The organism is Nocardia sp. 348MFTsu5.1, from assembly GCF_000383535.1.
Lineage (GTDB): Bacteria > Actinomycetota > Actinomycetes > Mycobacteriales > Mycobacteriaceae > Williamsia > Williamsia faeni.
Window position 1 is genome coordinate 1 of the sequence record NZ_KB911528.1, and the last position, 57671, is coordinate 57671.

Consider the following 57671-nt stretch of genomic DNA (forward strand, 5'->3'; position numbering starts at 1 on the left):
GAACCCTCCCCCACCTTCGGAATACAAGTGTTCCAGGGCCACCCGGACCAGAGTCTCTTCGAAATCGCGGACAGCCAGGCCGCGGACCAGCTGTACCAAACCCATCACCATCTGGACTTGCCGGGCGCGGACCTGTTCGAGCACTGAGGTTTTGAGTGCAGCGAGCACGGTGAACCGCTCGGGATCAGGGGCGGCGGCGATCGCGGCGTCGAGGCGCCCGATGACCGAACCGAGAGCCCCGACACCGAGGGGGTTGATGGTGCCGCCCTGATAGGACAGGGCGATCTGCTGGCCGGCGACGTGGGAGGTTAGGTCGGAATATTCACTTTTGGTGTCGCCCATGAACAGTGAGGTGTGATTCTGGGCCATGACACCGGTCGCCATCCGCCGCACCAGCGATGATTTGCCGAACCCGTTGAGCGCCAGCACGAACGTGATCGGGGCGTTGATGAGCCCGGCATCGTCGAACCAGACAATCGGGTCGAAACCGATATCCTCACCGGTGATGGCGTGCGCCCCCAGCGGGGTGCCGAGCATCGGGGCCGATGCACCGATGGAGAAGGGCCAGAGGCCAGCCGCCTGGGTGGAGGTCGCCCGCCATTCGGGCAGTCGTGCGATCGAGCGCATCCGGCCGCCACCACGCCCGGAAAAGCCACGGCTTCCGGCCATCGGGATCGGGCGGTCGAACCCGCCGAAATCGGTGACCCGGTCGATTGACAGCCGCCGGACCCGGATTTCGCGGCGCAGCGCCTTCCGGGCCCGCCGGCCTTTCCAACCCGACTCGAGTGCAGTCTCATTGAGTGCGCGCCAGGCGTTTTCGGTGCGAATCTTGACCCCGCCGATCCGAACGAATTGTGGTGCGGTGTCGCCGAACGTGTGGTCGGTGTCGAGTGCGGGTTCTGCATCACTCGCCCTGACGACCCCGGGTCCGGCCTGAACCGGTGCCTTGCCGTCGATGATGTGGTGGTGGCCGGTGAGGGTCACTGGTGGCCTCTTTCTGCGGGTAGGCAGGACAGCGGGAGGGATGGTCAGGCGGAGATTTTGGAGCTGGTAGAGGCGTATTCGGGGAGAATGATCCCGATTCCCAGAGCGCCGGCGAAGGCGGCATCCTGGTAGCCGTAGCAGCGGCGCAACCCGATATGGGCGCTGTCGGCCATACCCTCGATCTCGGCACGGATCGAGGGCAAATCCTCACCTGGTCCAACGGTGGCGGTGACAAGCATCCCGAATCTGGTCAGCCCTGCCCCCAGAGCTTGTTCGCGGCGAGCATGTCCGGTGTTCTCGACCCGTACGGTGGCTGAGGCGGCCACGACGCCCTTTTTGGATTGCTCGGCGGCCATGGCCTCCTTGTAGTCCGAGTCGACGAGCTTGACCGCTTCGGCGGTGTTGTGGACGCGATAGATCATGGCGACCCGTTTACGTCGCACGTCGGCGCGGGGAATGAGCAATGGCCGCAGCACATTGGCTGGCACTTGTCCGGCCGGTGCCGCGGACATCTCCCAGGTAATGGAGCGATAGCCGTTGTGCACCAGGTGGTCCCACTTGTTTTCTGAGGTGACCGGGCCGGCGCCCTCCCAACGCAGCGCGTCTTCACCGCTGATGCCGCTGATCTGCTCGAGGTCTTCGGTCAGCTGGGGGTTATAGGCGCGTGTAGGGGCTACGCACCACTCCCCTGCTGTCATGGGGGTGGCGTCCAGTCCTGCTCCGGCGGCCGACGCCATGAGCGACGACATCCGCCGACCGATCTCGGCAGCCTGGTCGGCGACCTCTTTGCCTTCGGCCTCGCGCAGGCGGCCGAAGGTCAATGTCAGCCGGACCTCCGAGCGGACGATCGCGGCCTCGGACTGCATAGCCGCTTCGGCCATCACCTGACGGGCATATGCCGGCGCGTCAGGATGTGTGATGCGTTTGACCTCGGCGGTGATGCGGCTGCGGTTATCGGGTACAGACTCGACGACCACGCACGCTCCGACCGCTCCGCGAACCCCACCGATCTGGGCAAGAAAGTCGCCCCACCCGGCGACCCAGTCATTGATCTGCCACTGATCGACCCGTTCCTGACCCCGGGGTTGGATCGAGAACGACACGGCGAAATGGTTTTTCGCTTTGAGGTGCACCAGCCCGAACCGGTCGCCGCTGCGCAACTCGTACTCGTACAACCGGGTATCTCCGGCGATCCCGGGCATTCGCCCTACCCCAGGCACGACCCCGAAGGCGCCGCCACGGAACGTGGTCTCCCCTCGCCACTTCGACCACCAGAACTGACTACGCAACATCAGTAACTCCCAACCTGTTCGGCCCCCGATCCGGGCGACCAACGGACCGACCACCAACGCCGAAATAGGAACTGTGATGGCCAGCACTGCAAGTGAATTCGTGAAGAGGAACAGCAGAATGTTGGCAATGACCAGGACGCCGGCGAACACCGTCACACCCCAGGTCATGCCGAAGAGGCCGGTGGTGCGGGGGCGCTCCCACCGTCCATACAAAATCAGCGCGTTGCGATCAGGAGCGGGAGCGGTCATCGGGCATATCCCTGGGACTCGATCATCGAGGGTCTCCCGCCATCGCAGCACTGTTGTCGTTGAAGAAGTCTTCGGCGGCCGTGGACATCTGCATCGCGGACGAGACGCCGTTCACGGCATCGGACATTGTCGATGCCCCGCCACCACCGGACTCGCCGGAATTGCCACCACCGCTGCTTGACCCGCCGGCGTCAGATCCCGTCGGGGGGCTATAGGCTGCGCTCCGCCCACCCGAGCTCGTTTGTCCGCCACCGGAATCACTCGCAGAGGTGGTGCGCCCCACACCGCCACCACCGCCACCGGAGTCGCCTGCGCCGCGGATGACACCGCCGCCACCGGTGCTGCCGCCACCTCCGCCTCCGGATGGGCTTGCCGCCCCGCCAGCGTGAGCAGCGGTCGACGCACCCCCTGGTGCGCTGGCACCCGCACTGGCCCCGCCGGTCGCACCGGCGGCGGCCATGCTGCCGCCTGCTGCCACCAATCCCATCGTCATCATGGCTGCCTGCAAACCTGAGCCACCGGACATGGCCATGCCACCGGACACCAGTTTGACGAGCATGGGCAGTACCGCTGCGGCCAACGTCAGCAACAGCACGCCGTACAAAACCTGCGCTCCGTCATCGGATTCGGTGCCTGCGAGCATGAACGCGACCGCGTACGTGAGAGCGGCGACCGGTTTCCACAGCAGCAGGGCAATAGTCCAGCTGATGGTTTTGCTGAAGGCGTTCTTGCCGAGCTTGGTTCCCGACGCCGCTCCGATGATGGGGATGATCGCAACCACCACGATCAACATGGACTGGCGAGCGACAAGCAGAATGGCCTGCAGTAATGCACCGAGGATCCCGACAACGGCGATCACGAACATCAACCCGACGCCCAAGAATCCCATCATGCTCGTGACGTTGAACATGTTCTCTGCTGCCTCGACCGGGCTGTCCCCGTTGAGGGAGAGATCAAGGATCTTGGTGGAGATCCTGTCGACGCCGGCGGTGAGCCCGATCATGATTCCGCCGAACATCCACGCACCGAAGACAGCGCGCTGCAGGGAGAAGAACAACTCCTCCCCCTCGGCGTACACCGCCTGGCGCTTGGCGAGCTGCAGACGGATACCACCGACGATGATCGAGGCGGTGAGGCCGATCAACTGAATTTGTAGGGTCCATTCCTGGATGTCTTGCACCGGTTCCCATTGCTGGGCTTGGGGAGTCGGCAACTGGATGAACCACGTCAAGGACTGCTGGATCATCTTCGAAAAGCCGTTGACCAATGATTCGGTCATCGACCTGAAACCGTCGTTGGCGGCGTCCTTGACCGTGCCCCCTGGGTCCAGCACCGCACTGCCGACGTCGACGACGGTGTCGCAAATGTCGTCACCAACCACCGGGATCACCGAAGTGGCCGCATCGCAGGCATCGGCACTGGCCACAGCGAGTCCCGTCACAGGAGAATCGATCGTAGGTACCAGCACGGCGAGCGTAAGAGCGGCGAGCATGGCCACGACAAACCGGCGGACCCACACCGCAAGCGGCACATCCGACGTATGCGCAAGTGCGCGGGGACGGGTGAACGCCAGTGTCGGTGCGGCAAGGGTGGCGGCGCTGCTCACCATTGGGCCCACCCCACAACCGATTCGACCCGGGTATCGGCGGTCGCGTTCGTGAATCCGTCATCGGGGATGCGCCACTTCCACTGGCCCTGATCCCAGACCATGGTCAAGGTGGTGACTCCGTAGTACTGACCGGAGGGATACTCCGAGCTGGTCTTGGGTCCGCTGGCCAGCGAGACCCGAGAGAAGGTATCGCTGTACTGCGGATCAACACGCGCGAACCGGTCAATGGCGTACTGCCGGGCGGGCATGTCGAGATCGAGGACCATCGCCTTGGCGGAGTCGGGCCCAATGACCTGCTGGGTCATGACGGTCTGACGAACCTGAGTAGGTCCGAAATATGCTCGAGCGATGATCTGACTGGCCGCGATCACCGAACCTTGCGGTGTGTGTGAGATCCCCTGCGCCAGACCGTCGGTGTTGATACTGGTCGGACCGTCTGAGGTGGAGAACAAGGCTGCGCCGAACTCGTAGACTCGCTGCCACTGGACGCCTGTTGCTGGATCATTGACCTCGCGATCCACTTTGGGCGGCGTCTGGAGTAGTGGAAGTCCGGCGGGATCGCGCGGGACTCTGATCTGCTGGCCGTACCGATCGACAGTGTCAGGGAGGTAACCGTCCTCCCCTGTGCTCGCTGGCGGCGCACCGGTGGGCAGACCCGACGGGGCTGCGCCGTCGTCTTTGCTCTCACCCACTCCCAGTAGGGCGATCGCAACCACGGTCGCGATGACCAGGATGAGCGCGACCACCACCAGCCACAGCACCAGCCGCCGGCGGCGCGGACTTTCGGGTGGAGCGGGGTACTCGGCGGCCAGCGGTGTTCCCATCATGGTTCTCTCCTTGGTGGTGTGCGTAGATTCAGGCGGACAGCGAGATCATGTGCGGCGGAACGTCATAGAGGACGGTCACCGGGTTCTCAGTCGATGTGGCCGGATCGGGAAGCAGTCGACGCCAGTCCCCTGGCGGGGTCCACACCACCGTCGATGTCGTGGAGGTAAGCGATTGATCAGGCTGGCGGGTGACGATCGCGATAACCGCACGGTCAGGGCTGTAGTCGGTGATTAGGTATCCGAGGACGGTGGGCGCCTGACCCGCGGGGACGGCGGTGGTGATCGAGATCCGGGTTCGGTCGATTGACCACGCGTCACGACCCGGGCCCGGTGCCGCGAGCGTTCCTGCGATCTGTGCCCATTGATCATCGCCGGCTACCGACATTCGGATTGTCGATGAGATGGCGGCCAGGGCAGCACCTGGACCGTTATGGGCATATCCGGTCGGTGCGGTGGACTGGCCGCCGGTGGTAGGACCTTCCGCTCCCTGCGGAATTGTCATGCCGGCGAACGTGACCCAGTGCAACTGTGTCGGCGGCGCTGTGGGAGCAACTTGCGAGGGCGAGCTGCTCTGCCTCGAGGGGCTCTCTGAGTTGGTACTGCAAGCAGCGAGTACCACGCCGATCAGAGCGAGTATTGCTACGACAGCAGGGCGGTGGCGATCGCGGCCGAACTTGAGACGACCACCAGTGCGACCAGCTGGGCCGCGATCCCAGTCACGCCGTCGGTGTTGCCGCTCTTGCGGGCCTCGTACAGCAGTCCACCGAGCCACATGATCCGCATAATCGCGATCACGCAGGAGAACCAGACCAGGTATCCCACTGTGGTCCAGAACTCTTTGAGATCGCCGGCGGTGATTCCTTCGGCTATCACGGTTGTCATGCATCGCTCCTCAATTCCCCTGTGACTGAGCCGGTTATCCGGCTAGTGCGCCGACCAGTGACCCCGATACGGCGATGAGTACGCAACCGACCAGAGTCCAGGCGACCTTGCCGGCCTCCTCGTTGGATGCGGTGCCGTGCGACTTCTGGAAGCCGAACCGGACACCGGCGATGATCAGAGCGACGATCGCGCCCAACGTTGCTCCCCAGCCGATCCACGACACGATGGTCAGGAACTTGTCCGATCCAGGAGGTGCGATCGAATCGGGCTTGCCAGGGGCCTCGCTGAAATAGATCGCAAGGTGAGTGTTGGCCTGGTGCAGTAGTTCTTTCATTTCTCTCCTCTATTGCGGGCGGTGATCGGTGAGTAGGTCGGTGCAGATCTGCTGGCCAATGTCGGCGATTTGGGACGGAACGATGTCGGGGAACCGGGCCTTCTTCGGCGGCGGGGGCTCTCCGGGTCGTGGTGGGGTCCATACCGGTAGCTGGTGTGGCTGTGGGGCACACATCAGTGGCTCGAACCAGTCGACGTCGTAGCGGTGCGGCACGAGCTCGGCCACGGTCCCGGCGTAGCGAACGATTTCTTTGGGACAGTTCCCGGGTCTGGCGGCTACAACCACCAGACCGCAGACCTGCACTCCGCGTGGGACGTCACCGCGCTCGGCCGCTCGCAAAACGTGGGCGGCTGCGCGTATTCCGGCGATGGTCGCCCGCGCTGCGACCACGACGAGCTGCGTGGTGGCCGGGTTGACCGGCCATAGCAGGCCGGTATCAGCGGCAGGTGCCCACATCTGGGCCAAACTTGTTGTTCCCGCGAAGCCGTGCGCGCCCATGACGGCGAATAGGGGTGGGAATGGGCCGGTGACGGGCAGAGGCTCAGTGCGGCAGTTGATGTCACTATGTTGGGGACTAGCCCCGGAGTAGAACTGTGGCGCTGGCATTGCCGCTTCGGCCGGCGCGCTCATGACAGCCCAGCGATCTGGTTGACAACCGTATGGGTCTGCTCGGTCAGCTCAGAGGGATCAATCGAACCGCCCAGCCCCAGGTGTGGGTCGTAGTCCCACACCACTACTTCCCCGACCTTCCCGGACAACGCCTGGGCGAACTGATGCCCAACAGCGACGGCAGCCCAGGGGTCCAGGCAGCAGATCACCACCGTCACCACTTGGAGTGCGCCAATGTTCGCCAGGGTGGCCAGCGCCCCGGTCCGCGAACGATTGGCCGTGTCGGGGCGTGCCGCAATGACGAGCACTGGGTGAAGATCGTCCATCGGCCAGTGCTCAGCAAGACCGTCGACCGAACCGGTGTCGACGACCACGCCCATCGCCGGAGATACCGCGGCGATGCGGTCGGCCAGATCAAGTGACAAAAATCTGTCATCGAGTACTGCGCCCGCCGGCGAGTGCTGGTCGTCCAGAGCGATACTCGCGATACGACCAGGTGCGTCACTGGCAGCAGTGGATAGCGCACACCACTGGATGTCGTGTCCTGCTTGGGCTAAGGCATCGGCAACCAGAACCGAAAGGACGCTCGCTCCGCAACCGCCGGCCGCCCCGGCGATCACCACCGTCGGAACCGGACGAGCCGGCCTCGGGAGACTGACCACCATGGCCGGCGGCTGCTCCTCTGTGGACTCAAACCAGCCCCACTGGCTGTTTGACGTCATCGATTCCCCCTCAAAAGGTTTCGGATGTCTACGTGGTCTTGCGCCGCTACTGTGCAGCGGGCGCGGGAATCGTTTGTGGATAGGTGATCTGCAACCCGTCCACGATCTGTGTGAGACCGTCCCCGGCCTGTTTGGTGAGGGAGGCCGTCAGGTCTTTGGCGGGCTGCTCGAGCGGCCCCAGGGCCGCGAATGGTGCGTTGGCCTGCTCAGCGGTCCAGCCCACATTGATCTGCTGACCACCAGCATTGGCGGCGAGGTTCACATCCCCAACGGTGGTGACGGTGTAGTCGGCGGCAGGCAATCCGGCATCTGCGGCCTGCGCGGAGTCCAGGACCAACTCGTACTGATTGGCACCGGGGTTGGGCAGTGGTGCGGGCTCCGGTGCAGGAGCTGGAGTGTGCTCCCATGGCGCGGTCGGGTTGGCGTTCGGATCGCCGGCCCCCAGTGCGTATCCCAGCGCTCCGCCGAGCACTGCGCCGAGAGTTCCTCCCGCAACTGCTGCGATGGCGCCCGCCCCGGCGGCCACTCCCGCACCTGCACCCAGCCCGATCAGCAGACCAGGACCTGTGTTGAACGGTGTAGGCGGCACGACCGATCCGATGGCTGCGCCCACGGCGCCACCGATCGGCACGGTGAACAGCCCTACTGCAATCATCGTCGGAACACCGAAAGCAACAGCACCTGCCGCGCCGCCGATCGCGGCACCGAGAATGGCCGAAGCGGCGCGCCGAGATGCCTCGTCTTCGGTGAAGCCGACCGACTGGAAGAACTGGGCGAGCTTGGCCTCGCCGTACGCGGAGTACTCGTTGATGGACACGGCGACCTCCGGCGAGATTTCAGCCGGACGGTCGGTGACGAAGTTTCCGACGCGAATCTTGCCCTCAGGTGGCAGTTTCGGTGCCACCGGGGCCGTCGGAACGGGGGGATGGAACCCGCTCGGCGGGGTGGGGTCGTACGGGGCGGCTGGTGGACCTGAGGGTGGTTCGGTCCACACCACCGGTGCGGCTTCCTGCGTCGGCGAGGGCAAGATGCCTGGTCCGTAATCGGGAGCGGGCGCCGGCGACGGTTCGGGCGCGGGGGCTGGAGCTGGTGAGACGCCCCCCTGCTCGGGGGTGGGTTCTTCCGTAGTCACCCCACCCTGTTCGGGGTCGGCCCAGGCTGAGCCGGCCAAAACCCCGCCCATGCTGATGGCGGCCGCCATGCTGGCTGCCGCGACGGTGGCGGCCACTGCCCTGTTGCTGGCGGAGTATGGCTGTCGGATGGTGTGTTTCATTGGTGTTCAGTGCCTTTCAACTGCGGGGTGACGGGCGGGACGTCCTACTGGGTGGAGCTGTCTTTGGTGATGGCCGTGATGAAAGTGCGGCCGTCTATGTCGGCGGTTTGCGCGAGCTGGCGGATCGTGATGGGTTCGCCGCCACCGGGCGGGATCTCGGTGAGCTCTACCGACCACAGGCCCTGGCCGCGGTCGGTGATCTTCACGCAGTGCAGCGTTCCGGGCGCAAGGTTGTGGTCGATGAATGACTGCATCGCCTCGGCGGAGCCGACGCGGGCGAGTTCGGTGGTGAATTCCCTGGCTTTGGCGCCGGAACGCTGTACGTAGTAGGCGTATTCGAAGGCTTTGATCACCTCCGCGCCGCCGGCGTGGCTGCCCTGATCGCGGCCGGTTGTCACCAAACCTGTTGTTATGTCGGGGCAGTCGGCATCGGCAACCGGCGGGGGGCCAGGCGCGGGCGCGACCATCGAGTCGGCCGTCGAAACCGCCTGCGGTGGACCAGCGTCCTCGCCACCGTCGAGGACAAGTACTCCCCCCGCAGCGGCGATCAGCAGGACTATCACCAGCAGAGAACCGGCAATGACGTAACCGCGTAACGGGCGCCGGCGGTGGGGTGTTCGCGGATAGGTGGGGTCACCTTCATCAGCGCCGGCTGGCACTGCGTAGTCCATCGGGAACTGCCGGCGACCAGCAGGCTCCAGCTCGGCGGGGCCAAGTTCGTCCACTGCCGCCGGATCGACCGCCCTCGGGCCGGGGTCCGTATTCGGTGAGGTCGCTACCCACGCCCATGCACTGAGTTCCGGTGTAGGCAGCTGGTCGGTGGGTGTATCGCGATCAGGTGCGGGCGAGGCCTCTCGTGAGGGGGTGACGGCAGCCGCCACTGACGCCACCCCCTCGCGCTCACTGTCGGACAGCGCCGGACGGGACAAGGTCGGCATGGGCGGGTTGGGGACCGCACGTGCGGGTGGGGCTGGCGGTTCGTCACCGGATAGCGGCGCAAAGTCGTCAAACCATCCGGAATTGTTGGTGTGCAACAAGATTTGTTCCCCCTTTCCGGGGCGAGCGGATCGATATCGGGCGAGCACGTCGCGCTATGAACTGCCGGTACTGTCGGACAGCACCGGGCGGGACAAGGTCGGCATGGACGGATCGGTGGGGCTGGTCGATGACGACTGAGGTGACGACGCAGATGTAGGAACAGAAGGAACAGGGGCTCCTGACACCGGCGAACCGGAGTCATAGTTGAGTAGCCCATCGTCGGTGTACGGACTGAACGACTCACCCGCCAGGTCATTAGCCAGAGCGGCAAACCACTGCGCCACATACAATGTCGAGTTCGCACCCGACGTGGTCGCGGAATCGTTGGTGTAGGAACCGTGGGCCGATGCGGTCTGCCAGTAATTGATCATCGTGGATACGTCCAGCAGTTCTTCGTTGTCCTTGATGTTGTCTTTCACCGCAGTGAACGCTTCGTTTGCCCACCGGTTGACCGTGGTCGGAGGAACGAGATCAACGACCGCGGCCCCGACCTTGGCAGTCAGGATCCCGAGGGCGGCGGGAGGATTCGCGAGCCCCACGGTTGCAAGTGCCCCAATCGTCTCCGGGGTGAAGGTCTTGCGAAGAACAGTTGTGACTGCGTTGAAACCGATGGTGCCAACCTTCACGACCGCGCTGATGGCATCAGGAATCGTCGGCAGCGGGGTGCGCGGGTCGGAGGCGGTAGCCAGACGTTGGGAGATCGTCTCGCTCGGCGAGTACGACAATTCTTCCAACGTGGTTCCCTGGACGTCCTCATTGATGACTTCGACGCCGGCCTTGATTGAGGTCAGCGCCAGTGCTTGACCGATCGAGGTCAGCGACGCGACTGGGTCCGCCTGGTCCAGTTCGGACTGGCCTCCGATATTTGCCACTAGATGCACGATCGGGGAATCGGCAGGAGCTGCGCAGGCCAGATCACCTGAGGCGCAACGTTCCATGACGCGGCCGGACAGGGCGCCATAGCCGGTGGACTGATCAGCAGTCGGACCGATCCCCCCGCCGGTTACAGGCACTTGCTGCGGAGCCGGCACCTGCGAGAGCGAGGAGCCATCGCTTCCTGGCGCCGGATCGGGCGTTGTCTGATCCGGAGCTCCAGGGAACAACGGAGAATTAGTTGGACGGGCAGGGTTGCCGAACAGTGCCACCCCGGCTACCCGATCGGCGGCGACCGGACCTTTCCCTGCACCGATCTGCTTGGCAATGTTCGCTGCAGCGTGTGCGCCCTGCGAGTATCCAGCCAACGCGAAATCGGTGTCGCCACACTTATCCGCGATCTGCGTGATCATTGACGATAGGCGGTTCATCGCGGTGGTGACCGAGGCCGCGTAGGGTTCCTTGCCGCCTTCCACAGCGCCACCAAAACCTGCCGGATACGGCACATAAGCTCGAACTACCTTCGAGCCAGCCAACGACAACAGAGGTCGCATCACCGAGCCCAGCATCCCGCTATCGGTGTCGACCGGCGCATCCTCCGAGGACTCCCCCGTGCCCTGGACACCTAGTACATAGAGCGTTGGACAACCGACCGCGCTTGCGGGAGCAGCGCCAGCCGGCGTCGTTGCCACGACCAGGGCTGTTGCCACTGTCGCAGTAGCAGCTAGGACAGTGAGACGGGAACTTGTTGGACGCCAACAAGAAACAGACATACGTATGCCTTCCAGGCAGGTGTTTAACGGAGCAGGTCAGATTGCCGGACGACGACACACCCAACAACAGAGCGGCCTAACGGGCACGTAAGTCCCGCTGTTCGATTTGGTGTGCTGAACGAACCCGACTTGGTTGCGTAGGACAACTGCCGCCCGGGGGAAGGCCAAAAGCTTGGGAGTAGCACCTAAACTGGAAGAGTTCGGCGCTGTACCTACACGGTCAGAGGTTGGACAACTGGAGCCAAATGAGTGATTAGACGGCAAATCTTGATTGCTCACTTGGTGCTTGCGGCCCTGGGAGGGGTCAGACGGCAAATCAGGTCCTCTCCCAGGGCACCCCATCCCTTCCCGCCCACCTCTCGGTGAATCGCTGGGGATCGCTGCCCGGTCCGGCGGCCGATCCAGAGGTCTCATTTTCTGTCTCCCTCCGCAATGAATCCGGCGACCGTTCGGCCTGCGATGACCACCGCAGGGTGGGCCAGCTACGGCCGGCCAACCCACAGTGACGAGTGGCCCGTCGAGACCGAGATGCGCGCCTTCGGCCGCGCTTGCCTGGGGAAACGGGTGCTTCTGCGACTTTGTATGCATCAAAGTGACCTCCTCCCAGTGCTCTGATGAACTATTTGGGAGTCTATAGTAATAGACTAATAAAGCAAGTTGTGACGGCATAGGAGCTGGTGAGGCAAAGTGGTCCGTCATGTGCGGGTTACGGGGATGAGCAGACGGATTCTGCGAGGCTTTGTCCCCAGCCAGATTGCGCAGCATCGCAAGGTGCGCAACATGTCTCGTGGAGAACTGGCCCGCCTGGTCGGCATCACGACAGGGGCGGTCGGATTGTGGGAACGCGGCGAAACCACACCTGCGGTTGACACGCTCAAACGCGTCGCTGACCTGCTCGGGGCCCCCATGGATGAGTTCATCCAGATACCGCCGAACGAACGCTATCTGGGTGATCTTCGCGCCCTCAGCGGAATGACTCAACCCCAGCTGGCCAAGTTTCTGCCCCTGTCGACGCCCATGCTGGCCGCACTCGAGCGCGGCGAAGCGAGACTCACTGATCGAACTGCAGAGAGCCTCGCGAAAGTTCTTGAAGTTCCAGTCGATACGGTCGTCGAAGCATACGAGCGCGTGAGAGACCGCCCCGCAAACACTCGTCCGTAGTACCTGGTTTCCACACATATCGCCCCCTGGGATGCCAATCGCGTCAGATGGCGAGCCACGATCACTTTTGCGGGTGCCGAGGCACGGCAAAAGCGGTAGTCGCACATCTTGGTTACGCGGGCAAACAAGCAAGGGGCTTGCTGCAAAACCACCGGTCAGGTGGTGCGCCTGCTCGAAGCCGGGCCAGTCACAGATGGGTGACGAGGCAAGTGGTTCCTCACAGCTGATCGAACCCTAGCAGACCCATTCGTGACTTTCACGGTCACTCGCCCGGCATGCGACCAAAGGTCCGAACCGTATCCATGCCCACTCCCCTGCCGCTTGGTACTAATGATCTCGTGTTCACCAATCCTGTTCAGTACCTTGCACATCAGCTAGCTCATCCTTGGGGAGTCGGCGCCCACCTGGTGGCGCCATTGCTGAACTGGCGAAATGGCTCACTCATTAGAGCTGCGGCCGAAACCCTCGAACTCCGCCCTGGCCAAACCGTCGCCGATATTGGTTTCGGCGGTGGCCTCGGTCTTGGACTTTTGATCGACGAAGTCGGGCCAGACGGGCAAGTGCACGGGTTCGACAGCTCGCAAGCAATGGTGGATAGAGCTGCTCGCCGGTGGCGCCCTCAGGTTGCCAGTGGACAACTACGTCTACAGCTGCGATCCATCGTTGACCTTGCCGGCATGCCAGATGCGTTCGACGCTGTAATGACCGTAAATACGGTCTATTACATCGAGGACCTGGCCGCAGCCTTCACGAGCACACGATCGGCGCTGAAGCCGAACGGGCGACTGGTTGTGGGTGTGGGCGATCCCGGCTACATGAAGCGACTTCCAGTCAGTAGGTACGGACTACGGCTCCGCTCGATCGATTCTATCGAGAATGAGTTGTGTACCAACGGTTATCGGGTGACTCATGTTCGGGTCGGAGAGCCACCCACGGGAGATTCTTTCCACCTGCTTGTCGCATCCACAGAACCGGGTTGATCGTGATCGGGGTCTTCAGTTCGGCTCCTACTTGCACTGCGACCGAGTGCAGTGGCGAAAACCAACAGCCCTGCAGAAAGTATGCCCAAGAGAATTGGCACTCCTGTCGATCCCCAAAAGAGAAGCCGACCATTTCGTTGTGCCTCTTTCGCGTTCTCGGTAACTGTAGACGCCGAGAAATGAAGATCTGCTTGGAGTGAGGTAACGCGAAAGCCATCAGTGTTGCCCAATTGCCGGAGCACGTCCTGTCGTTGATCGACAATCATGCCCGTTGCAGGGTCAACCCAAAGATCGCGGACGACGGAGTAGTACAACGCCATCCTGACCGGTTCTTGACTGTTATCGATCCCCCATGCCTGGCTAGGCATTTCAAGACTTGCGACATCGCCCAGGCGCTCCTGGAGGTTCAAATTTTCAATACGTTGTTGGAAATGGAAGAGGCGGACACCTTGTACCGTCCGTTCGTCATCGAGGTACTGGGCTTGAGTGGTGAGGCGTGCCTCCGAGTCGTAGACCGGGTACTCGTGACGCTCCACGCCGAGGGGGAAGTTGTACTGGTACCCGGTTCGAGGGGTCTCTGTTGCGACACCGGTCGAGGCGTGGATCGTCAGCGGCACTGGAACATCCTGTGGGGCAGCACTCTTCCTGTTCAGCGAGACCTTGTCTACGTATCCGCTGACGATCCCTTCGAGACCGTCTCGATCGGTGCGTGTAGTTCGCACTGCTGCAACAAGCGTGACAGTTTTATCGTTGGTCGGGGGTGCGCTCGTCACGTTCACTTCGACTTGCAGGGGGATGTTGGTCTCGGATCGAACGATGCCGGCGGCAAGCGCGGTATTGTCCAGAACGGTGGCGTCTGATGCAGTCAACATCACTTGCTGGGAGACATCGGACGGTAGTTTTTTAGCCTCCGGAACAATCACGGTGGGCAGCAATACTGCCAAGCTGGCAAAGAATGTGGCTGAGAAGATCAAGCACACCACTAGAATGAATCGCCCCCGCTGACCTGACCCCATGGTCACAAAAGATACTGGACCGCAGCGGAGCACGAGGGATTGACCCAGGGCCCGCAGTCGCCGCAGAAAAGGACAAATGCGTATGAGTTCTGCAGAGAGTCGGTCTCGGGACTGGTATCTGATTTGTCTCGACAACCAGGGAGCACCTCGCGTTGTCGCGAAAAATGGTGCACCGCAGGGATGGCGACGCCTCGCTAACATCTACCGCGGCCGCACTTTCAAGGCAGCGGAGAAGCTGGTTCCGCACTGTCTAAACACCGGAGAGGTCAGCGCGGAAGACGGCCTGTTCGGGGCACCGGTTGCCGGTCCTGCCGGCACTCCCCATGCAGTTCTACTGTCGGCCTCGCCCGATCCCGGCGAGATACCCCAGGTCGGAGTGTGGGAATGGAGATTTCCACTCGAGGCTGCCGGCCCCCCGGTGCTCGAGGTCACCAAGACCGCTTTGGATCTATTTGGAGTAGGTCAAGAGCATAGGGACAGAACGGTGTACGGGCCGGCGGACTTCTTCACGCGCGCATTGAATTTAAGTGAGATCCTTCCGCACCTGGGATTTCTCTACGACAGTGGCGAAGGTGATCGGCAGACCGCGCGGACCTTGATGAAGGGCGATGACGGGTTGGATCGGGACCTGCACTTCGTCGAGCAGGTTGGGTCCGGGCCTGCCGGTGAACGGACACTCAAAGGCCTTTGCTGGCCAGCTGATACAGAACCGAAAACCCTGGTCACGAGAGCGTTGGACATTCAGTTGGCGACCGCCCTTGCCGTCGCCGGGGACCAGTTCGTCGCCGTTGGAGACATCCGCTTTCCGTTCGCGCCCTACGTGGTGAAGTGGGTCACCTCTCATCCACCAGGGCTGGGCCACGGCGCCAGCACTGGTCAGACACCGGGGATACATGAAGAGGATCTGGGTCGGCTTCTGGAGTACGTAATGAGTCTGGGCGGTATCGGCCCCGGGGATCCGGTGCCAACACTGTCTGGCATCCGGGCGCGGCGGGCCGGCGGCGGCTGGATCAGCGGCTCTGGCAAGGCCATTCGCCTGAACGAGCAGTACTACCCCACCATCTGGGTCGCGCTGATCACCCCTGATCATCCTGAGAGCTAAAACCAAATCCGCCGTGTCCGGCGGCGTGTCGCTACCTGTACCTGTTACAGGTTTAGGCAACGATGGACCTTACCCGTTGCAAGGCTGCTGGTAGGGAAGGAAGTTCATCCGATGGCTCAACCAAATCTCGGTAAGCGCACAGAACACATGGTCAGAGTTCCAGTGCCAGTGGATGTTCCGGAGCTAGCGGCCCGCGCGGGATACAGCACAGTCAGCCGGTACGTCGCTGATTTGCTCTGCGAGATAGCTGGCCAACCCGACCTCAAGGTTGGCCCTGACCGTTCGAAGGAGGACCAGCTGCCGCTGACGGCCTAACGGCCTAGAAGTACATCAAAACTTCACATCGCAGTTGCAAACCTACTGAAAATGCACGAAACCCCCTGGCTGGCGGGCCAGAGGGCTTCGTAAAGGTTTCGATCTCAGAGCGTCAACTCTGAGTCAGGACGGTTTGCGACCGCCCATCCCCGAAGGGACTGTCTTGCCTGACAGGTCTCAGGGTACCGCGCACCCTTTGGTGCCTGCAATCCCTGCACATCTCGTGTCGGAAACAAATGCCGACGTTCGATTCAAAATTCGGCCCTACTGCGGGTCGAGTCCCCTACGCCCACGCCGTGGCCGTAGCACCACAGCCCGGGCCCGGCTGCGCAAACTGGGCTGCTTTGGACTACAACCGATCGCGTTGGAACCAGGCGACTATGCCCACGCCGGTGTCGCGTGCTGGAATCGCGACGACCACTGGATCACCTGGGCGGTTCCCATCGCCTACGCCCAGCACTACCCGGACGTCCTTCCGCAGCTCGGCGGCCCCAAGAATGGCATCTCCCTGCCGGTCTTGACCAAGATTGCCGCCGCCCATGCGGTTCATGCGGACTACCGCACCGGTCGCAACTGCCGGCCGAGCGTGGACCGCATCGCCCAAATCAGTGGTTATTCCGAGCGCACCGTGCAACGCGCACGGCAGGTCATGCGCCTGATCGGTGTAGCCACGGAAATTGTTCGTGGCCGCCAGCGCACCCTTGATGAACGCTTAGCCTCGCACCGGGTCGGCGACAACGGTCGTGGCTGGGCTTCTGTGTACGCGCTCCACAGCCCGCAGGTTGTGGATAAACGCGCAGGTAATACCTCTGCGGCACCCCACCCCGAAGGGCGCCCTTTAGGGCGCTCATCTCTCGTAGGGAACTCCTCACTAACCCCCACCGGCAAAGCCGGAGAGCTCCAAGGCCACGCTGCGCGCGACCAAGCCAACTACAAAAGGAAGCTTCCAGGTCGGCAACCGGACCCCAGAGGGCAGCTGCTGGCCTCCAGATGGCGCCAGAATCCACGGACTCCGGAATGGGCCCGCAGGTACTCCCCCGCGGCCTGGTCGCACGTGCTGGCCAAACCAGCCGCCCTCGGTTGGACCGACCGTGACCTCAACCAACTGTTGCGCGACCACACCCTGGTCGGCAACGGCAATTGGATTGCCCACGATCCCCAGCGTCCTATCCTGCTCCTCGCCGGCATCCTCAAACAACACGGTGACCTTGAGAACCGGCCGGCCGCCCTCGACGACGCCCGCCAGGACGAACACGACCAGAAGCGCCGAAACATTGCCGCCTGCAATGCTTGCGACGAATACGGATGGCTGCTTCCGTACGGCGATATCGCCGTACGTTGTACTCATCAGCCGCTCGCGGCCATCCATTCGTAGCCGGAAGGGAGACCCAGGTATGTGTGTTGCGTTTCTTGCCTGGCAGTCACATCCCGACTACCAAGTGGTTCTGGCATCGAACCGTGACGAATTCTTCTGGCGGAAAGCGCAGCCGCTGCATGTTTGGCCTACGACCCCTCGCATCGCAGCCGGCAAAGATACTGCTGGTGGCGGCACGTGGCTGGGCGCCGATGAAACCGGCCGCTTCGCTTTCGTGACCAACATCAGAAAAGGCCTGCCCCACCAGACGAAAACCGACTTGCGTCATCGCTCGCGAGGTCTGCTGGTCACCGAATATCTGAAGTCCGGACAGACCGCTGCTGTGTGGGCGCAGGATGTGATCGGAGAGAGCGCGCACTACCGACCCTTCAATCTCGTCTTCGGGGATGTCACCGGTTGCTTCTATCTCACGAACCGACCTGCGCTCCAGGTCGTGGAGATCCCGAAAGGCATACACGGACTATCGAATGCCAGTCTTAACGAACCGTGGCCGAAAGTTGTCGATGGTGTAGAGCAGTTCCGCGCAGCGGTGGGCGCTGACAGAGGTGATGTTGCCTCTGGACTCCCCTATTTCGATCGTCTGGCCGACTCGGTGACCGCTGACCGGGCTCGATTGCCCGACACCGGAGTCGGTACATACCTGGAGACTCGGCTATCCAGTCGATTCGTCAAGCTCGGCGTGTACGGCACCAGATCTAGCTCTCTGCTGCGCATCACGAGCGCCGGGCACGTCGAGTTCGTCGAACGCCGTTTTGGCTTGGCAGGCCGCTTCATTGGCGAAACCACCGTCCGACTTCCAAGTACGGCGGATAGAAACGTTTAGCGGTTCTCCGGCACGGCCGGCGACGAGGTGTCGTCGTTGACCGTGGCTGGAGTGTGTCGGTGTCTTCGCCATGCCTGTTTGACCTCGTTACGTCGCCAAACGATCATCGCAACGCCAACAGCCGCGATCAGCGCTGGAGCGACGAACACCCGATAGTTGACCCAGGTATCAACCGAAAAGTTGTACGCAACAACAAGGTTTAGGGCTCCCAGCAGGGTGAGGAATGCGGCCCACAGCCACAACACCTGGTCCCACACTCGGCTCGTCAATGAGATCCGACCGCCGAGCAGCGCAGAGATCGGATTCGTCTTCATCCACAAGCGTGAACCGGCAAGTGCGGCTGCACACAGCCAGTAGAAGCCGGTTGGCCTCCATTCGATGAAGAGTGCATCTCCTATGAGCAGCGTGGCAGCGCCCAGCGCTAGAACGAGCGCTAAGCCGATCCACTCAAGGCGGGTCGGCCGGCGTCCTTTGGCGAAGATGTAGGCCACCTCCAGCGTTACTCCACCCATCAGCACTCCGGTCGCCGCGAAGATTCCCGCGACACGATAGGTGACCAGGAACCCGAGGGCGAGTGCGATGTTGTACGCCAACTTGAACAGCAATGCGAGATCCTCCCCTGGACGTCTGCGTGCAACATACATGGACACTTGGAGCCACCGCTCCTGTGGAGTGACACCTGCTGAGCACTGTGTGCACCAGCCGGACAGGCATTGTCAATGTCGGACAGGTGTGGCTAGCGGTCGTCCTATGCATCAGCGATCGCCAGAGTCTCGCCGTGACGTCGCGCTAGTCCGCGTGAAAATCACCTGGTGATACCTGACTTCAAGTGATACGAACTTGCAGTTCAGAGGTGGTGGATCGCGCGCGAGCCACCACGCCTATCGTGGATATTGTATGTATTTACAGTATTGTATGTATGGCGGAGCTATACAGCCTATACGGTATGGGATAGCATGGCGGTAATTACAGTCTGGACAAGCATGACAAGACGTCCGTTACCGCACAGCTTGTGAATCAGGACAGGAGCACCAGCAATGGCAGTCATCGCTTTCTGTAACCAGAAAGGTGGGTCGACGAAGACGGCGACGACGATCGGACTGGCGGCAGCAGTATCTGCCGCTGAAAAGTCCGTGTTGTTGATCGATCTCGACCCACAGGCGAACTTGACCACCGGATTGGGTATCGAGCCGGCCGACGCCGAGTACACGGCCAACGATGTATTCACCGAACAGGCGTCCCTCGACGAAGCAGTCACTGCCACATCGTGGCCACACATCGACATCCTTGCGGGCACACCCGCGCTGGCCAACAGGGAAGCCGACGCTGCGCTTGACATCCACTACCGGCTGAGGAATGCCCTCAACAATGCCTCCAGGTCCTGGGACCACATCCTCATCGACACCTCACCATTCGTCGGAAAACTGATGGCTAACGGACTAGCCGCGGCCGACCAGGTGGTCATCCCAACCGATGCGAGCCCTGACGGAGCCCGAGGCGTTGACGCGCTCAGCGAATCGGTTGTTCTAGCCCGCCGAAGCTTTAATGAGCGTCTTGAAGTGGCGGCAATTGTCATCGGCCGGCGCGAGCGAAATGGCGAGCAGGATTTCCGCGAGCAAGAGCTGCGCAACAAGTACGGCCCGCTGGTCGCAAAGACCGTGATACCGAAGCGGGCTGCCGTCGTCGACGCGCACGGTCTCTCTGTTCCCATAACCACCCTCAAAGGGTCCGGCGCGTTTGCGGTGACCAGTGCTTACCGGGACTTGGCCCTCGAGCTCAACCTCATCTGACACGAAAGCTGGGACACAGATGGCTATAGAGCGAAAGACAGTGACAAAGGCGACGGAACGCCACCCGTTTGAAACGATGGGAACCGAGGACTCCGGTCCACCTGCACCTGCACTCGTACCTGCAGCACCGCCGCGAGCAGAGCCCTCCTCCCGACCAGTGGCACAGCGCACGCGACGCGACGCGCCGCCGAAACAGGCAGCGCAGGGGAGTCGTGGCGTAACCGCGAGCGAGACGCCACCGAGAAAGGATCCGCTGATTACCCGGACCTATCGCATCCCTCAGAGCCTCGACGAACGGATGCAGGCCGCCAGCCTGCGGCTCGGGGTGGACCGGGGGCGAGTCGTCAACAAGACCGACGTCGTGCGTGAGGGTGTCGAAAGGTTGCTCGACGAGCTGGGCCTCTAAGGCTGTCTTGTAAATACAAGCAATACTGACAATACGTGCAAGCGGAATGTTTCAGCATGTCGCGCACGGTCCTGGCTGGTGATTGCACCCACCAACCAGGACCTCGACCACAGATAGGACCTGTGACCGTGGTTACCAACTCTAAGCGCCCACCGATCGAACGAATCGCAGTCGCAACGGCCATTGCTGTGACCGTACTTCTGGCACTGGGAAGCTTCGCCCTCAGCTTTTCCGCACTGTGGGACATCGCCACCGAGATCTGGCCACAACGTGAACTTTCCTGGATCGCACCTGTCCTGATCGATGGAACGATTCTTCAGGCGACGATCTCCCTCGTGGCCGCCGCGAGTGATACGACGCCGGACCGTCGTCGCTTCTTCTGGATCCTTTTGGGGGTGGCAGCCGCAATCAGCATCAGCGGCAACGCGTTACACGCGTACACCACGGGCACCGGGTCTCTCTCCCCAGTGGCGGCCGTCATCGGCGGAACCATCCCGCCGGCGTTCCTGCTGCTCTCCACCCACGGTCTCGTGCTCCTGATCCGGCCGAGGTTCCGGCCCACCCGCACCGAGTTCCTCGCGCACGAGGCATTGAACGACGAACCGGTCGGTGAGGACGAGGCTGCGACAGCTTCGGTCGGCTACTCCGACGGGGAAAAGGTGGGGGAGCGGGAGGCCAAGGAGTACCTCGAACCAGCGCGACACCTGCGAGAACAGATAAACTCCACTACCGAGACACCGACGATCGCAAGCATCCTCTGGCTTGCTGAAAACAAACCCGCGCTGTCGAAGAGAGCGATCGCAGCCCAGGTCAACGTGCACCACAACACCGTGGCGCGGATCCTCGACGCCTGGAGTGAATATGCCCCGGACTACTGGGAGGCGGAACGGCTCGAAGAGCTGGCCCCGGCATAGCCTTCGCGGCCTAGACTGTGACGTTTCATAGCACGCGAATGCAGGCTGGCGGCAACCAAAACTGGCCCTGCGCAGAGCATTTCCCATTTGCACTCGTCACCTCGCACGTCACCACGCCGATCCACTGCCCTGAATTCGCGCGGACCCACGCCAGCTGCAGTCCGTGCTGAGCGCGTTCGACGCGAAGACCGAACGCGCGCGTCTCCAGAGACACAGGATCGCGGCCGGCGGTCATGAACGCCCAGCCCAGCGCCGCGAGCATGTCGATTTCTACACTCCGCGGCGGATCGAAGACATGCACGGTGGGGGAGTGAGGCCACATATCGAACATAGATTCCCCTGGGTTCACCGCGTTGTTGTGGTGTCTGAGCTCGGCGTTTGCGTGGTGGACGGTGTCTTTGACGCAACGGTGGACGCGCGCCGCTGGCCGTGGGCGATGGCGAGTTGGTGGCGCAGCTTCTTGTTCTCCTCGCTGAGTTCTTTGATACATGTGTGTGCGAGTTCGATTCTGCGTTGCCAGGATGAGTCGCTGGCCCCCGTGACGTGAGCTGGTGGCGTGGTTGTTCGGGTGTGCGTCTGCCGTATTGCTTCGAGTAGGTCGGGTTGGGTGTAGATCCAGGACCTGGCGACGCGGTCCCGTTGCGCCAAAAAGGTGATCGTGATCGATCTGTCGGTGGCCTGAAGTTCTTCGAGCGCAGTTACTGCCCGGTGTCGGGCGTCGTCGCTGCGCCGACGGGTTGCGATGTGAAGGTGCTTGGTGTTGTCGGCATTCATGGTTGGTCCTGTCCGGCAACGTCTTAAGTGTCGTCGTGTTCGTGGCTGGTGATGATGGCGGTGAGGTCGTCGGCGGTGCGGGTGTTCATTTCCGCGAGCCGTAGTTGACCGTTCTTTTCGGCCCGCTCCCGGATGTGCGGGTATCGACGATGCCGTTCAGCGGCACCGTAACCGGTGCCACCGACACACCCACAAAGAGTGCGCAGCACCGCAGGGTAGCTACCTGCCAGGCGTCAGCACCGCAATGCGCCACACGGTTTTCCGCAACCGCGCTGCCCAGTTGGGCCGGACGCGCACAAGGCGCTCGAATTGAGCCACAGGGACCAAAGGAGTTCGTGACGCGCCGGCTGGCTCGGCACGGTCGACTAGCAGTGCCCCGAGCTGGCCGGACCTCGACGCTCAGAGTGCCATTGCACAGGCGTCAGACACTTACGACTGCGCCTAGGTTCAGCTGTTCGGAGGAACATCATCTGTACTGATCGCGTAGGGTGACGCGGACTTGCAACAATCAGCAATGCCCTTGAGGAGAAGCGTGTCCGACTCCAGACATCACCTGGTCCGTGCGCTGCCGGCCATCTGCCTTATCGTGGGCGTGTGCCTCGGATTGGCCGGGTGTTCGTCTGACTCTGGATCTTCCGGTGCAGGCGGAAATAGGCTCGCCAATGCGTCGGAAGTACTAGGACCTGGCCAAGAACAAGAGAGCACGGCAGACTACTCAAAAATCGACCCCGAGACTCTTACTGTCGAACAGTTTTATGATGACAGTGTCTACCCGGAACAATATCGCATCCAGTGGGCAGATCAAGTCATCGAAGAGCGCACCACGCCAGAATTACTCGCAGAGATTGAAGAAAAACTTGCAGGCGGCCATCGCGAGCCACTAGGCCCACTAGTCCCTGCATCTATTGATAACACTGGTGATGAAATCCTTGTCCAGCAGTCAGTCGCTGGATATATCGCCTCAAAAGAACCAAACCCTGATATGGGAAGGAAGCTGCTAGCTGGGTTCATATCTCCAGATAACCCCGGGTTTGAGGGTGCTAAGAACCAACTAGGTGGCGGGCAGTTTCCCGTACTGGCGACTTATGCTGTCAACGTCGAGGCTAATGACTACTCTAAGAAAAAGGAAACACCAGTCTTCACAGAGACGGCAATCGGTAACTATGCACCAAACGGCACACCATCGAAACTAATGACGATAATGAATACTTTCAACAGTGAAAGTACGCAGGTCACAGATAAGTATGAGTCCGGTCGATGGATTGTTGTAAACACAATCAGCTTTCCTGACAGTAATTGGATAGCACATCCCGATGAGGTTGCTGTTAAGTAGAAATAGTCGTTTGTCATCCGCCACTGAACGTCTGAAGAAGCGCTACGTAGCGTTCACTTTTTGTCGGGACTATGGCATCAATGAAGAATACCGGCGCAGATTTCAAGATCTCATTGGCCCGATTGAGCTCGAGATTATCGGCACGCAGTCCGCACATCTCGGCGTGTTTCAGGATGATCTACGAGTCGCCAGCCGACACCCAGATCTCAAAAAGGCACACCATCGGTTCGACGAAAATCCGATCCGCGACTTCGTGCCACTGCTGGTGGAACGGCGGGCCCACGAAAAACTCGGCGACGTGCCCAAAGCAACACGGAATCGCTCGAGGACCTCGGCTAGCGAGCCACAGTCGCCGCCGGATCACAGCGCGTATCACCTCGGTATCACGTGGGGCGAAGTGATCGAGGGTCCGATGCCTGTCCGTGAGGCATCCATCTCCGTGAAGAATGTCCGGTTGGTCATGCCGAATTGAGTAAGAATCTCGTGCGATGGACCGCCACCCAATCGAAACCAGCGTGCCGGGAACTCAAGCATCTCGTTCTCCAACGCATCGTCCTCGCCCATTGCTGACCCCTTCTCGGTCACCGTCCTGCGCCTTTGTGCCGCCACCGCGTGAACTCTGGGCAAACCTCAAGATGATCAATCGGTCGCCGCCTGAAAAACCGACGCACCGGTGCGGGACCATGATTGCGACAGCCGCACATGGCAACGGATGACCCAGCGCAGCATCGCCTACCGGTCGGGCTGGCCCCTCCCAGGATGGGCCACGTCGTAGACAACACGGGTAATCCCTGACACCGCCCCGTTGATGCCACCCACCAGCTTCGTGGGCTACATGAACGACGCTCACGAAATGACTCAGGGGAACATAGGTTCGATACTATGGGGGTTGCGGGTCGGTGGGGCAGAGATGCCCGGGAAGCACCGGCCCGCCCGACCAGCCTGCGGCTGTGCGCCCTGGCAAACTCGATGTATGGAATCGCCCGGGGAAGGGGACGCCTCGATGTTCGACGACATCGAGCGAGAAGCCATGCGCGAAGAAGGTTTTGATCCCGACGACCCGGCAACAAAAACAGCGATCGATTTGGTTAGGTGGGAGCTGGCGCTGCTCCGTCCCGACCCAGAGGTAGAGCCGGGTTAGTGGTCACCAGGCCAGGAGATGGCGGCCGGCGACTTGTCGATTCGTAGACCCAGCCACGAGGGATGGCGAAGCCGATCAGTGAAGCGGCACTGGTCGTCGACAATGAGCTCAGGCCGCACCCAATGGGCATTTGCGAACAAACCAAACGCGGGGGAGCGGCCACGGATGGGGGATTGCAGTCAGTGCGATGGGTTGACGATCTGCCTGATCCGAACAGAGACCGCACCGTATTCTGCAGCGAGATCGCGGTACCTGCGGCCATCTCGGTGAGTGGACCGAATAGCTCTGTCCCGGTCCTCATTTGGACGATCGCCGGAACGCGCCGCAGCTTTGGGCAGGGAGGTTCACTCTTCATCACGTGTCGATAGCAGCTTCTGCGTTGTCCGAACGAGTAGTACGGTCGCCTGCGCGGACGCAAATGCGTCTACATCGTCGATGTCGCCGTGGGTGACCTTCTGGGCCAGATCCCATGTCGTGCGCATTAATCCGCGAAGCTCAGACCTGTTGCGGCCGTTCGCGTGATGCTCCAGTAGTCGGTCGAACCATGCACGGGCGTCCGCGCCCTTCGGTGGTTCCTGCCCTTCTGGGACTATCTGTGGGTCAGCGATGAGTTTGCCAAGATCGATCAGGATCTCTCTGCTGCGACGGCCGACGTCTTGCCAGGTATCCTTGTCTTGAGCGACTTGGTACTCGTTGATCAAGCCAGCTATTCGAGCATCGATCCCTGCCCACGTCGAATCGCTTTGTTCCGCTGCGGGATCGTGAACCGACAGGCCATTCGCCAAATCGTCGAGCTGATCGAGAGCTCTTCGCTTCAGATTGCCGACGTGCACACGTCGAGATGCGTAGGTGGGCAACTCCTGGGAGTAAAAACCGTGCCATTCCCACAGCGAGCGCCAGGGGTACGGAGGCTTCAGCCCGAGCACTTTGAACTCGGCGACGATGACCCGATCTCGCTTCTGATAGTCCCGGTCGAAGTCGTCGATCACGCCCTTACCGGTACCGGTCGCGACGATGACGTTCGCCTGCTGTTCCACCAGTTCCTTGAGTTCGTCGATTTCGACCAGCGAATTCGTCACTGCTGCGCCCCGTGAGTCGCGTACAACTCTGCTTGCTCAAGAACCAGCGCGATCGCCTTGGCCTCAGCGTCGGGCGGGTAGTCGTATCGAGCCAACAACCGGCGCACCTTGGACCTCATTGCCGCACGTACCGAGTCCTTCAGGTTCCAGTCGATCGATGCCGACTCTCGCACTGCCTTGACGAGCTTCTGCGCGATCTCCTTGAGCACGTCATCGCCGAGATCCAGTACTGCGGCGTCGTTCTGGACTATCGCGTCGTAGAACGCGACTTCGTCTTCGCGAAGGCCGAGCGCATCATGACGTTGCTGCTCATCTCGCATCTGCTTGGCGAGTTCGACGAGTTCGGCGATGATCTCGGCGGTGGTGAGCGCCCGGTTCGTGTAATTGTTGACCGCCTCGTCGAGCAACTCGGAGAACTTGCGCGCCTGTACTACGTTCGTGCGCTGTACCGTACGGATCTGGTCATTGAGAAGGCGCCGCAGCAGCCCCATCTGGAGGTTGGGCTTCTCCTTCTGCGCGAGCGAGTCGAGGAACTCATCGCTGAGGATCGACAGCTCGGGCGTGTCGACGCCGGCCAGCTTGTAGATGTCGACCACCTGATCAGCCGCGACCGCCTCGTTAAGGAGCTGTCCCAACGCGGTGTCGATCTCCACCGCGCCTGATCCGCCGCGGCCGGAATCAGGATTCTGGATCTTGAGGATGGCGGCGCGCACGTCCGCGAACAGACGCACGTCGTCGCGGATGGCGGCTGCCTCATCCCGAGCGCCCGCGAGGGCGAAGGCCTTGGCCAACGCGAGCACCTGGTCGTTGAAGCGCTTGGTGCGATCGGGATCGGCCATGACGAAATCAACGACCTTCGCGTACTCGGCCAGACGCTTGGAAGCCGAGAGGGCAGGTGAAGAATCGTAGTCGACGCCGTGCAGAAGCCCTCGGACAATGTCGTGCTTCTCAAGCATGGCCGAGACGATGTCGTCAATGGGCACACCTGCCTGGTCGCGGTCGCTCGGAGAGTACTCGGCCAACGCCGTCTGCAGATTCGCGAACACGCCGATGTAGTCGACGATGAGCCCACCGGGCTTGTCACGGAAGGTCCGGTTGACCCGGGCGATGGCCTGCATGAGCCCGGCGCCCTGCATCGTCTTGTCGACGTACATTGTGTGCATCGACGGCGCATCGAAGCCGGTCAGCCACATGTCCCGCACGATCACCAATTCGAGCTCGTCGTCGGGGTTCTTCGCCCGCAGCTTGAGGTCCCTGCGCACGTCCTTGGAGTGGATGTGTGGCTGGAAGGCCGGCGGATCAGCGGCAGATCCGGTCATCACGACCTTGATCTTCCCTGTGGCCGGGTCATCTGAGTGCCAGTCGGGGCGCAGCGCAACGATCTTCTCGTAGAGCCGCACAGCGATACGACGGCTCATCACGACGATCATGCCCTTACCGAACAGGGCCTCGCGCCGCTTCTCCCAATGCTCGACGATGTCGTGAGCGATCAGGTCAAGGCGCGATTCCGCACCGACAATCGCTTCGAGACGCGACCAGCGAGACTTGGCAGCCATGGCTGCGTCTTCTTCAACGGTCTCGGTGATCTCTTCGGCGAGCTCGTCGAGCGCTTCGAGGTCAGTGTCGGACAGGCCGATCTTCACCAGACGCGACTCGTAGAAAATTTTCACCGTCGCGCCGTCCTCGACCGCGCGAGTGAGGTCGTAGACATCGATGTAGTCGCCGAATACCGAACGGGTGGATTTGTCGTTCGACTCGATCGGTGTACCGGTGAAGCCGAGGTAAGTCGCGCCCGGCAGAGCGTCGCGCATGTGTTTGGCGAGGCCCGACTTCAACCGGCCTTTCCGGTCTAGGGACTCCCGGAAGCCGTACTGCGAACGGTGCGCTTCGTCTGCCACGACCACGACGTTGCGTCGGTCGGTTAGCACAGGGTTGGCGTCGCCGTCCTCGCCGGGAGCGAACTTCTGCAAGGTCGTGAACACGATGCCGCCGGAGGCGCGCTTCAGCTTCGCCCTCAGATCGGTCCGCGTAGACGCCTGAACCGGAGACTCTGGAAGTATTCGCGCCGGCGCGAACGTCTCGCCGAACAGCTGGTCGTCGAGGTCGTTGCGGTCGGTGATGAACACCAAGGTCGGATTCGCCATCCGAGGGTCGCGCATGATCTTGGCCGCGTAGAAGACCATCTCGAAGCTCTTGCCCGAGCCCTGCGTATGCCAGACCACGCCACCCCGACGGTCGCCGTCCGGTCGTGACGCCTGCACGGTCGACTCGATCGCCGCATTAACGGCCCAGTACTGGTGGTATTTTGCCACCCGCTTCACGACCACCCGCGTCGGCTGACCGGTGGCCTTGTCCGTTGCGGTCTCGTCGCTGAAGACGATGAAGTTCTTGATGATGTCGAGGAACCGCTTCGGCTCGAACACTCCCTTGAGCAGCACTTCGAGGGCGGGTCGGCCACTCACGACGTCGCGGCCGTCGATCGTCTTCCACGGAGCGTAGTGCTCGAAGGCTCCGGAATGGCTGCTCATCGCCGCCGCCGTGCCATCCGAGATTACCGTTACGGCGTTGGGCACGAACACCGATGGGATGTCGTGCCGGTATGTCTGTAGCTGGTTCCAGGCCGTCTTCAACGTTGCGTGCTCGGCAGCGGGATTCTTCAACTCCAGCAGCGCCAGCGGTATGCCGTTTACCAGGACCAGCACATCAGGCCGCCGGTTCTTGCCGTTCTCCACAATGGTGAACTGGTTGACTACCGCCCAGTCATTGCTCTCAGGATGCGCGAAGTCGACCAACCACAAGCGCGTGGTACGCAGCGTTCCGTCTGACTCGCGGTATTCGACTGGCACCCCCTCGGTGATCAGTTTGTGCAGCCGGAAGTTCTCTTCGATCGGGCTCTGCGACTCAGCCCGCCGCACTCGCTTGATCGCCTCGTCGATCAGCGCAGGGGATGTCGCTGGGTTGATCCGGTGGATCGCGTCCCGCATCCGTCCCCACAAAAAGACGTCCTCGTACGAATCGCGTTCACCTGCGACCTCGCCCGGCGCGATGTCCGGGCCGTGAAGCGTGTGGTAGCCCAGCTCGGCGAAATACTCCAGAGATGCCAGCTCCACGACGTCCTCTTTGAAAGTGGTCATGACACGGCCTCGTCAACAGGGACCCGGATACGGCGAGACAGCAGCTGAGGGAGGAGGGCATCACGTACGGCAACGAGTCGTTCCGTCTCGAACATCTGGTCACGAATTAGCTCAAGCAGGGGCCAAGTGCGCTCGCCGAATTCTGATGCGACTTCGATAGGCGGGACGAGAATGGGCATTTCTGCCAGTCCACCATCCCATACTGCGTAAGGCATCGTTGACCCCTTCGACGTCGCTTCTGCATACGCAATCGTCGCATCGTCATCGCAAACTAATAGGCAAAAGGGCAGGTATTCCGGTAGCTGTGGCCGGAGTACGAACGTGGTGTTGCGAGTGATACCAGGAAACGGCGCTAGAGCGACCCGATGGAAGTAGACGCGCATAGCGCCGAGCAAAATATCGTTCTTCTCGAATAAGAACAGGCTACTTTTGGCCTCCTCATGGGGTCGAACGCCTTCAAGGCCCAGCGCGTTCATAGGGATCACGTCAATTGGAATATATGGCCGATCCTTCTCGGCCCCAGACTTGGTCGAACACCGTACGACTGCGATAAGGTCTCGAAGACTGCCCATGGTCCAATCGACCGGTGCTACGCCCGCCCACGGCTCGTGCTCGACGAACCAGGACCGATAGGTGGTACGCAACAAATCCTGGGCGAGTTGGACTCTTCGCCGGTTCGACTCGATTTTGTCGTCGAGCGCGCCGAGCGTCGCGGCGATGGCCTGCTGTTCCGGCAACGGAGGACATGGCACGGGCAGTCGCGAAAGGTCGGATGCACGAATACCAGCAACAACCGCCTGCTCCACGATTGTCTCCATGCGCGCCCGACCAGGCTTGGATGCAAAGTAGTAGTAGTAAAACTGGGGGCTCACCCGGCTCGGGTCCAGCCTCACGCGGATCAGCGAGCTCTCAAATGTGCGAGGTTCACTTGCGACCACAACGAGCGAACACCGCCCAGCACCGGACAGTTGAAGAGAGCGTCTGGCGAACAGTAGATCGCCGGGTTCGAGCAACGACCTCGATAACTCTGACGCACTCAAGGGCACCCGAGCCATATCAGCGTCGCCGATGCGACTGAACGCAAACAGCTCACCCATATTGACCATCTGCGTCCCATTAGATCTGTCTCCTTTAGGAACCGAGACACCGTTCCGGGATGGCACCAGATAAAGGTCACCGAACGGCCGCTCGTCGGTCATACCGCCAGCCCTCCCAGCCGCCGACGAACCTCATCCTCCAGCTCGCGCCCGCGATCGAACTCCGCAAACAGCTCCTTCGTCAGGCGCTCGATCTTCTCGTCGATCGGCTCGCCGTCGATCTCGGCTTCTGCCGCGCCGACGTACCGTCCGGGGGTGAGCACGAAGTCGTGTTTCTCGATCTCGTCAAGCTTTGCTGCCTTGGCGAAGCCGGGCACGTCCTCGTAGCCGCCGTCGTGGTTGCGCCAGGCGTGATAGGTGCTGGCAATCTTCGCGATGTCGCCATCGTCTTCATCGGTTAGCACGCGCAGACGACGGCTCTCCATCGTGCCGAGTTTGCGGGCGTCGATGAACAGCACCTCGCCGTGCCGCTCGCGGTGTCCGTTTCCGTGACGGCTTTTCGACACGAACCACAGCGCGACCGGAATGCCGGTATTGAAGAACAGCTTGTCAGGCATAGCGACGATGCAGTCGACGAGGTCGGCTTCGACGAGCTTGCGGCGGATCGCACCCTCGCCGCCAGATTTCGACGACAGCGACCCGTTGGCGAGGACGAACCCGGCGCTGCCGTGCGGTGCTAGGTGGTAGATGAAGTGCTGCACCCACGCGAAGTTCGCATTTCCCTGCGGAGGCGTTCCGTACTTCCAGCGCGGATCGTCAGCGAGCTTGGCGTCCCACCAGTCGGACACGTTGAACGGTGGATTGGCGATCACGAAGTCGGCCCGAAGGTCAGGGTGCAGGTCTTCGGTGAACGAGTCAGCAGAGTGGCTGCCGAGATCTGCCTCGATGCCCCGCAGTGCGAGGTTCATCTTGGCGAGCTTCCATGTTGTGTCGGTGAACTCCTGTCCGTAGACGGAGATGTCAGTGCGCTTGCCGCCGTGAGCATTTACGAACTCGGCTGACTGCACGAACATGCCGCCCGATCCCGCGGCGGGGTCGTAGACGCGACCCTTGTAAGGCTCCAGCATCTCGACGAGCGTCTTGACCACCGACCGCGGCGTATAGAAGGCTCCTGCATCCTTACCGGACTCCTTGCCGGCGAACTGGCCGAGGAAGTACTCATACACCCGGCCGAGCACGTCGTCTGCGCCGTGGTCGTCAGTTGTCGTGAAGCCGATTGAGCCGATGAGGTCGACGAGTTCGCCCAGGCGTCGCTTGTCGAGCCCGTCGCGGCCGTAGTTGCGGGGGAGCACCCCACGCAGGGAAGGGTTCTCCTTCTCGATCAGGTCCATCGCCTGATCGATCTGCTGACCGATCTCGGTCTGCTTCGCCACCGACTGGATATAGCCCCAGCGAGCGAGTTCTGGAACCCAGAAGACGTTCTGGCTCTTGTACTCGTCGCGGTCTTCGAGGAAGGAAATGACGCGCTCGGGCTTGATGCCGTCAGCGACAAGTTCTTCTTCGAGGGTCTTTCGTCGCTCTTCGAAGCGGTCGGAGATGTATTTGAGGAAGACCAGGCCGAGGACGACATGCTTGTACTCGCTCGGCTCCTGGTTGCCGCGCAGCTTGTCGGCGGTGTCCCAGAGCGTCTGCTCCAGAGTCTTCTGTTGTTTCGGCTTCGCAGCGCTTCGCGCCATGCTTAGGTCTCCTCCGCGCCAGTGGCGCGATTTCCAGTTGTGTTCTTGGGTAGCCTTACGCTACTAGCGCCCAAAGACATTGAGCGCGCACAACAGCAGCGAAGACCGACGTAGGTAGTGCAGCAAACAAGGGCGACGTGGCTCACCCGAGCGCGCTACTCAGGTAGTTACTCGTCACTTGGGAGGGTGATGTTGTAGCGCAGGGCGTCGCGCATAGCTTCGCGGACCGATGCCGCATGGGTGAGCAGTGCGTGTGCCTGGTCGACGAGTTCCAGGATCGCGCTATCGAGCACTTGTGCGCGGCTCTGTTCCGCCTTTGGCACCAGTGGTATTTCGAGCAGTCGGATGTTAGCGCGCGGTATCGCGGTTTCGGCGAGGAATCTGTTGTTCCATGACCCAGCAATAACCAATGCAAGATAGCCCGGATGCAGGCTGCCGTCGGTGCTGCGGAGCCGGTAGGTTCCCTGTCCGAGAAGATGGCCCCCCTCGTTGTCGATCGTTGCTGAAATCGTTCCCTGCGTGGTGACCAGCACGTCACCCACACCCGTCAGGTCGGTGGCAAGGGAAGAAGGAACTTTGATCGTCTCGTCGGCGAGGGGCAGGTGTCCCCTCGCGATCACAGACGGCGTAACGCACAGATGTCGTAGTTCGTCTGACAGGTCGGGGACTCTCGCCCGCCCTGGACGCATCTCAAGTAGACCTTGGTCGATTAGTTCACCGATCGTGAATAGGCGAGAGTGGCTGGTTCCGACGAAGTTTTTCAGGAGATTGGCTATCCCGTCGATGTCCTCGACTGTCTGGTTCAGGTCCGTCGAGCTTTGATGGTAGGAGTCGGCCACTTCGGTGGGGGTGCGGCCGGCAACTTCGATCCACCGGACCGGTGACAGGTGGGCGCCGGCAGCGAGGACATCCCGGATGTCGACGTGTTGGTGCGGCACGTCCATGTCGATGCCGTCCGATGTAGGCGACCAGTGCCCGATGCGTTTTTCGACATCCTCCACTTTGGAGGCGTCGATGAACAGAATCTCGGAACGGTCTTGATCGGCGGGCGCCCGCACCACCCATACTGCGAGGGACATTCCGATATGCGGGAGCATCCTTGGTGGCAGGACGGTGATGGATTCAACGCATCCCCGTCGGACAAGTTCAGTACGGACAGGTTTTTCACTGCCCTCGCGGAACAGGACGCCGAGCGGTGTGACGACGAAACCCCGGCCATGATCGGTCAGATGAGCGACGACGTGCTGGATCCAGGCGAGCTCGGAGAACTTGGGGCCGGGTAGACCGTATTGCCATCTTGGATCTGCGACATCGACCGATTGTGGTGACAGGCCGAGCGGCGGTTCAGCTATAACGATGTCGGCGCGCAAGTCTTCGTCCAAGTCGTGGGCGAGGACATCGCCCTGGAGCAGTTCGATATCGACGCCGCGCAGGTAAGCGCGCTGAGCAGCTTGTCGCACCGCACCGAAATCGATATCGTGCCCGACGACTCGCTGCGGTGCCAGTCCCGCGTCGATGGCGTTCAATATCGCAGTACCTGTTCCGCATGCAGGGTCGTACAGGACGTCGCCGCTGTGGGCGGCGGCGAGATTTCCGAGGGCCTCGGAGATTCTGGATTCGACGAAGCCATGGTCGAGTCCACTGCGAACCTGTGCCCGGGCGCATTTGGCGAGGACGTAGTCGGTGACCGTCGCCAAGTCGGCCGGATCGACACTGTCGAGTGCTTTGACGACTGCTGTTGCGGCTGAGGAATCGATATCTGCGTAAGCGTCCTGAGAGTCCACCAGGGTTGACCACCTCGGGTCCCAATCTTCTTCTGACTCAGCCACGCCAGCGAGGACTGCAAAGCCTTCGCTGTTGACTCCACCCTTTATTTGCATCCAGGGGGGATAGACGGACGGAGATTCATCAGAAAGCTTGCGGGCACAGGCAAGAGTGAGAATGAGGTCAGCCATCGCGCCGGCCGGGAGAAACCCACGCAGCGCGTTCATCGCGGACCAGATGTTCGCCTCTCCGCTGTCCTTTTGGATGTCGTAGCCGCGGGTGACAAGCCATGCATGGACCGCCTCACGCGGGAACAAGGGCTTGGCGGCGGTGCCGCCGACGGCTTCAGGGAAGTCGTCGGCGCGCCTGCGCCAATTGCTGACCGCGCCTCGGGAGACACTAGCCATTTCGGCGATATCGCTCGGTGCCACGAGTGCCTGACTGGTGCTGCTCATGGTGTCCTCGTTCATGCGGCACCGCAGAGGGTGCCGTCGTTGTAATAGTCGCTCAGGTAAATGGTCTGATGTGCGGCCATGCGGAGTCGTCTGGCGAGCCCACCAGGATGGGCAACAACAGTGATGCGTACTCCGAGGGCCGCGATGGCCGCGATCTTGTCAGTGAAGATTCCATCTCCGGAGACGAGGACGATCTCGTCAAACCGGTTCTCCACGTCCTCGTCGAGAACCGCAAGGAGTGCGCGGTCCGCGCCGTCGGGGCCAGAACCGACGAGATAGCGCGGGTTAGTCCAGGTAGAGCCGACTGGCAGAAGTCCGATGTGGCTGATGCCGATCACAACGTGATCTGCTGCCCCGATATTGAGCACCTTGCAAATCTGCGTTCGTGCCCACCGGGCTGCGTTCTCGTGCAGGACGGCCCCACCGACGACGTTCTCGATGTCGACCAACACGAGCCGGCGGCCTCGCAAGCAGTGCTTTAGCGGAGGAACTGTCCCCTCGCGTGAAAACATAATTGACTCCTATGTCTGTTGTATATCCGATTTTCACCTCTTGTCCATACGCTAGCACGCGTATATCCGATTCACAACCACAATAGAGTGCGGAATGATTCACGCAATCAAGGTGAGTACGCGGGAGAGGGTGTACAGACCAGCGATTTCCCGCGCGATCACCACGGCCCCGGTCCAGATGTATAGCGGCGTCAGCCTCCATACCTTCGGAAAAGTATAGAAAATGGTTGATACTTTTATGATACTTCGTTACAGTGAGTTCATGACAAACACAGAGAACGCAATCGTCGTATTCACCGCCAAGAGCTTCGACACGATCATCAGTGAAGGGGGATCCGGGGACTGGAAACTTGACGCCGCCCGGGCCAAGAAGTGCGAGTGGCTGGTGTGCACCCAGAACGCGCATAACCCGGAGCCCTACGCCGATGGCAATGAGCCCCACGGCAGCGCATTCCTGGTAGGCCGAATCTCTCGTATCAGTCCGTCGGACACTGCTGGCCGTTGGAAGATCGAGTTCAGCGAGTGTGCGCGAATCAGCCAGTCCGACGTGTGGGCTGGCGATCGTAATCCTGTGCGCTACACCAATATCAGCAGCCTTGGCATCGACCTCGGCGGCGTGAACTTCAAGAAGATGCAGAGCGCCGACGCCGCGTCGGCGAAAACCGCGCCGGCTGCCCTTACGATCCCGCAGGCAAAGGCCGGACTAGCAAAAACCTACGGCGTTGACGTTGACTCGATTGAAATTGTCATTCGCGGATAGTTGCGACGCGGGTATGTGCTGCGGTGAGACTCGCATTTGGTTCCGTCACTGGTGACGAAACATGTTGAGTCACAAGTGATTACGCCGATAATAGATATTACGTCAACTAAACTTGACAATGCCCTGGTGGGGGGCGTGCCGCACGCCGTCGGGTGACACCGAGCTGCCTTTGCCAGCCGACCAACGGTTTGTCCCAGATCATCTGTCACGGAGTTACTTCGGCGACGGATGTGTCAGTCCGACGCAGAGCCAGTTGGGTTGGGCTTCGATGAAGTCCCAGAGGGTGTCAAGTAGTCGTGATTGCTGCGGACAGTGTCGACTAGGTGGGCGCTGTTGGCGGCGGGTCAAAGTAGTCGTCGTAGGGTTGCCGCAACCTGTGATAGCTCACTGCGACCGCGCTGCGCTGCTGATCGGCGGAGAGCCCGAGCTTCTCGAGCAGCACCAGGTGCAACAATGTTTTCGTTACATGGGTTAGTGCGGGTCTGACCTCGTGAGGGATCTTGTCCATGCCCCCCCACGATGAATGGCCGATCGAGTTGCGCGCGTTGACCATCCACGTGACCCACTTGTCCTGGTCGTGGAGCAACCTTTCAACGGCCTCGCCGTCGGGGATTGCGGCCAACTCTCGCATCCGGGTCGTGAAGCCCGGCGGGTTCCGTCGGATCGTTGAAAGTGCCCAATTCTTCGCCTCGCCGTCGGGCAGCTTCTTGATGTGGTCCTTGAGGTCCTTGTGTGCCTGGGCGGAGATGCCGGTTGCGCCTGGGTGCAGAATGTGGTGGATTCCCTCGGCGGCAGAGGCAGCGTTGAACAGCTTGTTCTGGAAGTAGCCGCGGCCGCCGTAGTCGAGGCTGAACAACACCGAACCTGACATCCCCAGCTGCGTGCGCAACTTCAGCCAGGCGGAGATGAACTGGGCGGGGACGGTGCTTAGCCCAAACACTGGATGCCAATGATGTTCGATGACGGTGTCGGCTTTCATCCACACTTGGACGGGCCTGCCTTCGCCGGTGAACAGGACAGACGACTCGATCCGGCAGTCCGCGTTGCCTGCCAGGGTCAGCAGGTCTTGGAACGCTTGGGTGGTGGTGCCGAAACCTGCCCATCTTCTAGGTTCTTCAGACTCGATAACCAGTTGGACCTCGGTGCCCTCGCCGCGCAGGCTGAGCCGCTCGCCAGGCAGTTCAGGATTGTTGACCTGCTCCGGCAGTGGCAGCCCATCGCGGCCGCGCGTTGCCCAGTCGGTCAAGTTGGACAGGCTGACCGCTGCCTGACGGAAGATGGCGTCGTCAGCGGAGGTGATGTGGACGCCGAGCAACGCGGCGTGCACGTAAATCTCTTCCTGTGTCATCTTCCCGAAGGGCAGGACGCCCAGCAGGGTCACCGGTGTGGCATCGGCGGTTTCGCCCCACACCACCGCGTTCCTGACAGTCCACGGGACGAGGTGCTGGTCGAGCTCGAGGCGCAGAGACCCGTCGTCGGTGGTGGAGAGGTTGCCGGCGGCGGTGCGGTCGGGATCGGCTGGCATCCACCACTTGCCGTTGTCCACGATCACAGGTCCGCCTCCCGTCACCGCTTGCCCACCCACTTGCGGACGGTCATTCGATCGACACCCAACTCGGTTGCGATCTGCGTTTCGGGGACTCCTTCGGAATGGGCGGACTGGGCCATGATCTGCGCGATACGCAGGGATTCCTTCACTGTGGCCCGGGCCTTGGCGAGTTTCTCCCCGTACGCCTGGCGTTCGGCCTGGGTGTAGTGGTCCATGTAGACAACTCTACAATCGTTGCTGTAGTCATGCCTACATGAACACCGACCCAGTCAGGGTTATGAGCGGAGCTGATCAGGGTAGATCGTCTGCGCGATTTCCGTGCAGCGGTGCATCAGTCATCCTTAACGCGGAGTTTCGCCAGCTTCAGCGTTCACCTCTGTTCGCTTCAAATGGTCACGTGGAAACCCTGACGACAATCGGGGGGTCTCGGGGTTCCACGTCCCATTGGAGTTCAGCATTCTGGGCGGTCCGTCGTGCCTGCACCGTCGGTGGCCGACAGCAGTGGTGTTGCCCGCCGACCGACAACGAGGCCCAACACCCCCATCTTCGACTCGCAGACACGTGATTGAATCCCTGATCCGAGCGGGCGATTAACGCAGCGAACAGCACGCAGAATATTCGAATGACTACGACAGGTCCGGCCGACGGAGACTCACAGGAAGACAAACCTGTCTCCCAACCGGCGGAATCGACCAGCACAAAAACGAGCACCGGCTTCTTCGCCCGTGCCGCGCTCGCAATCGTCAGCCTCGGACTACTCGTCGTGTCAGGATTCGTGTTCTTCTCCGGAGACGCCGGCGTCGCGCAACCCGTCGCGACCGTCCTCGGCGGCGCCGGCGTATTCGCCGCCGGCGTCCTCACGTTCCGAGCAGCACACAACACCAGAATCAGCGCAGAAGAAACCGCCGCCAAGACACTCACACACTGCGGGTGATGCCGTCGCGGCCGACGAAAAAGAAAGACACGAAAAACAACTCGCCGAACAACGAGAACAAGCCGAAACCGCAAGGGCAGCACAAGTAAACGCATTCGAACGCACACAGCAGCACTGCCGCGACACCGGGCCCTCCCGCACCCGCGTAGCTCCCGCACAATTACCCCGATAGCTACGTGCGTCTGGGACCAACACTCCTCGATGCCGGCCACCACACCAGGTGGCCGGCCTTTGTCTGATCGCTACGCGATCACCTACATCGAGCACCTGCGGTGCACTGTGGACCGGCCTGCGGCCGGGATCTCGTTTTGTCCCTTCTGGCCTTCCGATCATGACCGGTTCGTCCGACGCTGCGAACAGCTCGACGTGACCGGCCCGCTGGGCTCGGAAACTTTTCACACCCACACTCCGCTGCGCTCCGCATGAAAACTTTCCGCTCGAGCTGCCACTCCGCTCTGTCCTCTGCCGGTCAGTTCTCTCTATGCCAGAAGGGCAAAAAAGTTGGCGGACACCAGGTCTGCCGCACCAAGGCCGGGAGGGTCACCATGAGCAACAACACCCCGATTCAGATCAGCAGCCCCACTGCACTCATCGCCGCGATTCCCGCCCTGTTCGGCTTCATCCCGGCAGAGTCCGGTGTGTTCGTCGCACTCAAAGATAGCGAGATCCTGTTCAACGCACGCCAAGACTTTGCAGCCATGGTGCACATCGCCCCCCACATCATGGACGTCGCCCGCCAGCATGACGCGACCAGCATGATCCTGCTTGCCATCACCAGCGACCTGGACGAGGCCGCCCAGGTGCTCGACGGCGTCGGGCAGATTGTCGAACTCAAAGGCATGGACGTTACCAAGAAGATCCACACCCCCACCTGCGAAGCCGGGAACCTGTGGACCGACCTGGGCAATGCCACCACCGGACTGACCGAGGACTACCGCAGCAGCATCATGACCGCGACCCAGGTGGTCAACGGCAAAGCAATCGTCTCCAGCCGCAACGACTTGCACGCACTGTTCGCCCTCACCGACCCCGTCGACACCGGCAGCGTGAACACCGCCAGCCCTACCCGCTACCTCGACATCGCCCGCCAGGTGTACGCGATCATCACCGGTGACGCTGAATCGTCGGGCGAGTTGGCCGCCCAGGTCGGGCGAGCAGTCACCGACAACGTCCAGGTACGAGACGCACTGATCACCGTAGGTTCTGCCGCACCGGCCGCAGCAGCGCACCTGTTCATCACGATCGCCGCTGCCTTGCGCGGTCAGACCCGCGCCGAAGTGCTGACCCTGGTGGCCGCTCTCTGCGCCATCACCGGACAAGGCGCAAAAGTGAACGTGGCCATCGAACAAGCCGAAGCCGCCACCACTGAACTACCCAACCTTCTCAACCTCATCGACCAGGCAGTAGCCGCCGGGGCCAGCCCCGAAATGCTCAGCCAGGCGCTGGTCCTGCCACCCGAGTACGCCCACAAAGTGCTGGGAGGTGACCACACGATCTAACCCGCCTTGCCCTTCAACACAGTCAGGCCCGGACGAGAAATCTTCCGGGCCTGACTGCTGCCACGGGTATTACCCCACCGGCCACTGCCTACAGCCAGCTACAACAGCCGACGCAGGTCCTCATCGACCACAACCACATCAGGCGCCGGCAGGCGCCGGCCAAAAACCAGCACCTCCATATCGACGGCCTGCGGCCGAGGGCCCACAAGAAGCGACAAAGTCTGTTCCACAGGACTTTCCATGCCGTCCACCGTAGCCGCCGGCACACGACATTGCCCGCTGCGCGAGCACCTAAACGGAAACGCCTACGGCGCTGCAGCGGACCGGCCTTCGGCCGGCACCCACCCTTTGCCCTTCTGGCCTTCCGATTTTGACCGGCGGCGCCCTGCGCGCAAGACCCGACTCCGCTGCGCTACGGCCCGTTGGGCTCGGAAACTTTTTCAAACCGTACTCGCTGCCGCTCGCTGAAAAACTTTCCGCCCGAGTCTTGCGCTCCAACCGCCTTCACCGGTCTTTATCTCCATTGCCAGAAGGGCAAAAAAGTTGGCGGACACGACAACCCAGGGAGGCACGCCATGTTTTTCGATCCGTTCGTTGCGATGGAGTACATCTACAACACCCACCTCAAGATGCCCGGCGATCCGGCCTTCGCCGACCTCGACACGGACACCAAGTCCGTCCTGCTCGACCTGGTCATTTACAGCGACGAAGCCCAGCAGGTCGCCAAGGTCACCATCGATCCGGCCCACTTCACCAGCCACTGAAAGGAACCAGTCATGTCCAGCAACAACATGTATGCGCAGGTAGACGCCCTCACCGAAGCAGGGCCGAACCTGGCCGCAGTCCAAATGATCGCAACGCTGCGCGGCATCAGCTTTCAGCAGGCCATGATCGCCCAGGCCCGCGAATGGGCTACCGCACTCGATGAGGCAATCGGACGGCACTCAGAGGAAGCCGCGACCTGCATCGGTCACGCCGAAACCATCGCCACCAGCCCGCAGCAGCGCCGCGCCTGGCACTTCGAGGCATCGGACCACCTGGCCAAGATCGAGCAACTCAGCGAACGTCGAATCGTGGCCGTGACCATGCTCGCTGGAGTCGAGGACAACCCTATCGACACCCGGCCCCACACCACCAGCTAGCCAATCCGCTACTGGCCCAAAAGAAAAGCAGCCGGGCCGACTGTAACTCGGCCCGGTTGCTTCTCACCCACCATAGGAGAAAACACCATGACAAACAACACCGCTACCGCCGTCCTGGCCGTCAACGCAGGTGTGTTGGAGCACCTGAACCCGGCCGAGCTGGCCATTGATGACAACGTGCGCACCGATGCCGCGATCGATGCCGACTTCATCGCCTCCATCGCGACCGGTGTCCGGCAGCCGGTCTATGCCGTGCGCGACAGCGAAGGCGTCGTGAAAGTCCGTGACGGACAACGCCGCACCCTGGCCGCCCGCGACGCCGGACTGACCACGATCCCGGTCTACGTCGTGGACGCCGAGGACACCGAGGCCGACGACACCGAGCGGACCCGCCGCCGCATCATCGACCAGGTGATCGCCAACGAGGCCCGCGCCGACCTCAAACCGTCAGAGAAAGCCGCAGCCGTCGAGCAACTCTCGCTGACCGGCCTGTCGGCCACCAAGATCGCCAAATCGCTGCACACCAGCAAAAAGACCGTGGATGCCGCCCTGGCCACCGCCGGATCCGACGCCGCACGACAAGCCGTGGACGCCGCGAACCTCACTCTGGAACAGGGCATGGTGCTCGCCCAATACGACGACGACGCCGACGCGATCACCGAACTCGTAGAGGCCGCCGCCGAAGGGCGGTTCGACCACAAAGCCGCCGAGCTCGCCGAAAACGCCCCGGCCCGCGCCGCCATCGCCGCCGCCCGCGACGAGCTGACCGCGCAGGGATACACCGTGATCACCGACCGGCCTTCGCCCAGCGACGGTTACCGCCGCCTGGACCAGTACGTCGACGCCGAAGGCACCGCAGCCGCTGTCGCCGACTGCGACCCTGAGCACCTCGTGGCCTACCTGTCGGCGCAGTGGCACAGCGAGTACACCTGCGCTGACGGCGAAATCATGGAGGTAGACGACATCGACTGGGACCTCGATGAGGACGACGCCGATGCCCAACCCGAGGACGGACTGGTCGATCCACGAAAGGTCACCAAAACCGAGACCGCCACCGCCGCAGTGATTTGGTTTCATACCCGCCCCGACGCCGCTGGACTCCTCACGACTTGGGAATGGAGCCAGAACAACCCCAGGAAGGCCCGCCCCAGCAGTGGCGGACAGTCACAGGACCAGCCGGTGTCCGAGGCCGAGCAGGCGCGTAAAGACGCCGAGAGCGCCGCACGCAAGCAGACCATCGCACTGAACAAGCTGGCCGTGGCCGCGCAAACCGTGCGCCGCACCAAACTGCGCGAGGTGCTGAGCCGAAAGAGCCTGCCCAAAGGCAAAAGCGTAGTCGTGGCCGCATTCCAGGCGAACACGATGTGGCGCAACGCCGACCTGTACAACCTCAGCCGCCAAGATGCCGACGCCAAGAAGCTCGCCGCCGAGCTGCTCGGCACCGACCCGATGGAAGCCATCGCCGAAGCAACCGGCGAACGTGGCCAGGTCATCGCGCTGGCCATCACCCTCGCCGCACACGAAGCGAACCTGCCGAAAGACTCCTGGCGCGGTGGCCACGAGTACTTCCGCAGCGTCGGCGAAGGCCGCACCAGGTATCTCCAATTCCTCACCGAGGCATACGGATACCAGCACGCCGACATCGAGAAAGTGATCACAGGAGAGTTGTCCGCCGACGACATCGACATCGTCTAGACGCTGACCCGTAGAGCGGGGCAGGACACCAACACCTGCCCCGCTCTACGCCGCGAAACTGTCCGCCCATCCTGCTACCGTGATTTGCAAGCCTGGCCGGCGGATCACCCCCGATCCCTTACTCACCCCCGAGTTGCCGGCCAGGCTTACCCCTCCCCCTTGTCGGTGTCGGACCTTCGGCCCGAGCTTCGCTGCCGTGGTCACCAAGGGGGCGCGCGCCTTCTGAGTGTGGATGGTCGGGGGCCCGACCTGTCAATCCACGCCCCTGCAGTGTCGCCCGTTCTCCGCTGCGCTGCGCCCTTGCGCTCCAACCACTTTCACACACGCACTCGCTGCGCTCGCATGAAAGTGGCTTCCGGCCGCCGTGACTCTCCGGGGTATGACAGGCCACCCTCGCTCATCCCCACCGCCAGGCGTCAGCGCCACCGAATCGAAAGGCGAAACCATGTCCGCACACACCACCGTCGCACAACTCCTCGAAGAAGCCCGCCAAGCGATCCACCAGGCTGTCGCCGCCGACAACGGCACGGACCGCCAGCGGTCGGCAGCCCACCACGCCCAGAGCCTGGCCAACACCATCCTCCTGAACCCGGCCACCACCACCGCCCAGCGCGATCGGGCCGGCTACTACCTCGAGGAAGCCCTCGGCATCCAAACCCTGACCACCCACTAGTCGCCGACCTGGCGGCGCAGGGTCCACCTCCTTTACACGGAGGTGGGCCCTTTTTGCGTGTTCACACGACCCGGCGGATCCTTGCCCGCTGCGCGTGCACCTACATCGAAAACGCCTACGGCGCTACTGCTGACCCGGCCTTCGGCCGGGATCTCGTTTTGCCCTTCTGGCTTTCCGACTTTAACCGGTTCGTCCTCCACTTCGGACAGCTGACCGCCGGCCCCTGCGGGGTCGGAAACTTTCACCCCGTACTCGCTGCGCTCGCTGAAAACTTTCCGATCAGCTGCCACTCCGTTCCGTCCTCTGCCGGTCTTCATCTCCCTTGCCAGAAGGGCAAAAAAGTTGGCGGACACCAGGTCTGCCGCAACTGAGGCCGGGAGGGTCACCATGGGAAAGCCACAAGCACGCGAATTGTCAGCAGCCGAACGCCAGATAACCGGCAGCCGCCCCGAACACATCCGCACTCCGCTACCGCTGGCAACCAACGGAGTGGTGACCAACGTCCACATCACCGCCTGCGGAGAACAAGAAGGCCGCATCAAAGCTGTTGCCGAAGGCACCCGCCTGGCCATGCTGCAAGTCGACTTGCAAACCGTCACCATGCAATTCATCAGCTGCCAGCAGGTCCAACTCGTACTCGGACTGTTCGCATATGCCCGCCAGGCAAAAATGGGAATGGCCACCGTGCACCGGCTACCCGGCGTCATGCCCCGCATCCAGTCGAGCACCGATGTGCAAACCACGATGTCGTGGACCCGCAACCCGATGGGCACCGCACACCGCGAAACATTCGCCCACCCCGTCACCAAAAAGGTGTACCCCTACGTCCAGCTCAACATCGCCCCACTGACATTCTCCCTGATGGACACCACCGCCATCGAAACCATGATCGACACCATGCGCAAAGCCCACAAAATGGCCACAGTCCTCTTCGACGACGGACACCAGTTCTCCCGCAACAGCGCGGCACCGAGCTGGCGACCACCGGCCGAAAACAGCTACCGCATCACCGGAACCGGCTGGATCGAGCGCGGCCCGACCCCCACAAACGACCGCTGAGACCGGCTATCCCCAGGCCCACCCGTCATCCACAGAACGGGCCTGGGGACCCGGCAAATGCCGCCCGGACTGGGGGCCGGGCGGCATCCTTGTCACTACCGAACCACTCACCACCCGACAAGGACACCGACATGATCCCCTGGAGCGTCACCGCCCACACCAACACCCACACCGACAACGGCATTCTCCTGGCCAGCGCCACCGACAACTACACCGACGCACACCACGCCGCCGGCGAGGCCGCACTCGCTGCGCTCGACGACCTCGCCGGCCAAGAACCCTCCGCCGTCCCGTTTATCTGCATCAGCATCGATGACAACCCCCTGCTCCTGGCCGCCGCCGCAAGCGACGAGAACGGCACCGTCGACCACGATGGCCTCGCCGCCGTCATCACACACGTCCGCGACACCGGAACACCCTACAAACCAGCACAAACCAGCTGGTAACAACCACACTCACCCGATTTGAGACACTGCCTCAATGGCATATCCACCAGATCCCGACGAAGGCCAACCCGGACTCGTGCAGCTCTCAGACGGCCGCTACGGCTACCGCTACCCCGACAGCGACGACGTCATCATCCTCAAACGCGGACCCCGAACAGATGCCCCCGACGACGTCTGAAAGTTCCGACATGGTCGGCACCTTCCCCGATATCGCACTCCGAGCAGTCCACGACGCGCTGGACCTGGTGCGGTGGGCCCAAGAGCGCAACGACCACGACTGAACAGCGGGACCGGCCCTCAGATTGAACGGGCGCCGCGATGCCGACGCCTACCGGAACAACACAACCCTGACAACAGCAAAGGGTGTAAAAAACTCTGTAAGATGCTGACCATGGCAGGCGAAGTCAGGATCACCCCCGCAGTCAAACGCGTACTCGAGCTGTTCCTCGATGACCTCTCACAGCCCCAATGGGGCTACAACATCATGGCCACCACCGGCTACCCCAGCGGCAAGGTCTACCAAATCCTCGAACGCCTCGAAGAAGCCGGCTGGCTCACCCGCCACGACGCAGGTCACAAAGCCCGCGAGACCGGCCAACGCCGCACCACCTACACCATGACCGCCGAAGCCGTCCCCATGATCCGACGCGCACTCACCGAAGCCGACCAACGGGAACGCCGAGGAAGCCGCATCCGAGTCCATCTCCCCCGACTCCAACCCGACTTCACCACAGGCAACCGACGGGGGGTCCTCCGATGGCTCACTGGGTAACATTCGTCGGGCTCACCATCCTCGCCACGATCATCGGCGGAGGCATCCTCGTCGCAGTTAGAAAGCTCATTGCCGACGAGGTCACCTACCAATTCGAGCAGTTCCCTGAACGCTTCTTCTTCCTCGCCTTGGCCTTCTTCCCCGCGGACGAACGCGAACGGCGATTCGACGAGTGGGCCCAAGACTTTCAAGAAACCCTTGACGCCCACCCGAAACGAACCTTGAAGCGCCTCTGGACCACCACACGGTTTATCGTCAGCACCACCAGCAGGGCCAAGATCATCAGCCGACGCAGTCAATCAAAGTCCTTGCGCTGGGTGAAGAAATCCACCTACACAATCACGATGAACAACGTCACGTTTCAGTCCAGCGGGACGAGATTCAGACCGCAGCTGGTAATTCCAGATGATGACACAGGCAAGATTCACACGATCACAATGCTGCCGCGCAACAAACTTGTCGTCATCGTCGGAAAGGGTCTAACGCTGCGGATCAACAAAGGGAAGGTTGAGCAGGTGCGAGACTAGGCAGCGTGAGGTTGGCTTTCTGACCACGATGTCCATGGCGCCAATAGCTACAAGGCAGGCCCGGAGGTCTAGAGCTACCACGACACCAAGCCCTCCCGCACCCGCGCAGCTCCCGCACAATCACCTAGACCTGACCACTGTCTGGGACCAACGTTCCTCGAGGCCGGCCACCACACCAGGTGGCCGGCCTTCTTCATTGCTCGCGACGCGAGCAACCATGTGGAAACGCCTACGGCGCAATCTGACCCGGCCTGCGGCCGGGATCTCGTTTTGTCCCTTCTGGCTTTCCGAGTGTGACCGGTTCGTTCCTCCACTTCGGACAGCTGACCGCCGGCCCCTGCGGGGTCGGAAACTCTTTCACCCGTACTCGCTGCGCTCGCTGAAAACTTTCCGATCAGCTGCCACTCCGTTCCGTCCTCTGCCGGTCCACATCTCCCTTGCCAGAAGGGCAAAAATTGTTGGCGGACACCAGGTCTGCCGCGCCAAGGCAGGGAGGGCCACCATGAGTGCCGAACTCGTTGATCCCGAACACATCCACGTCCTGGTCACCGCCGGCCTACCCCGGCGAGGTGATGTCCTGCACTGGCGCACCGATGACACCACCGAACCGACACCACTGAATGGACTGTTCAGGTCAGGGCCCGACCGTCGGCGTGCCCTGCGGCCAGAAACAGCGAACGCAGTCGGGCAGATGCTCGTCGACGCCAACGCTGCCAGCATGAATCGCGCCTACAACGAGGACAACGCCTACATCTACGACTACCGCCGGCCACGCCGCGCATGGGATCCGGTTGAACTGTTCAAAGCGATCGACGGTTACGAATACCAAGCGTGCGAGGTCGACGACTGGGAAACCTCCGAAGCACACCGCTACTGTGCCTCCCTGCGTGAAACTCTCATCGCTCGACTGCCCGGCTACAGCGAAGCGACCACTTGGCTGATCACCCCCCACACCATCAGCCTCTACCAGGCCCGCGGCCGCCAGCAGTAACCTCGGTGGCCGCGCAGGGCACTGACCGCTGCGCGGTCACACGAGGACTCGGCCGTGGCCGGCCGAACTTCGTTCTGTGGTCACCAGGGGGCGCGCGTCTTCTCATTCTCTCAGTCCGGGGGCCCGACCGGTCAACCCACGCACCGGGACTGTCGCCCGTTCTCCGCTGCGCTACGCCCGTGCGCTCCAACCACTTTCACACCCGCACTCGGCTACGCCTCGCGGTGAAAGTGGCTTCCGGTCCCGCTGCTCTCCGGGGTGGACCGCCCACCCTCGCCCTGAGCGACTGTGAAGCCACAGCACCACCCAACGAGAGGAAACACCATGAGCATCGATTTCGACAACATCGTCTACACCGACAACGGCGACGGAACGTTCTCCTACGACGGAGGATGGCACCTTCCGGACGGAACACCGTCCGATCCGTTCGGAGAAAACGAGTAGCAACCCGCTACGGCCCCACCCGCAAGGGTGGGGCCACCGCCATGCTCGACGAGAACAGCCCAATCGCTACGCGACCTGGACCGAAGCGCCTGCGGCGCACTGTGATTCTCCTATCGGAGGTCTCATTCCCTGATACGCCGATTCTTTCTACAGCCAACCCTGCGGACCTAGAGACCCGTCGAAATAAGTGCCACGCGCTACCCGTCGCTCCCGCGCCCGGTCCGCTTATATCGCGGCACTTTTTTCGCCTCCCCTACTAGGCCTCCGCGCCGGCTGCGAATGCGGCCAGTTATCAGGAAATGAGGGAGCTCCGGTCACCGCCGAAGATCCAGCCCACGCGTCACGAAAGGCACACCATGACCAGCACAAACACCGACGACACCAACCAGTACGCCGGCCCCTTCTGCAGCTGCGGCGACTACAGCTGCCCCGCCAGCGCCGACGAGTCGGCCACCTGCGCCAGCCGCGACGACTACACACTGATCGACCTCGAGGACTACGACCAGGACAGCGACACCGCGAGCACGATCGGCGAGATCCGCTACGCCCGTGGTTCGCGGCCCTGGCACCCCACCTACGCACAAGCTCAGTAACTGGATCAACCACTCGCTACCGACGAGCAGCTTGCAGCACTGCGGGCAGCACTCACATCCGCCGGCAACCAGCAAGAAGATGACAAGAAATAGCCCTAGCAACACACACGATAAGATATGCAAAAGTTACGAAAACCATTGCAGCACAACAACTATCGCGGTACAATAGATCTATTGAAACCGCACCAGTCGAACCGAAACCAGAGAAGGTCGAACCGATGACTGACACCGCAGCCGCCACAATCACCGTCTACACCAAACCTGCCTGCGTGCAGTGCAACGCCACCTACAAGGCCCTGGAGAAGAATGGACTGGACTACGAGGTGGTCGACATTGTTGACGATGCCGAAGCCCGCGACTACGTGATGAGCCTGGGTTACCTGCAAGTGCCCGTTGTTGTTGTCGGCGAAGAACACTGGTCCGGATTTCGGCCAGACCGCATCAAAGCCCTTGTCTCGCAAGCTGCCTGAAACCATCGAAAGGTAACGCCATGACTGCCAGCCGCCGCAACACCTACGCCGACCGCGCACAAGCTTTCCGGAGCAGTGCTGGCCGCGCTCGCGAGGCCGGCGATCTGGCCCGAGCAACCGACCTCGAGGACATGGCCGCGCGCTGCGAAACCGCCCACGAGACCCGGCCATGGCGGACTGCCGAAGACCTGCGCTACGACAGCGAGGACTGCTGCACCGAATGCCAAGAGCACCAGAGCGATCCGCACGTACCCACGTGCCTGTACGCAGACATGTCCTATGCAACCGCCTGACCACGACCGCAGCGTCCCGCCCACAGACCAGGAGGAACCGATGACCATCTCTGCCAGTGACATGGACACCGACAACACCTCTGCCATCGGCGACCAGCTCGGTGAAGCAGGTGTTTCGGCAGAGTTCCCCGGCGCACTGGGAGCCGACCTCGATACCGAAAGCACCGTCACCACTGGTGTCGAGGCCGCTTTTCTCACCGCACTGATGTGGGCGCCGGCACCCATGGCCCGGGAGGTACGCCAGATCCTGGCGATCACTGCCCGGTGGGATCCGTTCTGGAGCGGCGCGCACCGCGAGATCTTCCTGGCCATCTGCGCAGTCCTCGACAGCGGAGCACCCCCAAACCCAGCATTGGTCCAGGCACAGCTGTTCGAGGCCGGCCGGCTGCAGCGCGTTGAAGCGGAACTGCTCTCGATCATCGCCCCGGCCCGAGGCCCCATGGTCGGCGGTGCTGACCTGCCACACCTGGCCGCCAAAGTCGTCGACCAGTGGTACCGCCGCGGTTACGCCGGCCTGCTGGCCCGGATGTCGCAGATCCGCGAAACCGTCAGCGTCGAAGAGCTCGCCGGACATTGGGAGAACCTGACCAGACACCAGCAACGAGCAGAAGAACTATGGCTCACCAAGCGCGACAACCTGGCCCGGCTATGACGCCGGCCGCGCAGCCCGGCGGACCCTCCCTGGGCGTGGAAGATCTGCATCGGATGGCCTGGCAGATGCACCACCAAGACGGCATGAGCTGGGCACACATCGCCGCCGAACTCGAAGAACCATTGGCAGCGGTCGAACGGATGGCCGCGCTCTACCAGCAACTCACCGACCAAGCCGCCGACGAACAACAACACACCCTGTTCTGAGAACCCACCGACCGACGAGAAAGGCTCCTACCATGGCCGTTATGACCCAAGAGCCCGCATGGGCCGCACGCTACCCCGACCTGTTCGCCGGCCTGAGCGATCAGCAGAAGTGGAACGTGCACAACAACATCGCCAACCACGTCATGGAGGGCTGGAAACCCGTCCGAGACGACATCGCTGACCTCACTGCACTCGAGCGCGGCGACATCGACGGCGACGAATACGTGCGCCGCGCTGACGCCAGGATCGATGCACGATTTCCTCAGCAGTGACCGCGCACCAGCACTGATAGGGGGCCACGCATCGATGAGGTCATGGAATGACTACTTCTGGCCCGGAACGACAGTGCTGGCAAACAAACTCGGCACCCAAGACCCCGCCGCACTCTCCGCCAAAGAATCCGCCCGCACCAGCCGCCGAGCCCGCGAGATCGCGGCAGGCGTAGTCAAGATCCCCCGCACCTTCGACGCCGAACACGTCAAAGCGTTGCACGGGTATCTGTTCCAGGATGTGTACGAGTGGGCCGGCAACTACCGGGAAGTGAACATGTCGAAAGACGGCATCGCCTTCGCCGAGGTAGGTCAGATTGACAGCTACCTATCCGACGTGGCGCGACTGACCAAAGACGTGCCCTGGGCAGACCTGGAACCCCACGAACTGACAGACCTAACCGCACGCGTGTACGCGAACTACAACCACGCCCACCCGTTCCGTGAGGGCAACGGCCGAGTCGGGAAACTATTGATCGGTCAGCTCACCGAAACCACCGGCTACGACTTCGATTTCAATGCAGTGGACCCACGCATCTGGAATCAGCAATCGGCGTTCTCCGGACCAGATTTGGGTGAGCGCACCCCGCACCACGAAGAACTCACACCGGTGTTCAAGCAGATCATGATCGACCGGCCGGCACCCCAACGGGCCGCGCCGTCGGCGATCGAGGCAGCACTACGGGCAGCGAGGTTCTCTGGTCGTGACCATCCGACCGCCGCCCGTCAGGCAGGCATACGCACGACGGCCGGCCAAGGTCCGCAATCAACCGCGCACCGGCCGACAGCGCACTACCGCCGAGATCCCGGACGCGACAACGCGTCCGGACGCGACTGAGTGATGGGCAGATCTGTTCAAAGGAACTATGGCACCAGCGGTTCCTGCACCACCAGTCCGCCACACCAACAAACGGGTACCCGTCCTCCCGGTCTCCTACGATCTTTCAATGAGCGACAAACTCGGTGACATCACATGGTCTGTCCATGTCCCCAACCCCGAAGCATGGGACGAGGCGGCACGGACAGCTACGGAGGCCGGTGAGTTGCTCCTTGATCTCCGGGACATCGAGCTGGGCTACGCATCCGGTACTAAGCAGAATCCAGTCCTAGCGGGACTCCTCGCTCGTCACCAGGCACTGAATACATGGGACGACGAAGACTTCATCATCCGTGGGTACCTCTACCTCATTGAGTTCGACTCTGGCTGGATCAAGACTGGGTACACCGCGAACTCCCCTTTAGTGCGCTTCACAAGTCACGTCACGGGGCTGTACCGTACTCACGGTTTCAAGATCACTCGCATATGGCTGTCTATCCCGGTGATCAAACCGCGCCGGATGGAGTACGAACTGGAGCGTGGCGCGCGGCGGCGTTCAGACAGAACCAGACTGAAGGTAATCGACTCTAAGTGCGTAGGCGAGTCTGAGATGCACCATGGGTTGGGCTTCGACGAGATGGTTGCTTTCGCACGGACAATTCCGATCAAGCCTGTCACACCAGAAAATGTGGTCGCCGAGCTAAGCGAGTGCCGCAAGGACAAGTACGAGAGTCGTGTACGCCGAAGGCTTCTTGCCCACCTCCAGACTGGCGGTTCGTGGAAAGACTTTGAACTGCCCGATGTCTCAGATTTCGACGAGCCGAGTCTGAGCAGCGCTCCCCTGACCGATCTCGATTTCACCAAGCGCGATGATCTAGAAGAGCTACTAAGACGTGGTCAACGGGGAGCACAGAGGGAGTGGGCACTGACCCACAGGCCTGATGAGATACGTCCTATCAAGCTCACGCAGGACTGGGAAGACTGACACGAAAACCATCGTTAGTGTTGAGCGCTATCGCTACCGTCAGTCGCTGATGTCGTGTTCCTGGCCGCGTTGAGATGCGCCGGAGCGATTCGGTTCGACCATGCTCGACGTCGTGGCGGGCCGGTCTGCGGCCCCTCTGGGATGGGTGGGATGGTCGCGCCCGGCCAGCGCCGCTGCCTTGCGGGCAGCAGTGACCAGAGCGGTGTCTGTAGAGGCCGCTACTTCGGGTGACCCAGTGGTCGGGGCTTGGGGTTGGCGATAGCGTGCTTCGCTCAGCGCCTGGTATTCGCGGTCGGCCATCATCCGCCGAACCTCGTCGGCCGAGTCGAACCCCAGCTCCTCGACGAGAGCTGGTGTGGGATTGAGCATCAGACTCCACCCCTCCTCGCGGCCCCGTTCACTCATCCGCTCAGCCAGAGCTGCGCGGGCAGCGACAGCTTCGGGACTGTGTTCGGCCTCCCTCAGCTCGCGTTGCAGGGTGGTCAGCTCGTCGGTCAGCTCTCGCAGTTCGCGGCCCCGGGGAAACTCGCCCAGGGAAATCTGGTGCAGTTCGTCGAGCCGGTCCCGGTCGCGGTCGAGCTGCCAGCGCCCGGTGTCGAGGGTGCGTTGCGCCCCGCCGACCATCCCTTCGAGGCGGGTCATGAACCCCGAGTTGTACGAGGCCCGAGCGGCCGGGGAACGGTCACCGCCGGTCACCGAGTCACTGTCGAACAGATCACGGAGCCCAATTTCCCTGTGCGAGATGGGCAGATCAGCGAACTGCAGATACAGCGAGTCCGTCGACATCGGCCGCACCACTTCGAGTTTGTGGCCGGCGACCTCACCGATCGTCCGAGCCACCCGCATACCCTGGCCCTTGAGGACCGCCGCGTTCTTGCGCAGCTCTTCGACCAACGCCGCGGATGCCTCCGGCCGGGTGCGGTAGGTCTGCTCGGCGATCGTGATGACGAACTTGTCTTTGTCTGCCTCGCGCCACTGCTGCAGGTCGGGAAGTGCGGCAGCGAGTCGGGCGAGGCGTTCTTCTGCGGCCGGCACCTGCCAGCTCAGGTTGTCACGCTCACGTTCGATGCTCCGCTGTTCAGCGAAGTGAGCATCGGCCTCGGTCTGCAGGCCCACCACCTGGGCGTCGAGTTCGACCTGCCGCAGATACCGTTGATCGCCGGTGGCCAACGCTTTGGTCATCGCCGCGTTCTCAGCGATCGAATCGGCCTCGAGGTCGGGCATCCGGCGCATGGACCGATCAGCGGCTTTGAGTTGCTCGATGAAGTGGGCTTTGCGGTACACCGTCTGCCACATGATGGTGTCGTAGGTGCGTTCGGCGACGTAGTTGAACACCCGGACGTGCGTGTTCTGGTTGCCCTGCCGAATGATTCGGCCTTCACGCTGCTCCAGATCCGCCGGCCGCCACGGCGCATCGACATGGTGCAGGGCGACCGCCCGCGTCTGAATGTTGGTGCCGGTCCCCATCTTCTCGGTCGAGCCGATCAGCACCGACACTTCGCCGCTGCGGCACCGTTCGAACAGCTGCGCTTTCTCCGATGCCTTCGGGTAGTCGTGGATGAACCGGATGCTGGCCGGATCCATACCGCCGGCGATCAATTCGTCACGGATCTCGCCGTAGATCGAGAACGATCCGTCCGGCTTCGGGGTCGAGCGGTCACAGAACACGATCTGCAGACCACCGGTGCGCTGCGAGGTTTCACCGAAGGTGTCGAGGTAGACGGTGTCCTTGTGCCGGTCGTGCTCGGCGAGGATGTTGCGGGCGACCTGCCAGGCCCGCCGGTTCTCGTTGTTCGCATCGCGCGGCAGATGCGCCGACAGCGACACCAGCGATGCGTTGCGGCCGTCGCTGGCGACTTTGAGGGCATTGTCGATGTCCATCCGGCGCGGGTTGAGGTTGTCGGCGCGGTAGCCCAGGTCGGTGATGAAGTCGAGTACCTGCTGGGAGGGTTCGAAGGTGACGATGTGGTTGGAGTTCCCGATCTTCTCCGGCAACTGCGCCGGCACCTGGTCGCGGCCCACACTGTCGGTGAACACACTCGAAATCGCAACCAGATCACCGACATTGGTGAACTCACCCACCCGCGTCACTGACCGCAACCGGCTTCCGGAGCTGTTGAGCTCCACCCGTTCGATGGTGTCGGTGAACGTTGCGCCCCACTCGTCGAGACCGGCGACGCCGGCGTCGATGAGAAGGTCCGGGCGCAGGTAGGTCTGCATGACCCACAGCTCGGCGAGGTTGTTGGCGACCGGTGTCCCGGTGGCAAACGTAGCTACGCGCTCGACATAGGCATCCGAGGCGATCCCGGCTTCGGCTGCCTCCTGGCGGCGCACCGCCCGCAGATGCTCGAGTTTCATCTGCAGATCGGACGCTTGATCAGATCCTGCGCACGCCAGCTCTGCGACGTGCGATTGTCGGGCCAGGTTTTTGTACAGGTGGGCTTCGTCAATGAACAGGTAGTCTGCGCCCGATGCCTCGAACGTCAGCCCGGTGTCTTTGCCGGCCTGGTCGAGCGCTTCTTCAAGCCGGGTCTCGAGCCGCGCTTTGGCATTCTCAATCGCTTTGACACTGGCCTCATTCTGGATCTGCTGCTCAGCATCTGAGCCGTGTGCCCGCTCGATCTCAGCGAGCTGGGCACGGATGTATTCGGCTTTTGTGCCCGAATCGACCCCGATCCTGGTGAACGCCGAGAGCGGCACGATCACCATGTCCCAATCCTGGGAGGCCGACTGGGCGATGAACAACCGCCGGCCCTCAGCATCGGTCGCTGCGCCACCGGAGAGCACCCGGGCAGCCGGATACCACTGCTTGGCTTCGCGGGTGACCTGCTCGACGATGTGGTTGGGGACCACAATCCACGGCTTGTTCACCACACCCAGGCGCTTGAGCTCCATCGCACCCATGAGCATGGTCCCGGTCTTGCCTGCCCCGACCACGTGATCGAGAAGGACCGTCGGCTCGGACACGATGCGCTGCACCGCATTGCGCTGGTAGGGATACGGGTTGAATTGGTCGCCGAGTCCGTCGAACCGGCGATGGGATCCGTCGTAGGTCGGTGCGACGGTCGAGTTGAACAGCTCGTTGTACTTGTCGATCAACCGCTCCGCGCGGTCAGGGTCGGAGAACAACGCCCATTGCTCGAACTCCTGGGCCAGCCGCCGGGCCCGGGGGCCGGCGGCGCGCGAGGCTGCGTCGTGCAGCCAGTCACGACTTCCGGTGAGCTCAAAGAACTCTTTGGACTTATTGATCTGCGGGGGTCGGTTGTTGAGCAGGTCGGTGAACATGTCGGCCCAGTCGTAGTTGTGGCCACCGTCTTTGCTGCGCCGAACTCCCGAGTGGGCCACGCCGAGTCGGTCGGCGTCCTTGTCCTCGAAGTTGAATCGCGTCGAGTGCGATGACGCTTTGGGCACCAGTCCCCACGTCAGATCGGTGCCGGACCGACCCGAGTAGTAGCTGACCTCGACCGACCACTCCCCTGCCGCGTACTCCACGCTCACTCGCGAGTCCGCGGGAACCGCGAAGGTGTCGCGGATGAACTGCTCGTAGTCAGCGTGTGGAATCCACGGGGCACCGGGACGCACGGAGATACCGCTGGTGATCTTCGGTGGCAACACCTCACTGAGAGCTTCGACATTGGGCCTGTACCGATCGTCGGCCGTCACCAGTTCGGTTGCCGCTGAAAGCTTCTTGCGGACATTTCCGGACAAGTACTGGGGAGCGGGGATCCAGGTGTCGGGGTCCTCGAGTGAGCGGAATGCGTGCCCGGTGATGCGGTCGGGTACGTCGGCGACATCAACCTCGAGCAGCTCGGCGAGCCGGTCGATGTCGATGACCGCCCGCTCGTCGAGGACTGCGGCGATCGCATCCTCGGTTGAGGCGATGTCGCGCGGCAGGTTGCGGGGGCCCAGGACGTCGTTGTGGAACAGAGCTGCCTTGCGTGCTGTGGAGGTGTCGTCGTTGAACTGCTCCAATGCCATGACCACAGCGAACGTCGGGTCTTGCCGGAGCAGTTTGCCCAGGTGCGGGTAGGACTTGAAACGGCTGCGCGGGTTGGCCCACGCCTGATCTGACAGTTCCTCAGCAATAGCGTCGGGCAACGGAGCATAAGCACTGAGACCTTCGGTCTTGCGCCACTGACCGGCGAGGCGCTCAAATGCCTTGTCGTACTGTGCCTGGGTGATCTCTTTGGGCTCGACCCAGGTGAATCGGTTGATCGCACCGTAGGTGCGTACGTACTGGTCATATCGGGCGTTGAGGTCAGCGCGCAACGCCAACCGAGTATCGGCCGGTTCGCCGACGCGCTGAGAGTCAATCAGCGCCGTCCCCAGGTCCCGCAGCTCCAGCAGCTTTGCCCATTCGACGCTTTGGGATTTGCCGCGGGTTTTGGCCGGCGACCACTGCTGCCCGTCCCACCGCTGGATCTGGCGTCCGGTATGGTCGCCGCGCAGCATGCCGACCGGGTGCTCGGTGGCGGTGTCGTCGGCGGACCGGACCAGCCCGTATTCGAACTGCTCGCGCAGCGGCCCAATGGTGTTGTGCCAGCCCGCAGTCAGCGTCAGGTCTGCTTCGTGGGCGTAGTCGACGATGGCGTCCAGGCGGTCGGCGACCGCGCCGGCGACCTCGGCGGCATCGGTGGCGCCGCGCACCTGCAGCGTGGTGGAGCCGTGAATGCCCTGCCCGTGTCGCAGCGTGCCCAGGATGTTCTCCGGACGCTGCAGGTAGTAGTGATTGATCAGCTCGGTTTCGGCAGCACCGTTGTAGCCCGTCACTGGGACGCTACCCAGCGATACGAACGCATCGGTCTGCGCAGTCGGCGACCGGTCGGCCTCGCGACGCCGCAGCACGAGAATGTCGGTCACCACTTCGGTTCCCGCCACACGCGAGAACGCGCCCGTCGGGAGCCGGACCGCGCCGACCAGATCGGCGGCGGCCGCGATCTCCTTGCGGGCACGAGGGTCCTTGCTGTCCATCGTGTAGCGCGAGGTGATCACAGCGACATAGCCGCCTGGTGCGGTCAGATCCAGCGCCTTGATGATGAAGTGATTGTGAATCGAGTGGCGGCCCTGATTGTGCGCCGGGTCGTACAACCGGAAGTCGCCGAACGGCACATTCCCGATCGTTGCCGCGAACGACTGCTGCGGGACGTGCGTGGACTCGAAGCCCTCGTTGCGGATCTGTGCGGTCGGGTGCAGGGCGGCGGCCACTTGGGCTGTCGTCGAGTCGAGTTCGACACCCACCATCTGTGCGGACTCTGGTGCGTATGCGAGGAAAGTCCCCGAGCCGCAGCCCGGTTCGAGCACGCGACCCGAACTGAATCCGGCCGCGCCCAATGCCTTCCACATCGCCTGGGCGATCGCAGGGTCGGTGTAGTGAGCGTTGAGGGTGTTGCGTCGGGCCTGGCCCCACTCTTGTTGGCTCAGCAGACCGCGTAGCCGGTCACGGTCGGCCGCCCAATCGTCCTTGCGCAGATCGAACACATCGGCCGCTGCACCCCACCCCGACCAGCTCGCCAGGATCTGTTGCTCGGCGACGGTGGCATAGCGGTTGTCGGTGGTGAGTTGGTGAACCACTTCGATGGCGTCCATGTTTGCGCGGGCACGCGATTTTGCGCCCGCTGGCGGCAGGACCGGTTCGGTGGGCCGGAACGGTAGCGGCACCGACCGTTCCCGGTCGGCGGGCGCGGATGGTTCGAGGTCGCGTTCAGCGCGGGAGCGCTGCGCATGTAGTTCGTGCAGGACGTCGATCGGTTCTGCGGCAGGGCATCCCGGCTCGTGGGGGTCGCTGATATGCGAGTGGCAGTCGGCGCAGCAGTCGTCGCCGTCGTAGGTGGTTTCCTTGGCGGCGACCGCTTCGGCGGGCGCGGGTGGCAGCGGTGTGCCACCGGGGTCGAGAGCCGCTGGGTCCAGCGGTGCTGCCCCGGTGGCGTCGAGCTCGAACAGGTCGAGCTGGGCTTGTTCTACTGGCGGTGTTCGGCGTCGCGCACCCGGCCCTTTGCCTGCAGCTCCTGCTCGACCTGGCTCGTAAACTCCGCCACCAACTGATCCTGCGGGCCGGCCGGAATCGGTTCGTTGTCCTCGCTGCGCGCCTGGATCAGGTACTGCGCGGCCACCCGAAACCATGCTGTCCGATGCGGCCACAGTTGGCTGACCAACGCCTCGACCTCCGGTGTCGGCTCCGATCGATCGAGCGCCCTGCGCCAGCGGTCCCGGTCCCCTCGCGCCTGCTCGATCCGTGCGGCCGCTATCTGCTGTTCGGTTTCCTCGAGTTCCTCGAGGGTTTGTGTCGGTTCGAACTCCGGGCTGGGTTCCGGAATCTGTTCGTACAGTTCGGCTGTCAGTACCTGCTCGGTCGCCTGATGCCGTGCCATCGTGATCAGCTGGACCGTCGTCAAATAGTCCGGCGCCGTCCCATGGGTCGCGCGATAATCCTCGACCAGTGGACCTTGCCCCGGCACCAGCTCCTCGATCAGGTTCTCGATCCGCTCGCCCTCCCGGTCGAGGAACTGCTCCTGCTCGGTCGGCGTCAGGTTGTCGGGCAGACCGATCTCGGTCCGCCACACTCGCGCCACGATCTGCTTCACCG

At 62.3% G+C, this 57671-nt stretch carries 57 protein-coding genes and 1 pseudogene (1 of these 58 running past the window's edge); 31 read left to right on the forward strand and 27 right to left on the reverse strand.

The window, feature by feature from the left end:
• The 12 genes and pseudogenes from H290_RS29750 to H290_RS0125590 form a co-directional block, all read right to left on the reverse strand.
• Positions 1-984 (reverse strand): annotated as a pseudogene (locus H290_RS29750) (hypothetical protein); the annotation flags it as partial.
• A 44-nt stretch (positions 985-1028) separates the two neighbouring features.
• Positions 1029-2525 (reverse strand): SCO6880 family protein, encoded by a 1497-nt coding sequence (locus H290_RS0125540; protein ID WP_020109702.1) that lies wholly within the window; start codon positions 2523-2525, stop codon positions 1029-1031.
• A gap of 22 nt (positions 2526-2547) precedes the next feature.
• Entirely contained in the window at positions 2548-4134 is a 1587-nt protein-coding gene (locus H290_RS0125545) for a hypothetical protein (RefSeq protein ID WP_020109703.1), read from the reverse strand.
• Positions 4128-4961, reverse strand: coding sequence for a hypothetical protein (locus H290_RS0125550; protein ID WP_020109704.1), 834 nt, complete (start codon positions 4959-4961; stop codon positions 4128-4130). The genes H290_RS0125545 and H290_RS0125550 overlap by 7 nt, the downstream gene beginning before the upstream one ends.
• Before the next feature lie 28 nt (positions 4962-4989).
• A complete protein-coding gene (locus H290_RS0125555) occupies positions 4990-5463 on the reverse strand; it encodes a hypothetical protein (RefSeq protein ID WP_155977064.1) in 474 nt (157 codons plus the stop codon).
• A gap of 137 nt (positions 5464-5600) precedes the next feature.
• Positions 5601-5843: a hypothetical protein gene (locus tag H290_RS31330; RefSeq protein ID WP_020109706.1), complete on the reverse strand. Its 243-nt coding sequence runs from the start codon at positions 5841-5843 to the stop codon at positions 5601-5603.
• Between the two features lie 34 nt (positions 5844-5877).
• A complete protein-coding gene (locus H290_RS0125565; protein WP_020109707.1) occupies positions 5878-6177 on the reverse strand; it encodes a hypothetical protein in 300 nt (99 codons plus the stop codon).
• Between the two features lie 9 nt (positions 6178-6186).
• The gene (locus H290_RS0125570; RefSeq protein WP_231373835.1) at positions 6187-6633 is read right to left on the reverse strand and encodes a hypothetical protein; all 447 of its coding nucleotides are present in this window, start codon (positions 6631-6633) and stop codon (positions 6187-6189) included.
• 170 nt (positions 6634-6803) lie between these two features.
• A complete protein-coding gene (locus tag H290_RS0125575) occupies positions 6804-7508 on the reverse strand; it encodes a hypothetical protein (RefSeq protein ID WP_020109709.1) in 705 nt (234 codons plus the stop codon).
• 46 nt (positions 7509-7554) lie between these two features.
• Positions 7555-8736 (reverse strand): hypothetical protein, encoded by a 1182-nt coding sequence (locus H290_RS0125580; RefSeq protein WP_196809629.1) that lies wholly within the window; start codon positions 8734-8736, stop codon positions 7555-7557.
• Between the two features lie 89 nt (positions 8737-8825).
• Entirely contained in the window at positions 8826-9818 is a 993-nt protein-coding gene (locus H290_RS30445) for a hypothetical protein (RefSeq protein WP_020109711.1), read from the reverse strand.
• Positions 9819-9872: 54 nt separating this feature from the next.
• Complete coding sequence (locus H290_RS0125590; RefSeq protein ID WP_081631719.1) at positions 9873-11465, reverse strand: cutinase family protein; 1593 nt, start codon at positions 11463-11465, stop codon at positions 9873-9875.
• 714 nt (positions 11466-12179) lie between these two features.
• Between H290_RS0125590 and H290_RS0125595 the strand changes: the two genes are divergently transcribed.
• Both H290_RS0125595 and H290_RS32110 read left to right on the forward strand, forming a co-directional pair.
• Positions 12180-12626, forward strand: a complete 447-nt coding sequence (locus H290_RS0125595; RefSeq protein WP_028463701.1) for a helix-turn-helix transcriptional regulator — start codon at positions 12180-12182, stop codon at positions 12624-12626.
• A 302-nt stretch (positions 12627-12928) separates the two neighbouring features.
• Entirely contained in the window at positions 12929-13606 is a 678-nt protein-coding gene (locus H290_RS32110; protein WP_196809631.1) for a methyltransferase domain-containing protein, read from the forward strand.
• Here H290_RS32110 and H290_RS30990 read toward each other — a convergent pair.
• Positions 13534-14580 carry a DUF3068 domain-containing protein gene (locus H290_RS30990; RefSeq protein WP_196809632.1) on the reverse strand — a complete coding sequence of 349 codons (1047 nt, stop codon included), beginning with the start codon at positions 14578-14580 and terminating at the stop codon, positions 13534-13536. The genes H290_RS32110 and H290_RS30990 overlap by 73 nt on opposite strands.
• Positions 14581-15040: 460 nt before the next feature.
• Here H290_RS30990 and H290_RS0125610 point away from each other — a divergent pair, with 460 nt between their 5' ends.
• The 3 genes from H290_RS0125610 (at position 15041) to H290_RS0125630 (ending at position 18237) form a co-directional block, all read left to right on the forward strand.
• The gene (locus H290_RS0125610; protein ID WP_155977068.1) at positions 15041-15724 is read left to right on the forward strand and encodes a hypothetical protein; all 684 of its coding nucleotides are present in this window, start codon (positions 15041-15043) and stop codon (positions 15722-15724) included.
• Positions 15725-16403: 679 nt separating this feature from the next.
• Positions 16404-17414 (forward strand): helix-turn-helix domain-containing protein, encoded by a 1011-nt coding sequence (locus H290_RS31335; RefSeq protein ID WP_155977070.1) that lies wholly within the window; start codon positions 16404-16406, stop codon positions 17412-17414.
• A 19-nt stretch (positions 17415-17433) separates the two neighbouring features.
• Complete coding sequence (locus H290_RS0125630) at positions 17434-18237, forward strand: NRDE family protein (protein ID WP_020109721.1); 804 nt, start codon at positions 17434-17436, stop codon at positions 18235-18237.
• On the opposite strand, the gene H290_RS29765 is transcribed toward H290_RS0125630, so the two are convergent.
• Positions 18234-18842: an inner membrane-spanning protein YciB gene (locus tag H290_RS29765; protein ID WP_020109722.1), complete on the reverse strand. Its 609-nt coding sequence runs from the start codon at positions 18840-18842 to the stop codon at positions 18234-18236. The genes H290_RS0125630 and H290_RS29765 overlap by 4 nt on opposite strands.
• A 432-nt stretch (positions 18843-19274) precedes the next feature.
• Between H290_RS29765 and H290_RS0125640 the strand changes: the two genes are divergently transcribed.
• Positions 19275-20027, forward strand: a complete 753-nt coding sequence (locus tag H290_RS0125640) for a ParA family protein (protein ID WP_020109723.1) — start codon at positions 19275-19277, stop codon at positions 20025-20027.
• A gap of 534 nt (positions 20028-20561) precedes the next feature.
• The gene (locus H290_RS30465) at positions 20562-21347 is read left to right on the forward strand and encodes a DUF2637 domain-containing protein (protein WP_196809633.1); all 786 of its coding nucleotides are present in this window, start codon (positions 20562-20564) and stop codon (positions 21345-21347) included.
• 345 nt (positions 21348-21692) lie between these two features.
• Here the strand turns inward: H290_RS30465 and H290_RS0125660 are convergent, their stop codons facing one another.
• A complete protein-coding gene (locus tag H290_RS0125660; RefSeq protein WP_020109727.1) occupies positions 21693-22121 on the reverse strand; it encodes a DUF6262 family protein in 429 nt (142 codons plus the stop codon).
• Between the two features lie 23 nt (positions 22122-22144).
• Complete coding sequence (locus tag H290_RS0125665) at positions 22145-22330, reverse strand: hypothetical protein (protein WP_020109728.1); 186 nt, start codon at positions 22328-22330, stop codon at positions 22145-22147.
• A gap of 323 nt (positions 22331-22653) precedes the next feature.
• Between H290_RS0125665 and H290_RS31340 the strand changes: the two genes are divergently transcribed.
• The 3 genes from H290_RS31340 to H290_RS31345 all read left to right on the forward strand — a co-directional run bounded on the left by H290_RS31340 (position 22654) and on the right by H290_RS31345 (position 24595).
• Positions 22654-23454, forward strand: a complete 801-nt coding sequence (locus H290_RS31340) for a hypothetical protein (RefSeq protein WP_155977074.1) — start codon at positions 22654-22656, stop codon at positions 23452-23454.
• A gap of 10 nt (positions 23455-23464) precedes the next feature.
• Positions 23465-23926 carry a three-helix bundle dimerization domain-containing protein gene (locus H290_RS29775; protein WP_020109729.1) on the forward strand — a complete coding sequence of 154 codons (462 nt, stop codon included), beginning with the start codon at positions 23465-23467 and terminating at the stop codon, positions 23924-23926.
• Positions 23927-24427: 501 nt separating this feature from the next.
• On the forward strand, positions 24428-24595 hold the full coding sequence (locus H290_RS31345; RefSeq protein WP_020109730.1) for a hypothetical protein: 168 nt from the start codon (positions 24428-24430) through the stop codon (positions 24593-24595).
• A 344-nt stretch (positions 24596-24939) separates the two neighbouring features.
• On the opposite strand, the gene H290_RS0125680 is transcribed toward H290_RS31345, so the two are convergent.
• From H290_RS0125680 to H290_RS29785, 6 genes are all read right to left on the reverse strand, one after another.
• Positions 24940-25632 (reverse strand): hypothetical protein, encoded by a 693-nt coding sequence (locus tag H290_RS0125680; RefSeq protein ID WP_155977076.1) that lies wholly within the window; start codon positions 25630-25632, stop codon positions 24940-24942.
• A 38-nt stretch (positions 25633-25670) separates the two neighbouring features.
• Positions 25671-28808 (reverse strand): type I restriction endonuclease subunit R, encoded by a 3138-nt coding sequence (locus tag H290_RS0125685; protein ID WP_020109732.1) that lies wholly within the window; start codon positions 28806-28808, stop codon positions 25671-25673.
• Positions 28805-30007 (reverse strand): restriction endonuclease subunit S, encoded by a 1203-nt coding sequence (locus tag H290_RS31000; RefSeq protein WP_020109733.1) that lies wholly within the window; start codon positions 30005-30007, stop codon positions 28805-28807. Before H290_RS31000 ends, H290_RS0125685 begins: the two co-directional genes overlap by 4 nt.
• Entirely contained in the window at positions 30004-31581 is a 1578-nt protein-coding gene (locus H290_RS0125695; RefSeq protein WP_020109734.1) for a class I SAM-dependent DNA methyltransferase, read from the reverse strand. Before H290_RS0125695 ends, H290_RS31000 begins: the two co-directional genes overlap by 4 nt.
• A gap of 167 nt (positions 31582-31748) precedes the next feature.
• Positions 31749-33800 (reverse strand): N-6 DNA methylase, encoded by a 2052-nt coding sequence (locus H290_RS0125700; protein ID WP_155977078.1) that lies wholly within the window; start codon positions 33798-33800, stop codon positions 31749-31751.
• A gap of 11 nt (positions 33801-33811) precedes the next feature.
• Positions 33812-34312, reverse strand: a complete 501-nt coding sequence (locus tag H290_RS29785; RefSeq protein WP_081631727.1) for an NYN domain-containing protein — start codon at positions 34310-34312, stop codon at positions 33812-33814.
• Between the two features lie 262 nt (positions 34313-34574).
• On the opposite strand from H290_RS29785, the gene H290_RS0125715 reads away from it, so the two are divergent.
• Positions 34575-35072, forward strand: a complete 498-nt coding sequence (locus tag H290_RS0125715) for a hypothetical protein (RefSeq protein ID WP_036520329.1) — start codon at positions 34575-34577, stop codon at positions 35070-35072.
• A gap of 319 nt (positions 35073-35391) precedes the next feature.
• Here the strand turns inward: H290_RS0125715 and H290_RS0125720 are convergent, their stop codons facing one another.
• Together H290_RS0125720 and H290_RS0125725 are read right to left on the reverse strand one after the other, a co-directional pair.
• Positions 35392-36618, reverse strand: a complete 1227-nt coding sequence (locus tag H290_RS0125720) for a HEPN domain-containing protein (protein WP_155977080.1) — start codon at positions 36616-36618, stop codon at positions 35392-35394.
• A gap of 20 nt (positions 36619-36638) precedes the next feature.
• Positions 36639-36836: a helix-turn-helix domain-containing protein gene (locus tag H290_RS0125725; protein ID WP_020109740.1), complete on the reverse strand. Its 198-nt coding sequence runs from the start codon at positions 36834-36836 to the stop codon at positions 36639-36641.
• Between the two features lie 407 nt (positions 36837-37243).
• On the opposite strand from H290_RS0125725, the gene H290_RS0125730 reads away from it, so the two are divergent.
• The gene (locus tag H290_RS0125730) at positions 37244-37555 is read left to right on the forward strand and encodes a hypothetical protein (RefSeq protein WP_020109741.1); all 312 of its coding nucleotides are present in this window, start codon (positions 37244-37246) and stop codon (positions 37553-37555) included.
• 545 nt (positions 37556-38100) lie between these two features.
• Positions 38101-39054, forward strand: a complete 954-nt coding sequence (locus tag H290_RS0125735) for a DUF4192 domain-containing protein (RefSeq protein WP_020109742.1) — start codon at positions 38101-38103, stop codon at positions 39052-39054.
• 98 nt (positions 39055-39152) lie between these two features.
• Here the strand turns inward: H290_RS0125735 and H290_RS31350 are convergent, their stop codons facing one another.
• Positions 39153-39296, reverse strand: a complete 144-nt coding sequence (locus H290_RS31350) for a hypothetical protein (protein ID WP_155977082.1) — start codon at positions 39294-39296, stop codon at positions 39153-39155.
• Positions 39297-39629: 333 nt separating this feature from the next.
• Here H290_RS31350 and H290_RS29790 point away from each other — a divergent pair, with 333 nt between their 5' ends.
• The 18 genes from H290_RS29790 (at position 39630) to H290_RS0125845 (ending at position 51088) form a co-directional block, all read left to right on the forward strand.
• Positions 39630-39818: a hypothetical protein gene (locus H290_RS29790; RefSeq protein ID WP_020109743.1), complete on the forward strand. Its 189-nt coding sequence runs from the start codon at positions 39630-39632 to the stop codon at positions 39816-39818.
• A gap of 12 nt (positions 39819-39830) precedes the next feature.
• Positions 39831-40196, forward strand: a complete 366-nt coding sequence (locus tag H290_RS0125750; RefSeq protein ID WP_020109744.1) for a hypothetical protein — start codon at positions 39831-39833, stop codon at positions 40194-40196.
• 87 nt (positions 40197-40283) lie between these two features.
• Positions 40284-41891: a ParB N-terminal domain-containing protein gene (locus tag H290_RS0125755; RefSeq protein ID WP_020109745.1), complete on the forward strand. Its 1608-nt coding sequence runs from the start codon at positions 40284-40286 to the stop codon at positions 41889-41891.
• Between the two features lie 445 nt (positions 41892-42336).
• On the forward strand, positions 42337-42564 hold the full coding sequence (locus H290_RS0125760; protein WP_020109746.1) for a hypothetical protein: 228 nt from the start codon (positions 42337-42339) through the stop codon (positions 42562-42564).
• A 387-nt stretch (positions 42565-42951) separates the two neighbouring features.
• Entirely contained in the window at positions 42952-43623 is a 672-nt protein-coding gene (locus H290_RS0125770; protein ID WP_020109748.1) for a hypothetical protein, read from the forward strand.
• A 131-nt stretch (positions 43624-43754) separates the two neighbouring features.
• Positions 43755-44069, forward strand: a complete 315-nt coding sequence (locus tag H290_RS0125775) for a hypothetical protein (protein ID WP_020109749.1) — start codon at positions 43755-43757, stop codon at positions 44067-44069.
• 34 nt (positions 44070-44103) lie between these two features.
• A complete protein-coding gene (locus H290_RS31545) occupies positions 44104-44247 on the forward strand; it encodes a hypothetical protein (protein ID WP_020109750.1) in 144 nt (47 codons plus the stop codon).
• A 213-nt stretch (positions 44248-44460) separates the two neighbouring features.
• Positions 44461-44841: a helix-turn-helix transcriptional regulator gene (locus tag H290_RS30475; RefSeq protein ID WP_196809634.1), complete on the forward strand. Its 381-nt coding sequence runs from the start codon at positions 44461-44463 to the stop codon at positions 44839-44841.
• Positions 44826-45368 (forward strand): hypothetical protein, encoded by a 543-nt coding sequence (locus H290_RS0125795; protein ID WP_020109753.1) that lies wholly within the window; start codon positions 44826-44828, stop codon positions 45366-45368. Before H290_RS30475 ends, H290_RS0125795 begins: the two co-directional genes overlap by 16 nt.
• A gap of 502 nt (positions 45369-45870) precedes the next feature.
• A complete protein-coding gene (locus H290_RS29800; RefSeq protein WP_020109754.1) occupies positions 45871-46359 on the forward strand; it encodes a hypothetical protein in 489 nt (162 codons plus the stop codon).
• Between the two features lie 800 nt (positions 46360-47159).
• The gene (locus H290_RS0125810; RefSeq protein ID WP_020109756.1) at positions 47160-47396 is read left to right on the forward strand and encodes a hypothetical protein; all 237 of its coding nucleotides are present in this window, start codon (positions 47160-47162) and stop codon (positions 47394-47396) included.
• 218 nt (positions 47397-47614) lie between these two features.
• Positions 47615-47866, forward strand: a complete 252-nt coding sequence (nrdH, locus tag H290_RS0125815) for a glutaredoxin-like protein NrdH (protein WP_020109757.1) — start codon at positions 47615-47617, stop codon at positions 47864-47866.
• A 20-nt stretch (positions 47867-47886) separates the two neighbouring features.
• Positions 47887-48159 carry a hypothetical protein gene (locus H290_RS0125820; protein WP_020109758.1) on the forward strand — a complete coding sequence of 91 codons (273 nt, stop codon included), beginning with the start codon at positions 47887-47889 and terminating at the stop codon, positions 48157-48159.
• A gap of 40 nt (positions 48160-48199) precedes the next feature.
• Entirely contained in the window at positions 48200-48811 is a 612-nt protein-coding gene (locus H290_RS0125825) for a DnaB-like helicase N-terminal domain-containing protein (protein WP_036520338.1), read from the forward strand.
• The gene (locus H290_RS0125830; RefSeq protein WP_020109760.1) at positions 48808-49017 is read left to right on the forward strand and encodes a hypothetical protein; all 210 of its coding nucleotides are present in this window, start codon (positions 48808-48810) and stop codon (positions 49015-49017) included. Before H290_RS0125825 ends, H290_RS0125830 begins: the two co-directional genes overlap by 4 nt.
• Positions 49018-49058: 41 nt before the next feature.
• A complete protein-coding gene (locus H290_RS0125835; RefSeq protein ID WP_020109761.1) occupies positions 49059-49289 on the forward strand; it encodes an antitoxin VbhA family protein in 231 nt (76 codons plus the stop codon).
• Between the two features lie 34 nt (positions 49290-49323).
• The gene (locus H290_RS29805) at positions 49324-50124 is read left to right on the forward strand and encodes a Fic family protein (protein WP_020109762.1); all 801 of its coding nucleotides are present in this window, start codon (positions 49324-49326) and stop codon (positions 50122-50124) included.
• Between the two features lie 109 nt (positions 50125-50233).
• Positions 50234-51088 carry a hypothetical protein gene (locus tag H290_RS0125845; protein ID WP_020109763.1) on the forward strand — a complete coding sequence of 285 codons (855 nt, stop codon included), beginning with the start codon at positions 50234-50236 and terminating at the stop codon, positions 51086-51088.
• A 39-nt stretch (positions 51089-51127) separates the two neighbouring features.
• Here H290_RS0125845 and H290_RS32115 read toward each other — a convergent pair whose 3' ends face one another.
• Complete coding sequence (locus H290_RS32115; RefSeq protein ID WP_020109764.1) at positions 51128-56746, reverse strand: helicase-related protein; 5619 nt, start codon at positions 56744-56746, stop codon at positions 51128-51130.
• A gap of 299 nt (positions 56747-57045) precedes the next feature.
• Positions 57046-57671: the 3' portion of a hypothetical protein gene (locus tag H290_RS31865; RefSeq protein WP_231373837.1), read on the reverse strand. 16 nt of this gene lie beyond the right edge of the window; the window shows 626 of its 642 coding nt (coding positions 17-642); the start codon falls outside the window, past its right edge — the gene reads right to left on this strand; its stop codon occupies positions 57046-57048.

Bases quoted from the DNA above. Each gene is read 5' to 3' on its own strand.
- H290_RS0125540 (WP_020109702.1), bottom strand. From the start codon at position 2,525: ATGACCGCTCCCGCTCCTGATCGCAACGCGCTGATTTTGTATGGACGG.
- H290_RS0125545 (WP_020109703.1), bottom strand. From the start codon at position 4,134: ATGGTGAGCAGCGCCGCCACCCTTGCCGCACCGACACTGGCGTTCACC.
- H290_RS0125550 (WP_020109704.1), bottom strand. From the start codon at position 4,961: ATGATGGGAACACCGCTGGCCGCCGAGTACCCCGCTCCACCCGAAAGT.
- H290_RS0125555 (WP_155977064.1), bottom strand. From the start codon at position 5,463: ATGACAATTCCGCAGGGAGCGGAAGGTCCTACCACCGGCGGCCAGTCC.
- H290_RS31330 (WP_020109706.1), bottom strand. From the start codon at position 5,843: ATGACAACCGTGATAGCCGAAGGAATCACCGCCGGCGATCTCAAAGAG.
- H290_RS0125565 (WP_020109707.1), bottom strand. From the start codon at position 6,177: ATGAAAGAACTACTGCACCAGGCCAACACTCACCTTGCGATCTATTTC.
- H290_RS0125570 (WP_231373835.1), bottom strand. From the start codon at position 6,633: ATGTGGGCACCTGCCGCTGATACCGGCCTGCTATGGCCGGTCAACCCG.
- H290_RS0125575 (WP_020109709.1), bottom strand. From the start codon at position 7,508: ATGACGTCAAACAGCCAGTGGGGCTGGTTTGAGTCCACAGAGGAGCAG.
- H290_RS0125590 (WP_081631719.1), bottom strand. From the start codon at position 11,465: ATGTCTGTTTCTTGTTGGCGTCCAACAAGTTCCCGTCTCACTGTCCTA.
- H290_RS0125595 (WP_028463701.1), top strand. From the start codon at position 12,180: ATGAGCAGACGGATTCTGCGAGGCTTTGTCCCCAGCCAGATTGCGCAG.
- H290_RS32110 (WP_196809631.1), top strand. From the start codon at position 12,929: ATGCCCACTCCCCTGCCGCTTGGTACTAATGATCTCGTGTTCACCAAT.
- H290_RS0125630 (WP_020109721.1), top strand. From the start codon at position 17,434: ATGTGTGTTGCGTTTCTTGCCTGGCAGTCACATCCCGACTACCAAGTG.
- H290_RS0125640 (WP_020109723.1), top strand. From the start codon at position 19,275: ATGGCAGTCATCGCTTTCTGTAACCAGAAAGGTGGGTCGACGAAGACG.
- H290_RS0125660 (WP_020109727.1), bottom strand. From the start codon at position 22,121: ATGAATGCCGACAACACCAAGCACCTTCACATCGCAACCCGTCGGCGC.
- H290_RS31345 (WP_020109730.1), top strand. From the start codon at position 24,428: ATGGAATCGCCCGGGGAAGGGGACGCCTCGATGTTCGACGACATCGAG.
- H290_RS0125685 (WP_020109732.1), bottom strand. From the start codon at position 28,808: ATGACCACTTTCAAAGAGGACGTCGTGGAGCTGGCATCTCTGGAGTAT.
- H290_RS31000 (WP_020109733.1), bottom strand. From the start codon at position 30,007: ATGACCGACGAGCGGCCGTTCGGTGACCTTTATCTGGTGCCATCCCGG.
- H290_RS0125695 (WP_020109734.1), bottom strand. From the start codon at position 31,581: ATGGCGCGAAGCGCTGCGAAGCCGAAACAACAGAAGACTCTGGAGCAG.
- H290_RS0125700 (WP_155977078.1), bottom strand. From the start codon at position 33,800: ATGAGCAGCACCAGTCAGGCACTCGTGGCACCGAGCGATATCGCCGAA.
- H290_RS29785 (WP_081631727.1), bottom strand. From the start codon at position 34,312: ATGTTTTCACGCGAGGGGACAGTTCCTCCGCTAAAGCACTGCTTGCGA.
- H290_RS0125715 (WP_036520329.1), top strand. From the start codon at position 34,575: ATGACAAACACAGAGAACGCAATCGTCGTATTCACCGCCAAGAGCTTC.
- H290_RS0125725 (WP_020109740.1), bottom strand. From the start codon at position 36,836: ATGGACCACTACACCCAGGCCGAACGCCAGGCGTACGGGGAGAAACTC.
- H290_RS0125730 (WP_020109741.1), top strand. From the start codon at position 37,244: ATGACTACGACAGGTCCGGCCGACGGAGACTCACAGGAAGACAAACCT.
- H290_RS0125735 (WP_020109742.1), top strand. From the start codon at position 38,101: ATGAGCAACAACACCCCGATTCAGATCAGCAGCCCCACTGCACTCATC.
- H290_RS31350 (WP_155977082.1), bottom strand. From the start codon at position 39,296: ATGGAAAGTCCTGTGGAACAGACTTTGTCGCTTCTTGTGGGCCCTCGG.
- H290_RS29790 (WP_020109743.1), top strand. From the start codon at position 39,630: ATGTTTTTCGATCCGTTCGTTGCGATGGAGTACATCTACAACACCCAC.
- H290_RS0125750 (WP_020109744.1), top strand. From the start codon at position 39,831: ATGTCCAGCAACAACATGTATGCGCAGGTAGACGCCCTCACCGAAGCA.
- H290_RS0125755 (WP_020109745.1), top strand. From the start codon at position 40,284: ATGACAAACAACACCGCTACCGCCGTCCTGGCCGTCAACGCAGGTGTG.
- H290_RS0125760 (WP_020109746.1), top strand. From the start codon at position 42,337: ATGTCCGCACACACCACCGTCGCACAACTCCTCGAAGAAGCCCGCCAA.
- H290_RS0125770 (WP_020109748.1), top strand. From the start codon at position 42,952: ATGGGAAAGCCACAAGCACGCGAATTGTCAGCAGCCGAACGCCAGATA.
- H290_RS0125775 (WP_020109749.1), top strand. From the start codon at position 43,755: ATGATCCCCTGGAGCGTCACCGCCCACACCAACACCCACACCGACAAC.
- H290_RS31545 (WP_020109750.1), top strand. From the start codon at position 44,104: ATGGCATATCCACCAGATCCCGACGAAGGCCAACCCGGACTCGTGCAG.
- H290_RS30475 (WP_196809634.1), top strand. From the start codon at position 44,461: ATGGCAGGCGAAGTCAGGATCACCCCCGCAGTCAAACGCGTACTCGAG.
- H290_RS0125795 (WP_020109753.1), top strand. From the start codon at position 44,826: ATGGCTCACTGGGTAACATTCGTCGGGCTCACCATCCTCGCCACGATC.
- H290_RS29800 (WP_020109754.1), top strand. From the start codon at position 45,871: ATGAGTGCCGAACTCGTTGATCCCGAACACATCCACGTCCTGGTCACC.
- H290_RS0125810 (WP_020109756.1), top strand. From the start codon at position 47,160: ATGACCAGCACAAACACCGACGACACCAACCAGTACGCCGGCCCCTTC.
- nrdH (WP_020109757.1), top strand. From the start codon at position 47,615: ATGACTGACACCGCAGCCGCCACAATCACCGTCTACACCAAACCTGCC.
- H290_RS0125820 (WP_020109758.1), top strand. From the start codon at position 47,887: ATGACTGCCAGCCGCCGCAACACCTACGCCGACCGCGCACAAGCTTTC.
- H290_RS0125825 (WP_036520338.1), top strand. From the start codon at position 48,200: ATGACCATCTCTGCCAGTGACATGGACACCGACAACACCTCTGCCATC.
- H290_RS0125830 (WP_020109760.1), top strand. From the start codon at position 48,808: ATGACGCCGGCCGCGCAGCCCGGCGGACCCTCCCTGGGCGTGGAAGAT.
- H290_RS0125835 (WP_020109761.1), top strand. From the start codon at position 49,059: ATGACCCAAGAGCCCGCATGGGCCGCACGCTACCCCGACCTGTTCGCC.
- H290_RS29805 (WP_020109762.1), top strand. From the start codon at position 49,324: ATGAGGTCATGGAATGACTACTTCTGGCCCGGAACGACAGTGCTGGCA.
- H290_RS0125845 (WP_020109763.1), top strand. From the start codon at position 50,234: ATGAGCGACAAACTCGGTGACATCACATGGTCTGTCCATGTCCCCAAC.